The following is a 57,671-nucleotide window of genomic DNA, read 5'->3' as shown; positions in this document are numbered from 1 at the left end:
GTCTACCTGGCCGGCATATCCAAAAATAATCCCCGCCTGCATCGCATGCACCGTATTGCGGCCGATGACTTTCTTCGGCTTCTCCAGCTCGATTCTAGGAAGCTTGGACGCGCGCTGATACAGAGCTTCCGTTGAAATGCCGATGCCCGGTACAATCGCTCCGCCTAAGTAATTACCCTTCGCATCGACACAATCAAACGTCGTTGCCGTCCCGAAGTCGACGACCACCAGCGGGCCGCCGTACTGCTCGATTGCCGCAACTGCGTTGACGATCCGGTCCGCGCCGACCTCCCGCGGATTTTCATAGCGCAGGTTAAGCCCCGTTTTAATCCCGGGGCCGACGATCAGCGGCTTGCGATGCAGGTATTTTTCGCATAACTCTTCAAGCACATGCATTAATGGCGGGACGACCGAAGAAATGATAACTCCTTCAATCTCTCGCACATCGATCTTGGACATTTGAAACAGATCATAAATCAGTACTCCGTACTCGTCGACCGTGGACTGCCGGTTCGTGCCGATCCGAAAATGGTGGAGCAGTTCACGCCCCTTGTAAATGCCAAGTACGATATTTGTGTTGCCGACATCTACCACAAGAAACATGGCGTTACCCCTCTTTCTTTTCGCCCAGGTCCAGACTGATATCCAGACTCTCGAAAGAATAAGTTAACCGCCCTACCGAAATGACGTCCACACCGCTTTCCGCAATTCCACGCACGGTCTGGAGCGAGACATTTCCGGAGGCCTCCGTCTTGACATGGGGTGCCTTGGCCTTAATGCGTCGCACCGCTTCTTTCATTAATTCCGGCGACATATTGTCCAGCATGATAATATCCGCACCCGCAGCCAATGCCTCCTCGACTTGCTCCAGACTCTCCGTCTCCACCTCAATGGTCATCGTATGCGGGATGTTCGCCCGCGCCCGGCCGACCGCCTGAGCGATTCCGCCGGCTCCTTTAATATGGTTGTCCTTGATCATCACAGCATCATAGAGGCCGAAACGGTGATTTGCACCACCGCCGGTACGCACGGCGTACTTCTCGAGCATGCGGTGGCCCGGCGTTGTTTTGCGCGTATCCACCAGACGAGTCGGTAGTCCTTCAAGCACTTCGACGAAAGACCGCGTCCGCGTAGCAATGCCGGACAACCGCTGCAGCAAATTCAAGGCAAGCCGCTCCCCTGTCAAAATACTGTGCGTGCTGCCTTCCACTTCCGCCAGTACGGTTCCCTTGGTGACAGTATCTCCGTCATTCACCAGCGGGGTGAACGTGAGCATCGGATCAACCACCTCGAACACAAGCTGGGCGACCGGTATCCCGGCAATTACACCGGAATCTTTGGCATGGATAATCCCTTTCGACTCATGTCCGGCCGGAATCGTCACTCCGGTGGATACATCGCCGGAGCCCACATCTTCCTTGAGCCAGTAGCGGATCGATTCCACCAGGCCCTCGTTATATCCATTAAACATCATCGCTGATTTCCTCCAACATTCCTTTGTCCCGGTGACGTAAAATATGTCTGCGCCACCGCGCGTCGTCCCGTTCCGGGAAATCCTCCCGGTAATGTCCTCCGCGGCTCTCCTCGCGGGCCAGCGCGGATTCGGCCAACAGCAGAGCGCATGTCAGCATATTCGCAAACTCCAATTGCTCCCGGGTATGCAGGGCGGCTCCGAAAATCGGCAGTTGCCGCTTAAGCTCCTCCAGACCTTTCATCAGGCCTTCCTTACTTCGGCGCAGCCCGACCTGCCGGACCATCACTTTTTGCAGCTTGAGCCGACGTTCGACAATCGGCTGCATTACCGGGTCCTGGCGGTTCTCCCGGCAGGCGATATCCGCTCCCGATTTTGTCAGCGGCTCCAATCCCCGAATTCGCTCGACGATGCGCCGCCCGAACACAATCGCTTCGGACAACGAATTGCTCGCCAGCCGGTTTGCGCCGTGTACCCCGGTGGAGGACACCTCACCGCAGGCAAATAGACGCGTTACACTCGTCTCGCCATGATGGTCCGTTTGCACGCCCCCCATCATATAGTGTGCAGCCGGGGCGACCGGAATCCAATCGGAAGTCATATCGAGTCCGTAGCTGATGCAGGTTTCATAAATCGTCGGGAAACGCTGCTTAATCGTATCCGAATCTTCATGGGTTATATCAAGGTACACAACGCTCGACTTGGTCGCTTCCATCTCGCTGACGATAGCGCGAGCCACGATATCCCGGGGAGCTAATTCTAGCAGTTCATGGTACCTCTCCATGAACCGTTCTCCGTGAATATTGCGCAAGATGGCACCTTCCCCGCGCACCGCCTCCGAGATCAGAAAACGCGGAGCGCCCGGATAACAGAGCGAAGTGGGGTGAAACTGTATGAATTCGATATCCCTGATCAGGGCGCCGGCCCGGTAAGCTATAGCCACCCCGTCACCCGTGGCCACCTCCGGATTCGTGGTGTAACGGTACAATTGACCGCTTCCCCCGCTGCACAGTATCGTTGCATTTCCCCGCAGGAACACACGCTGACCGTCCGGGCGCTGAACTAAAGCCCCCAGACATTCATTATCCTCCGTAATCAGGTCAATTACAAAATGATCGTTCCAAATATCGATATTAGCATGCCCCGCAACCTGTTCCGACAACGCACGAACAATTTCATAGCCGGTTGCATCGCCGTTCGCATGCAGAATTCTCCGGTGGCTGTGCGCTCCCTCTTTCGTCAACGCCAACTCGCCGTTCTCCAAATCAAATGCCGTTCCCAGCGTAATAAGCTCTTCAACCCCGCGGGGTCCCTCATTCACCAAGATATTTACGGAATCCGAAGAGCAAAGTCCTGCCCCGGCCATCAGCGTATCCTCCCGGTGAGAAGCGGGAGAATCCTCATCGGAAATGACCGCAGCGATCCCGCCCTGAGCATATCTGGTGTTGCTCTCCATCAACGATTTCTTCGTAATTACGGTAACGCGGCGGTCTTCGCTTGCTTTGATGGCCGTGAACAGGCCCGCAATCCCCGATCCGATGACAATGACGTCCGTATCGATCACCGGTATTTCATTCAAATCGAAGTCAATCAAATATTGTGGAATCAAAGGTATCGCCTGCCCTTGAACAGAGAGTAGCGCATGCTACTTAACTTGTAGCATGCGCTCTAGTGAGGTTCTGGCCTTATCGGCAATGGCAGGCGGCACATAAATTTGCGGCTGCATCGTTTCCAGACATTTGACCAGTTTCTTTAGATTATTGACTTTCATGTTGGGACATACCAGAAATTTCGTAGCGAAATGGAATTCCTTGTCGGGGCTGTCTTTCCGCAGCTGGTAACCCGTTCCGTCTTCCGTACCGATAATAAATTGGCGGTTGGACGAATTTTTGCAGTAATCCAGAATTGCGGTCGTGCTGCCTACAAAATCACCCATGGCTACCACCTCAGGCCGGCATTCCGGGTGGACGACAAACTCGGCGTTCGGATACTTCGCCTTCATTTCGACCACGTCTTTCACAGTCAACATATCATGCGTATTGCAATACCCTTCCCAAATAATGAGCTTTTTGTCCGTATGCTGCTGAACGTAATGGCCCAGATTTTTATCGGGAACCCAGATGATCTCTTCGGCATCTACCGAATTAATAACCTTCACTGCATTGGAAGAGGTACAGCATATATCCGTCTCCGCTTTGATTTCGGCCGATGAGTTAATATAAGTGACCACCTTGGCGTTAGGGTGCTGTGCCTTCAGCTTGCGCAAACCGTCCACATTAACCATGTCGGCCATCGGGCAGCCTGCCCGTTCGTCCGGAATTAAGACCGTCTTGTTCGGAGCCAAAATTTTCGCGCTCTCGCCCATAAAGTGAACCCCGCAGAACACGATGGTCTCAGCATCGGTTGAGGCTGCCTTTTGGGCAAGCAGAAAGGAGTCGCCGCGAAAATCGGCCACCTCTTGGATTTCATCGCGCTGATAATAGTGCGCTAAAATAATGGCATTGCGTTCCTTTTTAAGCTGAACCAACCTCTCCCGAAGTTCACGGTTCATTTCCGCCTTCCGCTCCAGTGCTAGAGCTTCCACCTGACTTCCTCCCCTAGAATGCGCCCGCGGTTCAAGCCGCGATCCTCTCTCTTGTCCGCATCTCCTTTATGATTGTGCAAAAATACGCATACTTCCCGTCAACGTAACCAATTTCACACGGTGTGTTTAACAACTAATTTACACAAGGGAATTAGGGCTGTCAATCAATCTGTACCGGATAGATCAAATTTTAGGCAAAATCATGTGCACCTGCGTATTGGCCAATCCCTCCCGAGAAAATACGATCCGGGATTGAGCCATTGAATCGGACAATAAAAAAAGGGAGACTCAATGAGTCTCCCTTTCGTGTTTGGTTGTATACGGCTACGCCTTATACCGTTGGCGTATTTCCGCCTCCTTGGCCGTTGCCGTCTTTATTGTCTTGGTCCGGCGTTTGCGGAGCATCACTTACCGTACCTTCGGGTGCATCCACCGTAGGGTCGTTAGAGATGTCGTTCGTGGAACTTCCAGGAATCTCGTTCGGGATATCCCCGGTAGGACCTGCAGGTGCCGGATCCTCGGTTTTACTCTGGATACGGACGCGTACGTCCCCGATGTTATCCACGATCGGCTCGCCCGGTTCGGAAGAACCGTTGCCGCTGTCATTGCCGGCTTCGCCGGTTTCAGGCAGCTTGCCGTTTTCGATCAATTCCTTGATCTGCTCCAGTTCCAGCGTTTCGACTTCGAGCAAAGTTTCCGCGATGAGGCGAACCTCGGCGGCATGCTCGGTCAACAGCTGTTTACAACGCTCATACGATTCAGTAATGAAACGCTGCATTTCCTGGTCGATCTCGTAAGCGATCTGATCGCTGTAGTTCTGTTCGTGTCCGATATCGCGGCCCAGGAACACTTGGCCTTGCGATGTGCCGAACTGCATCGGTCCAAGCTTCTCGCTCATACCGTATTCGACGATCATGCTGCGCACAATGCTTGTCGCTTGCTGGAAGTCGCTATACGCCCCGGTGCCGATTTCGCCGATGAACAGCTCCTCCGCCACGCGGCCGCCCAGCAGGCCGGTTACCTTATCAAGCAGCTCTTGCTTCGTAACGAGCATCCGGTCTTCCTTCGGCAGCATGATTACGTATCCGCCGGCACGGCCGCGAGGAATGATCGTAACCTTGTGCACCATATCCGCGTGCTCCAGGAAGTAGCCTACAATCGTATGGCCCGCTTCATGGAACGCCACAATCCGTTTCTCCCGATCGCTGATTACGCGGCTGCGCTTCTCAGTACCGACGATAACGCGGTCAATCGCTTCATCCACTTCACGCATAGAGATATCTTTGCGGTTGCGGCGAGCCGCCAGCAAAGCCGCTTCGTTCAGCAAATTCTCCAGATCGGCGCCGGTAAAGCCGGTCGTCCGTTTGGCGATGACGTCCAGGCGAACGTCCTTGGTCAGCGGCTTGTTGCGCGCATGAACTTTCAGTACCGCTTCGCGGCCCTTCACGTCAGGACGGTCAACCGTGATTTGACGGTCAAAACGTCCAGGGCGCAGCAAGGCAGGGTCCAGAATATCCGCGCGGTTGGTTGCCGCCACGATGATAATACCTTCATTGCCGCCGAAACCGTCCATCTCAACGAGCAACTGGTTGAGGGTCTGTTCGCGTTCGTCATGCCCGCCGCCGAGTCCGGCGCCGCGCTGACGGCCTACGGCATCGATTTCGTCGATGAAAATGATACAAGGCGCGTTCTTCTTCGCATTCTCGAACAAATCCCGTACGCGGGAAGCACCGACACCAACGAACATTTCCACGAAGTCGGAACCCGAGATGCTGAAGAACGGTACGCCCGCTTCCCCGGCTACTGCACGGGCAAGTAACGTTTTACCGGTCCCCGGAGGACCCACGAGCAGAACCCCTTTAGGGATACGTGCTCCAACCGCGGAGAATTTCCGCGGGTCTTTCAAGAATTCAACGACTTCGACAAGCTCTTGCTTCTCTTCGTCGGCTCCAGCTACGTCCTCAAACGTAACCTTCTTCTTCTCCTCATTATAAAGACGGGCCCGGCTCTTGCCGAAGTTCATCACTTTGCCGCCGCCGCCCTGTGCTTGATTAAACAGGAAGAAGAACAGAATGAACATGATCGCAAGCGGAACGATGGATGTCAGGAAAGTCAGCCAGATGCTTTCCCCCTGCATCTTTTTCCAATTCAAATCGAATTTGTTCGTTTCGCTGAGGTCGGTAATTTCCTTGAGCACATTCTGGTCATAAGGGATATAGGCGGAGAAGTTCTTTGTTTTCGTCTTGCCGTCTCCAACTTCAACTCTATACTTACCGGTTACCAGATAGGCGTAACCGTCGAATTTCCCGGTTAATTCCTCGACGTTGTTTTCCTTCAATTGCTGCCGCAGTTCGGCATAACTTGGGTTGACGGTTGCCTCATTTCCGCTGTTGAGGAATTGGACGATGCCCACCACGACTAAGAAAAGTATCAAATAAAAACCAGAATTCCGGATGAACCGATTCATCCCCTACCTCCTCTCAAAACCTTAAGTTATTTTAACATAGCCGCCCACGCCTTTCAAAAAAACGGCGGAGCCTGCTCCGGCCTGACTTCAGCCGGTAGATTTAGCTTGTGTATACTTCCGGCTTCAGCACTCCGACGAAGGGGAGGTTCCGGTATTTCTCGGCGTAATCCAGGCCGTAACCGACAACGAAAGCATCCGGGATTACGAATCCCGATAAATCCGCCTCCAGCTTCACGGTCCGGCGCGCCGGCTTGTCAAACAAGGTAACGATCTTGACGGAATTAACTTTTCTCCGCTCAAGCACATCAACGAGATAGCTAAGTGTGAGACCGCTGTCGATGATATCTTCCACGATCAGGATGTCTCTTCCCTCTACAGAGGAATCCAAGTCTTTGATAATCTTTACTTCCCCCGATGAACGGGTGGAGGCTCCGTAACTGGATACCGCCATGAAATCAAGTTCCAGCGGAACGGTGATTTCCTTAACCAAATCAGCCATAAATATAAAAGCGCCCTTCAGGATGCAGATGACCAAAGGATTCCGGCCCTCATACTCGGCACTTAGCTGGCGTCCGAGCTCCGCAACTTTTTCCTGAATCTGTTCCCGGGTGATCAAAATTTCTTGAATGTCGTTTAACAAGACAAATAACCTCCTACGTTATACTATGAATGCCTTCACTTGGTTAACCCCAAGGTCGGCTCTTTGCTTCCCGTATCCAGAGCCATACGAACAATGGAAGACGTAAGCCGGCTAACCGCTGCAACCGATGAACGCCGAACTCCGGGAATCCATATGATCCGGCCCTTGGCGTCGGTCACCACTGGGATTTGGGAGCGAAGAGAGGGAGGTATTTTCTCGTCGATGAAAATATCTTTCACCTTTTTGCTTCCATTTAGTCCCATAACTTTCATTCTGTCTCCCGGAAGCCGGGAACGCACAGTAAGCGGATAAACGAGCTCATCCGCATCAAACGCAGCCTCGTCGTTGCCTTCCGGCTTCGTTCCTTGAACGCCCGTGGCACTCTCGCGGGTAAACCGCAGGACGTGCCTTATGTCCGTAAGAGCCACCTCCGCCGGAAAATGTTCCACAACATATGTATAATGAGGAATCTGAATTTCCGCTCGGGCAGGCACAAATCGGACTGTATCGTATTCACGCAAGCAGCGGATTCCTCTGCCAAGATCCAGAGACCAAGTCGTAGGGAGGTCCTGGACCACGCCTTTCCGAATGGTTTCTATCTTGACAAAATCGCTGTCATCCGTGCCCAAAGGCAGATAATTTAATATTAGTTTAATCAACCTCCGTTGTAAAGCGGCATGTAAGGAGGTAAAACTCCGAACCCCGAAAGCGGCTCCGCCGTCTTGCCAAGTAACGATTTCGGCATGGATGCGCTCTGTTTCCAACTGCATATAATCGTCTTCTTCGCCCGCCACATCGGCTAAACGGTTCAAGGAATCCGCCAACTGTTCATTATATTGCCCCAAAAAAGGCAGCACATCCAGCCGGATCGCATTTCTTGAATACTTCGTACTGAGGTTGGAGCTGTCGGTTACATAAGGTATGCCGGAGCTCTCGCAAGCCGCCACCAGCTGATTCTTGTATATACGGAGAAAAGGACGGATTAGTTCCACATTTTTTTCGCGACGCTTCAGCTTCATGCCTCCCAAGCCCGACGGTCCGCTGCCACGCAAAATCCGCATCAGCACGGTTTCAGCCTGATCATCGGCATGATGGGCCAGGGCAATGGCGGATGCCCCATATTTATCGGCAACGGAATGCAAGAATTCATATCTTTTTTCCCGGGCGGCCACCTGGCCTCCTTTACCCGATTCCTTCATATAAGCAGGAATGTCAAAAACGCCGAGTTCAAACGGAATTTGGAGCTTGCCCGCCAACTTCCGTACAAACTCGGCTTCCGCATCGGATTCACTGCCCCGGAACCCGTGATTGACATGAGCGCAGATCAGCTTCAAGCCAGGCTCAGAATCCCGGGCAATCTCATTTAAAATATGCAGCAGCAGGACGGAGTCGGGTCCTCCGGAAACCGCCGCCACAATACAATCCCCGGGTGCCCACAAACCGTGTTCTTGCCCGGTACGGCGCACTTGCCCCACCAAACGGTGTATTTCGGGATTCATCATGCGCCTCTTCCTTTCTTTAATAGATGGGATTCATATTAAAAGTGTGTGTTCAAAAGCCGAGGGTTAAGTAGATAGCGCATCCCAACAAGGTCAGCGCCAGCGCGAACGCCCCCAACATCCAGCGGGGTGTTTGCTGCCTCGGTTTGCGGCGGCTAAGAGGCGATGTAACGAGTTCCTTCCATAGTTGGCACGCTTCAGCTGTGTCGCCGAACTTTCCGGCAATGGCCCGCTCCATCCAGGCCCGGTAAGGGGCCAAAGCCGGCTCGCTTCGGATGATCGCAAGCAGGTCGCTAGAGCTCCTCATCTGGGGCAACTGGGTAGCGGCCCGTTTGAGGGGTTCCTCGGCCAACAGGTGAATGCATACCACCGTAAAGGAGAACCAGTCATAAGAGGGATCGGCCGTCCTTCCTCCTGCACCCCAAAATCCGCGGTCATACCATTCGGTGAACTGCTTTACGCTGCGCCCGATAGCGCTCACCCCGCCGTAATCGATCAGTTCCACCTCGCCGTAGGGCGATACCAGCACGTTCTCCGGCTTTAAATCACCAAATACCCATCCGTTCTCATGAAGCTGCCGGAGTTGCCGCAACAGGTGAAGGCCGGCGATGCTTAGCCAGGGTCCTCCCCTTTTGGCAAGGAAAGATCGGAGCGGATCCCCTTTAACATATCGCATAACATAGAAAGGAATCTCCCTTCCTTGGAGGGAGTAGTCATCTACCTCCACCAGATAAGAAAGATCCCGTCCCGCGCTGCCGCGCCGGCGGCCCTGACGCTGCAGCGCCTTTAACACATTGATTTCCGATTGTATATCCACCGTGTCGAAGCCCATTTTGAGCGCATACAGCTTGGCATTATCCAGCTGCTTCACCAAATATACGACTCCGTTCGCTCCCCGTCCGAGCAGACGCTGAATCATATAGCGCCCGCCATTCCAGCGACCGGTCACCACCGTTCCTTGCGTCAGAGCCGATTTAGACGACGTAGTCACCGAGTATCCCTTCTCCTCTGCCTGTTTCCTCCGGCCAGTTCTTGGATTCATGTCCCTTCAGTGTACCATATTGGAAGAATTCAATCACCTTCAGGATCGCCGGACCGGTTGGCGTGGCACCCCGCATGGAAAGCCGCTGAAAAATCGAGCGTACCGTTCCGAGATCGGTTGTCCAATCCAGATCCAATACGGCATCCTCGCCGCTGTGCGGCCCCGGGAAATGAAATACGGCCAAGCGGCTGTCTCCTTTTCGGGCACCCAAACTAAGCATCATATCGCGGATAGCCTCTTCCACAGCAGCCAGTTTCGGCTTCATGCTGGCACTTGCGTCTATCAATAACGCAATCTCAAGGGTACTGGTCTCGCTGAGCTCGTCAATCACCTCGACGACCTGGGAACGTTGATCAGGAGGCAGGTCTTCGACGGAAGAATTACCCAAAATTTGTCTCAACTCTTTATTAACCGCGTGCTGAATTGTCTGAACCACGGTTTTCCGGGTCATCATCTGCATCGTCTGAGCCAGCTTTTGCGTGCCCGACAATCTGCTCATCCCGCCGCCGGCTTTAGCAATTTCGGCAATCTCCAAACTGCCGAGCTCTCCGATGGTGCCGTAATCGACGATTCCCACTACATTGACAATAATCCCCTCTTGCTTGGCCAGCGCCGCGGCCATAATCGGGCTCTCTCCAACATTGGAACATCCATCCGTGATCAGCATGATTTGCTTCATTATGAATCCCGCCTTTTTTAATATGAATGATTCGAAAGACTCTCATCTCTATCATTTCCAGTTAAGAGAGAATTCAAACTTAAAAAGGGCGGGTCCAACTATATATTCATGATCTGATGGCAAAAAGACGGCCTACCAAGCCCAAACAAACGGGTTAGGGTAAGCCGTCTTCTCGTTACTGCTCGATCAATACTTTCGGTTTTGGAAAATATCCTACGGAAACGGCGTGATCGGCCAAACGGGTCATATATTCCCGATCGGGTTCCTTACACACTACAGGGGTACCCTGGAGATACTCCACGGTGTGCGGGCACGCAAAGCGATAAGGAGAGTTCTTCGCTCCATCACCCTCGAGCTGGGCCATCGCCAGCTCCATTCCCGTACTATCCTTCGGCACATTGGAATCCAGCAGCCAGGACTCATATTCCGGCCAGTCGAGAAGATCGATCTGATAACCGTATTGCCGGAAGTAGTCTATCATCTGCGTGTAAGAGAGCTGAACCGGATTACAAATATGGAAAAGGCGGCCGGCCGTTTCCTTTTGCAAGGCCAGGGCAGTTATCGCCTCGGCTGCATAGTTTACCGGCGTTATGTCGACCTGCCAGCTGACACTTGGTGCTTTGCCCAGCAGGATCATGGCCTTCAGCATTCTATAGAAGGCATTATTATCGATATTCCGCTGAAAAACGCCGGTCTCTGAATGGCAGGACAAGTTACCGACGCGATATACCGTAACCGGGACGCCCTCTTCCTGACAGGTTCTAACGACAAGCCGCTCCGCAGCAAGCTTGCTGTTCGTATAGACGTTATCGGTCGATACCGTATCGTCATAGCCGTCAAAGCCGGTAAATCGCTCCCATTGCCCGCCAAATGCCAGATCTTCCGGAATCCCGAGCGTGGACACATAATGGAACCGGGTTTTCTTGAAACGGGCCAGCCCCATCAGTCGGTCGGTACTTTCCACATTCACCTTGGCAAAATACTCGGGATCGCCGAAATGCTTCACCTCAGCCCCGCAGTGTACGATGGAATCGATTTTGTCTTCGAGCAGGCTCAAGACGCGTTCATTCAGTCCCAGATTCGGCTGTTCCAGATCTCCTTGTACCGCAAATACGCGGCCTTCCATCAAGGAGTCGATCTCCGGACCGAAATATCCCCTCATTACCTTACTTAGTCTCTGGTAAGGATCCTCGCCCTGTACCGGACGAATCAGGCAGTAAACCAAGGAATCCGTGGTGCGGAGCCATTCCCGCAGCAGCGACGACCCTAAATAACCCGTCGCTCCCGTAAGGAGAATATGACTCTGCCGACCTTCGTTATATTCGGTCAGTGACTCATTACCGAAGCTGCGGGGGTACTCAGCCAGATCCACAATTTCTCCCAAACGGCCGGGGGCTGCATGTTCTCCCGACGCCGTATGTTTCAGTTCGGTCACGCGATCCGCCAGCTTCGATATGGTTGGATAGCTGAAGAAGTCGCTGATTTTCAGCATCGGAAAGCTGGGCTTCAGCAGCACGAGCGTCTCCAGGATTTTAAGAGAATGCCCGCCAATCTCAAAAAAGTCATCATGGATTCCAATAGATTTACGGCGAAGCACATTTTCCCATGCCGTTGCTATTTCCTTCTGCAGTTCATTCTCGGGTGCCGCAAAATCCGCATTCTCCTCTTCTTCGAAAGCCGGGATTTCCATCACGCCGAGACGCTTCCGGTCAATTTTGCCCGTTGGGGAGAGCGGCATTACATCCAGGCATACAAAATAACTTGGAACCATGTACGCCGGAACCTTTGTCTTCAAAAAGGAGGCAAGCTCCGTCTTCCCGGCGGATACGCCACCTTTTAATGTATAAAAAGCGGCAAGCAGCTTCTCGCCCGATTCATCCTCTTTGACGATGATCGCCGTATCCCTGATCGCATCGTGTTTAGCCAAATTTTCTTCAATTTCACCGATCTCGATCCGGTAGCCGCGAATTTTGACCTGAAGATCTTTCCTTCCGACATACTCGATTCCGTTTTCCTGCAGTCGAACAAGATCTCCGGAACGGTAATATTTTTTGCCAGAGTCCGGATTCACGGGATCCGTAACGAAGACCTCTTCGGTTTTCCCGGGCTGATTGAGATATCCTTTAGCCAAACCGACGGAATGAATCAGCAATTCGCCCACCACGTTCAAGGGGCACAGCTGGTCTTTTTCGTTCACGATCAGAACCTCGTAATTCGCAAGCGGCTTGCCGATGCTAACCGTGGTCCATTCATCCGGTACCGGACCTTCAATGATATGAGTTGTCGTTGCGACCGTTACTTCCGTAGGCCCATAGGCGTTCACGATAATCGGCTGATGCGTGAGCTTCTTTTGCAGCGTACGTACCGATTCTCCCGGCAGAGCCTCCCCGCCGATGACAAAGCTTTGAATCTTTACATAGCGGGCCGCTTCTTCCACGCTTAAATAGGAAGATAGCTGGTTGAAGAATACGGTTGGTAAAATTCCGATTCGCGTAGCCCCCGTCTCTTCAATTGCCGACGTAAAGGAGTCGACCGAATACCGCTGCTCGTTGGACAACAGATGTAATCTTGCTCCGCAGCAAAGCGCACTAAAAATATCGTATACCGATGCGTCAAAGCTAAACGTGGAATACTGAAGGATCACATCCTGCTCTGTCATGTGAAGTTGCTCTATGGTAGCCAGCGCCAGATTGACAACGCCGGCATGCGGAATGAGGACTCCTTTCGGTCTTCCCGTCGTCCCTGACGTATAAATCACATAGGCCATATCTTCGGAAAAAATCTCAACGATGTCCGGTTCGCCCGTGTCTGCATCTGCGTCTCCGTCAAGTTGAGTATCCAGACATAAGAGAGAAACATCGCCGCTGCCTTCATCCAATAAAGCGGACAACTGCGGTGTATATGATTCCTTCGTAATTACGATGCGGGAGGAGGTATCGGCAATGATATAGGCATTCCGGTCCTCCGGATGCTCCGGATCGAGCGGTACATAAGCGCCGCCGGCTTTGACGACACCAAGCATCCCGATAATGGCTTCCATACTCCGTTCCATAAAGATGGATACGAAATCACCCTTCTTAAGACCTCTGTTCAACAAGATCCGGGCTACCTGATCCGACAAGCGGTTCAATTCCGCATAGGTCAGCCGCCGGTCCCCGGACGATAATGCAACCCGGTCCCCGCAGCGCTCCACGGCGAGGCGCAGCATGTCCGGAATATGCTGCGGCATGGACGGCCATGTTTTCTTTGTATTGTTCAGCTCCGTATAGGCTTCGACATCTTCTTCCGTCAAAATGCGAATATTGCCTATAGCAGCATTCTCATCGGCCATAGCCGCAGTTACGATACATTCAAAATGGGAGGCAAACTTCCTGACCGTACTCTCTTTAAACAGGTTTTTATCGTAGGTAATATGGAGCAGGCCTTCGCCTTCCACCAGCTTCACATGCCAATTCAGGCAGCTTGCCCCATAGGAGGTGTCCTCGCCGAATATCGTCTGAATCAGAGGAGATTGCCCGGTCAACCGCTCAATTTCTTGCAACGGCAAAGCGGCAAAATCCAAGGCCTCCCATTTATCCAACAGTGTCCGATACAGATCCTTGAATGAAGTCCCCGCCTCGCAACGCACCCGCAGCGGCAACAGCCTGTGCTGAGCATCCTTTACTCCGACAATCTGGTCCTGCTCCCCGCTCATCCGATATAAAAAGGCAAAATAGCAGGCCAGCATCCATGTGTTGTAGTCATATCCCTCGGAAATACGGGTTAATTCCCCTGCGTTGACATTCAGTCTGAAGACGGTTTCCCTTCTATCCCGTCCGGAATTCATTCGGGGATAATCCGTGTAAATATCAAGTCCGGACAAAGGCGGCTGCAGCTCATTTACCCAAAAATCCCGGACAATGCGGTCCATTAGTAAGGTACCCACTCCAATTCAACTCCTTGTATCTCTCTCTATAATTTGAGGCCTTCCACAACTTTCTCCAATTTTCCGGAAATTTGGTTCAAACTCTCCGCCGAATCCACGATTTTACCTGCAGAGGAACGCTGCTCCAGGGCACTGGATTTAATATGTTCCGAAATGTCGGCGTTTCTCTCCGCAAAAACGGAAATTTGCTTGATCGTAGCCGTGATCTGCTCTGTCTCTGCCGCCATTTCTTCAGTCGATGCCGAGACCTCCTGAATTTGGCTTGTAATCGCATCGGTTGCGTGCAAGATGCTATAGAACAGTTCTCCCGTTTCCTTCACTACATCGATTCCTGCCTCGACATTGCGTTGTCCTTCAGTGATGGCCGTCACGGCCGTCATGGTCTCGGATTGGATATACCGAACCAGGTCGGCGATTTTCTCCGCCGATTTCCCGGATTCTTCAGCCAGTTTTTTCACCTGATTCGCTACGACTGCAAATCCGCGCCCTTCGTCACCGGCTCTGGCTGCCTCAATACTCGCATTAAGCGATAAAAGATGCGTTTGCGAAGAAATCTGTGTAATGACTTGTACAATCTCCTCGATCTCCCCGGAGCGTTTCTGAAGTTGTTCTATTGAAGTCACCGAATTTTGAACCGATTGTTGGAGCGAATCCATCTGTCTCATCACTTTACTGATGTTATCGCCGCCCAGTTCGGACTGCTCCTTCATTTGAAGGGAGGCCTCCGACAAGGAGGAAGTACTTCCGGCAATCGTCGATACCCCGGAATTGATTTCTTCAAGGGAAGTTACGCTTTCTCCAATCGATTTGCTCTGCAGGGATACCTTTTCCGAAATTTCCTCGATATGATTGGTAATGTTCATGGAGCTTTGGTGATTTTCTTCGGAAGTCGTAAATAAGACACGTGCCTGTTCTGCCGATTGGGTCGAAACCGCCTTCAGGGTCATGATCATTTCCTTCATATTCGCAACCGTAGCGTTAAACTTCGCGTTGACCTGACCGAGTTCGCTCTCGCCTGCTTTTAACTGCACGCCAAAATCACCCTGGCTGAGCTTATCCAGTGCTTTCATCAAGTCTTTGACCGGCGCGAAGGTTCTGCGCATCGTAATATATTGAAACGATAGAATCACAAGCAAGATAGCAACCAATGCAAGAGAAGTATATTTCAACAGATCCTGCTGCCCGTTAAGGATAATGCTCGCATCAAAGTCCATACCCATATAAGCAAATACTTGTCCGCTTGCATCCTGGAACGGGTACAATACCGTCAGCCACGTCCCATAATCGTCCTTATATGGCTTCGTAAAGGTAATCTGTTTTGTTTTCAACATTTCCTGGACGCCCTTCACATGAAATGCAGGTTGTCCCAGTTGATCCCCCAAGTGAAGACCTTCTCCCTCAAACATATCCAGGATGGCCGTTGGGAAAGCAATCATAAGCGTGCTGTTATCCACTACTTCAGATCCGAAAATATAACCTTGCGCTACATTAGGATGCGTGGCGGATAATTCATCGAATATACCCGTCAATTTCTTCTGGATCGGTGCATTGCGGTCTGTTGTCTTCATAGCCTCCGCGGCTTCAGCCGGAGTAACCTTGTTCATCCAGGCCTCCATGACCTCCTGTGAATCCGACTCCAGCTGATTGGTCAATACTCCGCCTTGGATATAAAAGCTGGATGCAATCAGAATTACGCCAGTCATCAGGATGGAGGCGCTTGTCAAAATCATGTTCTTCGTTACGATACTCCAGCGGCGGATTCCGCCCAGTTCTTGCGGCAACTTCATTACTATGTCTCCTCTTTCTGTCTATAAATGTGTAAAGGCTGCATACCCTGCATCGTCAAAATGCCCCGGCGCTCCCCTCCCTTCCTTCTAATGGCGCAAGAATCTCCCGAATTTAGGCAAAAAAAAAGATAACCTCTAGTAGTAAATACTATAGGTTACCGTTTTTTAGGCAACTGGCTGACATTTCCCCCTAATGGGGGGGATTTAGTCCCTATAGTTTTGCGTCACTGCCTTTCGGCAGTTTTGCCAAATTATATCTAAAATTTTTGAGAAATAGTGCTATATTTGGTTCTTTATTAGAACGATAGAGTCAATTTTACTACAAACTTGAAATCATTCCCATGTAAAATAAACCAATTGTTTGTCTATTTTATGACTTTATGACTAAACAGACCTATTCCTTGCTACACGACCCTCCTACCCAATGCCTAGCTAACTGTCCTCGGCCGTTCCAACCGGGTAATTCCGGGAATATGAAGCGTGGACCATTGAGGCATGAAATGATCGATCTTCGCGACCGCCACGGTCATGTCATCCAGGATCACATTCTTTTGATACCGGATCACGGACTCCAGCAAACAATCGGCAATTTCCTGAGGATCCTCCGATTGAATCTCCTGGATCAGCCGCTTGATCCATAACTCTTTGTTTACGGCATACCCGGGTGCATCATAAATCCCGTCGGTCATCATAATTAACGTATCGCCCGGATGCAGCTGAACCGTCACCAAATCCACCTCGATATCCTGAATGATTCCAATCGGCAAATTGCTGGCCGAAACCGGAATCACTTCCTGTCCCCTTTTTATGAAGCTAGGGGAAGAGCCGATTTTCAAAAATGTGGTCCGGGCGGAGTATTCATCGATCAGCGCCATATCGACCGTTGCGTAAATTTCGTCCGGCGAACGGAGCATCAATATGGAATTCACCGACTTGATGGCCAGGGTTTCATCCATACCGGATTGCAGCAGCTGCTCCAAAATGCTCAGTGCCGTGCTGCTCTCCAATCTGGCGCGCTCTCCATTGCCCATCCCGTCGCTGATGGCCACCGCATAGGTTCCGTTTCCCAGCTCCGCAGCGCTGAAGCTGTCTCCGGATAAGAGATCTCCCCCTTTTGCAGTGCCGGCTACTCCGGTCGTGATCTCATAGGTTTTGGCCGAACCGAAGGTTACGGTAGCCAGGCCATCGCGCCCGCCCGCCGTTGATTCGTCGATAACGGCGATATGCTCGCCCAAGATATCGGACAGCAGCGGGGCAATGATTTTGCGGCATTCATCATATCCCCGGGTATAGGCATGGACAATTTCAATTTCGACGTTGCCGTGATCCAGATTCACGATGTCTATGTTATGAATGGACAAGCCCATTTTTTCCAAAGCCTCGCGGATTTGCTCTTCCTGCTTATACATAGCCTGTCCTTCGCGCTGAATCTCTCTGGCCAGATCCTCCATAACCTGCGATACGCCCGACAATTGTTCCGCTACCAGCAGACGGCTGTCGTATATTTGCCGTTTCCAGTGCATATCATGTTGATAGAGATTGTACTCCCGCTTCATGACCTCCAGCACCTGATCGGTTTTCGTACATATTTTGTTCCACTTGGGAGGAAGTTCGCCTTTGGACAGGTCCGGATTCTCCTCCACCGCCGTCATCATTTCGGTCATATACTTATAAGTTTGATAGAACTTTCCGTCCCAGCAGGCATTGCGGCGGAAGCAGGTGGCACAGGCGTTCTCGGTGACCGCATTCATAAAATGGTCCACTTCCTCGCTCCGTTTGGCAACTTCTCCCGAGCTGGCAATCTGACCGAAGCTGCGGGACAGCTGACGGAAAACTTGAGAAAATTGCGAGACCCGGCCCGCAGTGATTTCACGCATCCGCTTGGCGTATTCATGCTGGGTTTTCGTATGATCCTGAGTGCCGGGAACGTATTTCGCAATAGCGCTAACGACTCCCTTCGGCGTCAATAAAAAGAATGCGACCGCAACGCAGCTCTCCCAGGTAGAAGCCAGCACATCCGCCGGGCCCGTTAGATAAATGGATAGAATCGACGAGCCGAGCAGCATTCCGAAGCCTACGGCCCATTTGCGTCCATCGCGCAGCATCCCGGCCAGCATGCCCGAAAATGCCAGCAAACTCATCTGGTAGAGTGCCGATGTATCGGCCAGGCTAAGAATCAGCCCGGTTACCACACCGACCGAAGCGCCGAGCGTGGCGCCGCCAACTAAAGCAAACAATAGGATTAAATATCTCGTCAAAATATGCTCGATGGACAGTCCGGAAATCTCCCAGCCTACCGAGCCTGTCATTACGGATGCCAGCAAAATGACGAGACAGACGATTTCCTCCGTTCTCAGCTGATAGTTTCTTTTCCTGTAAGTAAAGACGGGAACCGCCTGAATAAACACCAGGGTCAGAACAAAACTGAGTACCGAATCCATTACGATCATCACAAATGCATACCAGGATAAGGACGGGCCGATAACCGCCGTAAACAGAAGGGCTAAAAAGGTGCTTGTAAATACCATCAGCGGCGCATAAGATACATCGGCGCGCTCGAACGATTCCATTCCTTTATGGATCAGAAAGAAAATGAGCAGCTCCGCCGCTATCACGGCAGCGTGTTGGCCCGATACAAACATCGCCCCGGCAACCATGACCGCTCCCGTCACCGCAGCGATATCGCGCCGCATAAACATCATTACCGCAAAAAAAGCGGCGGCAAAAGGCGATAGCTCATCCAGGATCGTCGCCTTGCCGAGCAAGAAGCTCATCAACAGGAACAAGCCTGTCCACTTGCTTGCTGCAAACATTCTGCCGAACGTAATAATGATAGGAATCCCCCTCCATCCATCCCACCGAAATCCTCTCATCTGCCCTTTAGCCTTTTTCATCCCTGGGAATGGGATCACATTCCATTTCTCCATTACCTGGCACCGCCTTTTCCATTTTTGTAAGGTATGTCCCATTATAGGAGGGGGTGCGCGGAAAGTTTGTCATATACCGGAACCTGAACCAAAGAAATTTCCGACAAATTGAGAGTGAAATACGAAACATCACGAACCCATGCCCCCCATGAGGATGACCCATGGTAGGCGTTCCTATGTTCGTACAAAATGCATCCGATGGGGTAAACAATTTTTGTCAATTCATCCAAGGATGGACGAAGATTCCGTAATAACCTGTCGGCTCGGACGCCCAGACGACAAAAAAAGAATTTTCGTCGTAATTATGACGGCAACAAAAAACCGCAAGCAACAAATTGCCTGCGGTGGGTTTCAATATAAAATTGTTAAATTACATGCGTTTGGCTCCGCGTCCTCCGCGTTTGCCTTCCGTGTTCTTCTTCAGCGAAGAAATACGCTCTTCACTGTCCTTAAGGAAACGGGAAACTTTATCTTCAAATGAAGCTTTGTTCGGTTGCGGCTTAAAAGGACGTCCTCCCCGATCCCGGTTAAATCCGCCGCCAGGACGATCTCCGTCTCTACCTCCAGGACGATCGCTGCGTGGTGCACGAGGCGGTCTAGTATTAGTAGCCTCTACCGGTTTATCAACGGCTTGCTTAATGGAAAGTCCGATCTTGCCGTCCTTGTCGACGTTGATTACCTTAACGGTAACAACATCGCCGATCTTCAGATGATCATTGACGTCTTTAACATAATTGTCTGCGATCTCCGAGATGTGAACGAGACCCGTGACACCTCCTGACAGATCCACAAATGCTCCGAAATGCGTGATGCCTGTCACTTTTCCTTCTAACTTGGTGCCCACTTCAATTGACATAAAATAAAATGATCCTCCCTTAAAAATATACAGCCAGGCCTCGAAAACATGACTGCGGTGATTTGATTATACATAATGAGCCAAACAAGGTCAACAGCCGTATATCCCTATGGGCTCAGTCTTTTTAGGAGTCCGACTCGGATATGCGCACCGGAATTTCACCCGGTTTGTAAAGTCCGTATTTCTTCATCGCGATTTGACCGATATATTCAGGGTCTTTAAGACGATTTAATTCATATTTCAATTGGTTTAATGTTTGCTCATTAGCTTCCTTGGAAGCTTGCCGCTCCGAAAGCTGGAGGGATTTATTACCGATTTCTCCGGATTGGGCGATATAGGTATAGCCTGCCCACCCGACGAACAACACCATAAAGCACGTCCATAACCGAATACGTCTGCGCGCCCCGACCGATTTCACGGCGTTCTGTTTCATGTTATTCGTTTTGGCCGCTACATCGCGCATTCAGGGCACCTCCGTTTTCGTTATTCTTTGCCGAACCAGCGCTTCCATAATCCTGCCAGACTATCCCGTACAGAACGAAGCCTGTCCGGCAGCTTCAGCCTCTTCCATATAGGTCTTGTGACCCAGGTCAAGAGTTTCCAAATCGGGGACAGTGTCACCCTCCCCATAAAAAACAAAACGATCCATAGAAATCCCAGCAGCACCCGTAGGGTCTTTAGCAGCCATTTCAACGGTGTAAGCACTGCCAGTTCCAATATTCTAATGGTTATTCTGTAAATCTTTTGAACTACCTTTATTAAATTTACCACAAAACGTTCCGTTATAAAACTGAGAAACAAAAAATGAATCCAAACGCCTATAAACAAACCGAGGAATACATAAAATCGGAGTTCTCCCTGGTTAACGTGGTAAAGCGTGCGAAAAACAAAAAGGGAGGCGGCGATCCAGTAACATAGATCCAGGATATGTACACTCCAGCGGGGGAAGCGAAGCTGACCCGATACGACACGATAGCTGTCAAAGGCGATCCCCATGATTCCCCCGCATGCGAACATCCATAGGAGAGTCGCCCACTGCGTATGCAAATTCATCGGAACAGCTTCCCGAGCAGGCCTTTGCCGGGCGCATGAGCTCCCGGATCCAAATAGGATAAGGAGTTTACCAGGCCTTCAATGCTGACTAACCCCTGCTCCAGATTGAGATTTTTGATATGTAAATTTTGACCCCGGATCGTCAAATGCCCCAGTTCCGTCTGAAGCAGAAATTCCTCGCTGTCAAAACTCTCCACGTTCTGAACTCCTGAAATCTCCAGCAGCTTCCTCTGCATCAGATGCAGTTCTTGACGCTTCCCTTTTCCTTGTTCGACCATGGCATGTACCCCTCCTTCTTACCAATAGCTTATGGAAGGGGATTTATCTTTAGAACCGATTTAAAAAACTGTACGGACCTCGCAACTTTATGTAATGGTAAACAACAAAATAAAAAAGCATGCCCCGTTAGTTAAAACGGAACATGCTTGATCTCACGCCTTAATTCCAGTCAAGACCGGAGTCTTTAGCGATCGGTTCTTCCTTGACTAAGGTATACAGGGTGGCAGCCTCTTCCTTGCGAGTCGTCTCCGCGAGGCGTTCGACGCGAACCGTCACCAGCTTCTGGCCGAATTGAACGGTGATCTCGTCGCCTACCTTCACGGTACTGCTCGGTTTGGATTCGCGCCCGTTGATCAGGACTCTGCCTTGTTCGGAGACATCCTTTGCCACCGTGCGCCGCTTAATCAACCGGGACACCTTCAGGAATTTATCGAGACGCATTATTTTACGGCTTCTTTAAGTTTGTTGCCCGCTTTGAAAGCTGGAACGTTGGATGCAGGAATTTCAATCGTTTTGCCAGTTTGCGGGTTGCGGCCTGTACGACCGGAACGTTTGCGGGTTTCGAACGTGCCGAAGCCGATCAGTTGTACTTTGTCGCCGCCGGCAAGGGCATCGGTAATTTCGCCGAGAACACCATTCAATACGGTTTCAACGTCTTTTTTAGTCAAACCGCTTTTGCTGGAAATGTTGTTGATCAGATCTGTTTTGTTCATTAATAATGCCTCCCAATAATAAAAGAAATAGATGGATACTAACGGCTTCAGCCCTTATGGCAGTAAGCCGCGGAGATATCTTTGTATGAGTATTCTGCCTTAAAACTCAAATTCCTGCCCGCTATTCAACTTTTTTTTGCTTTTTCGCAAAAAAAACCGATTATTAGGGAAATTTCGAGTTATTTGGATAGCCTTTTTGGACTATTCGAGACTTTTGGCTTCGTCCCAAAGCTTGTCCATTTCGGCCAAGTTGCTGTCTGACGGCGTCTTTCCGGCTTCGCGAAGCTTGTCTTCCACATAAGTAAACCGTCTGACAAATTTCGCGATTGTCATGGACAGGGCCTCCTCCGGATCGGCTCCGATATACCGGGCCGCGTTTACGATGGAGAACAGAACATCTCCCAGCTCCAGCGTTTGGTCCTCGGCCTTATGCCCGCCGGTTACGGCCTCTTTGAATTCGGCAAGCTCCTCCTCGATTTTCGCCCAGACGCCATCGATGGAATCCCAGTCAAAGCCTACTTTAGCCGCCTTCTTCTGCAGCTTATACGCCTTCATTAACGCCGGCAAGTCCCGGGGCACTCCGCTCAGCGCCGATAATTTCTCAGGCTCGATACCCTTTTGCCGCTTCTCTTCGGCCTTCATGGCGTCCCAATTTTTGAGCGCCGCCTCGGCATCCTCGGCACTCAGGTTGCCGAATACATGCGGATGGCGGTAAAGCAGCTTTTCATTGAGCTCCTGAATGACGTCGTAAGCGGTAAACATTCCGGTCTCTTCTTCCATTTGCGAGTGCAGCATAATTTGCAGCAGCAAATCACCGAGTTCTTCCCGCATATGATCCGGATCGTCAGCATCAATCGTTTCCAGCACTTCATAGGTTTCTTCTATGAGGTTTTTGCGAATCGATTGGTGGGTCTGCTCCCTGTCCCATGGACAGCCTTCCGGGCTGCGGAGAATGGTTACGATCTCATGAAGACGCTCAAAGCTCCGGATGCGCAATTGTTCGTCAGGGCTGGCCGGAACGTACACCAGCGACAAGTTCCCGTATCCTTGGATGCGATCCAGTTCATAAAGCGGGATGCGAAGCACCTGCTCCGCTCCGGTTACGCCGAGCGCATGTCCGACAACGACCGGATAATCATCCGGGTAAATGTCCATCAGGCCCAGCTTAACGTCCGAGGCGGTGAATTCGTCGTAAACCTGGCCGATCAACGTATGGCGTCGGGGATCAAGCCGTCCTCCCGACAACTCGGAAGCGTCCAGCAATTGAAAGCCTTCGATCGGATCGAATCCGAGAGAGATAAATGCCGCATCGAGGAAGCTTTCTCCCCCCGTGATCTTCAGTTCGATTCCCTCAACCGGGCAGCGTTCCTGCAGCCGCTTTACGGTAGCTTCCGCCACCATCGGATGCCCGGGCACGGCGTACAGAACTTCTTTCCCTTCCGGGGCCGTCTTGGCTGCGGCGATCAGCCGCTCCACGATCTCTTCGTATACGGAGGGAAAGTCGTCCTTGGCTTCGTACACTTCATCGAATGAGGTGAATGAAACTCCCGTTTCCTCCAGCCAAGCCACCACCGGATGGTCCTTGGTACGTACATATCTCTCCTGCGCCTCCTGAAGCAATTTCAAGCTTCCCAGCGTCAGTCGGTCGGGATCGCCCGAGCCTAGGCCGACTACAGTTATCACTGCTCCCATTTGAGCCACACTCCTGTCTAGTTACCGGCTTAATTTGAACATTCTATCCCTTACTATACCACTTGCCGAACCGATGGCAAAAATGTCCGGCAGGTCCGCGATCAAGTGCCGTGGACGGTTATTGGCTGCGGCAAGGGCGGCGGATCTGCGTATAAGAGAGTGCAACAAAGATCTGCACTCAGCCGCTGGGCGCGGTACTCCGTTTGGCGTTACCGCAGCAGACGCAGTTTCCGAAGCAGGCGGAGCAGCTTCGGTCCGACCCGCGGCAGGGCGCCCAGCTCTGCCGCACCGATCAGGCGCGCCCGCACCGCGGCGGCCGCAAACACGGCTGCGCCGAGCAGCACGCCGAGCAGGCTCTCCGCCAAGGCCGCTAGGCGGCCCGGCGGCAGCACGGCGTCTGCGACGAGGCGCAGCAGCAGCACGGCGGCCGCCATCGCCAGGGCGGCCGCGGCAGGGCGCAGCAGCGCGTCCCGCAGGCGCGGGCGCAGCCCTGCGCGGCGGAGCAGCAGCGCGAGGTTCAGCGCTGCGGCGGCGGCGTAGGCGGCGATGCCGGCGATCGCCGCGCCGGTGATGCCGAGCTGCGGCACGAGCAGCACGTTCAGCGCTGCCTTAAGCGCAGCTGCCGCCAGCAGATGCACCGCCGGCGCGCGAACGAAGCCCAGCCCCTGCAGCAGGGCCGCCGTGATCGTCACCAGCGCACCAGGCGCGGCGGTCCAAGCCACCCAGGCGAACGTGCCGGTTCCCGTGCCGTCCTCGTACAGCATGACGTTGATCGGCCCGGCGAGCAGCGCCAGCCCGGCGGAGGCGGCCAGGCCAATCAGCCAGAACCAGCGCAGCGCCAAGCCGATTTGGCGGCGGATCCCCTCCCTGTCGCCGCGCAGATTCATTTCCGCCATGAGCGGAATGAACAGCACCGACAAGGACGAAGCAAGCATCGTCACCAGTTGGACGAGCGGAATGCCCCGATTATAGACCCCTACCTCGGCCATCGCCCGTAGCTCGTCCCCGCCACGGGATAAAAGCCGTGGCAAGGTAAACGTATCGACCAAACTAAGCAGCGGAATCGCCAGGGAAGCAAGGCAGATGGGAATCGCATAACGAAGCATTTCCCCTAACAATCCCCGGCCGCTCTCCGAATTTTTCCTTAACCCGGCAGCGGGTATTCCCTGATCCGTCAGTTCCTCTGCTGGCCCGAAATTTGGAGTATTCGACTTTATTATAACCTGTGGCTGCGGCAGAGCTTCAGAGCGGTCCTGGCCTGCCGGGGATGCCCCCCTGCCGCTGGGCCACGCCGAATCCTGCCTCATCTGTTTATGATGCCCTCTCCAGTACAGGAGCATGACGAGCAATCCTACAGCTCCACCCACAGCCGAGCCCGCCAGCGCCCCGCCTGCGATCACGGCTTCCGTTCCTCCGAGGCCCGTAAAATAAAACAGCAGAATAATCATCACCGCTACGCGCACGGCTTGCTCGGAAACCTGAGAAACTGCGGTCGGCACCATATTCTGCAGCCCTTGGAAATACCCCCTTAGGGATGCGGTAAGCGGAACAAACAGCAGCGCAGGCGCTGCGCTTCTCAAAGCCGGGATCAGATGGCTGTTGCCGATCCATGCCGCCAGAAGCGGAGCTCCGAAGTACATCAGAATACAACCGGCAACCCCGAGTATAGCCATCACAGCCGTTGCCATACGAAGAACGGCCCGTTTGCCGCTCTCTTCGCCCATAGCATGCCGTTCGGCCACAAACTTGGAAACAACCGTCGGGAACCCCGCCGTCGCCAGTGTGATTAGAATGGTATAGAACGGATAAACGGTGTTATAAATTCCAAAAACACCGTCTCCCCCGATATTTTGCAGCGGAATTTTCTGCAGAGTTCCTAACAGCTTGCTCAAGATGGCCGCCAAGCTGAGAACGGCCGCTCCCTTCAGCAGGCCTGACGCCGTGCTTTTGTCTTCCCTCATAATCTACCTACCTTGCGGAATATAAAATGGCCTCAATCTTACTATGTAGGTTCCATTATAAGACGAAAACCTCCTCTCCCGCCATGATAGCCCGTTGGAGGAGCCTAAACGCACAAACTTGCCAAGCCTCAATAACGCCAAAAAAAGACACTCCCGGTCCCGGGCGGCTCTGCCGCCCCGTTACTTCGGGAGTGTACTTGTCATTTCCAGACACGCTTACTGTTCCATTTGTTTTCCTAAAAATCCGGCGGCCGTTTCCGCCATTTTAGATTCCAGTTCCGACATTTTTACCGATTCGTCCTTATTCAACAGAACCACTGTACCGATCGGGTCCCCACCCGAGATGATCGGAGCGATTACAAAGGAAGAGATTGTCTCGGGATGGTCCCGAATAATCTCGTACGTTCCCGTATTCGACTCCAGTGCAATTTTGCGGTTGTCCATACTGTTTTCCAGGATAGTACCGATCTGCTTGTCCAGGTATTCCTTCTTCGAGGCACCTGCGATTGCAATCACTGTGTCCCGGTCAGAGATCAAAGTAATATGGCCTGTGCTTTCATACAGCGATTCCGCATATTCCTTTGCAAAGTCGCCCAATTCCCCGATAGGGGAATATTTTTTCAGAATAACCTCGCCGTCGCGGTCCACAAAAATCTCGAGCGGGTCCCCTTCCCGGATCCGCAGTGTGCGGCGGATCTCCTTTGGAATGACCACTCGGCCCAAATCATCAATACGGCGTACAATTCCAGTAGCTTTCATATCACATGTTGCCCCGCTTTCTAAAGAAGTATTGAACTACTGTCTGTTGGATATTCATTTACCCTTAGGTATGTTAATACACCGCTGCCGGTAAAAAAGTTGCGCGGCTTTCAGCATTTGCTGGACCGACCCGCAGCTGAATTTGTATACAATGGAGGGATTCGGCTCTTGTGATTCTGAGCATAGTATTCATCCCTTCCCAGCAGCTTATGCATTCGAATTTAACAGTCCTTTATTGTTCCTGCAACAGGCCAAGGGGACTAAAAAAATGCCGCAAAGGTGCGGCCCTTCACTGCTTGATGTGGCAGCTTCTCATGGAATAGGGATTTTGCGGCAACAAAACAGCGCGAATCGCTCCGCGCTGCTCCGGCAAAACCAGATAAAACAAGTTACCTCGTTTATTTGTCGTTGCTGCTTGTACTGTTGTTCGTGGCTGCGCCGTTGTCCTTGGTTGCGCCGTCATTTCCGGAAGTTCCGGCATCGGTTCCGCTCTTATCGGCATTCCCGTTTGTTCCGGAATTGGTTGCCCCGTCTTCCTCTTTCTTCTGCTCAACCTTCGGCAATTCGATCTTCTTGATGATCTTCTTCTCCAGGTCGCCCTCCATAAACTTGTCCAAGTTTTGGGAAGCGACGGACATTTTGATCAGATCTTTCTCTTCCTGCGTCAAATCCTCGAACTTCTTCTCGGTCCGTTTCTCCACACGAATGATATGGTAGCCATACGTGGTTTCCACCGGTTCGCTTATTGTATTAATCGGCAGAGTGATCGCCTTTTCCTTGAACTCAGTTACCCAGTTGCTGACAGGAGTATCCGCATAGAGTCCTCCATTGTCGATATTGGGTTGACCGTCGGTGGAATATTCCTTCACTAGTTTTGCGAAGTCTTCCCCTTTATCCAATTTGGCTTTAACTTCATTAGCCACCTTCAATGCATCTTCTTTGCTGCGTTCTTTACCTTCCTTGTCGGTGAACCCGATCAGGATATGGCGAACCGAAGCGGTAATATAATTTTCTTTGGTCGCTTCGAATTCTTTTTTCACGTCATCGTCGGTTACTTTCGCTTTTTCGCTTTCCATGACGGTATAAATACGAACCATGTAGTTTTTAAATTCCGATTCGGAAATTTTTTGTCCGTCCAGCAACTGCTTGAAGGCATCATCGCCCATCGACTTTTTCATTGCAGTGAACTGTTCTTCGGCCTTCTTCTTGCCCTCTTCCTTCATCTTGGCGTCGGCCTTGGTATCCAAATATTCGTAGGCGATTTCCTGTTTGATCAAATAATCGCGAAAATCGTCCATTTGCATGAATTGTTCCATTTGCGGTTGAAGTGCCAGCACGATCCGTTGTTCCCGGTCGAACTCGTCCTCCGTAATTTCGCCGCCTTCGTAAGTTGCGATCACCTTACTCTTGTCTTCACTGCCACCGGCAGCACCCTTGTCCTCTTTCTTGCCGCAACCCGCCATAACGGTAAAAGCCATTACTGCAACGAGGGCAATGAGCAGCGTCTTCCAAGAACGCCCTTTACTTCGAAACATCTTGTAGTTCCCCTTTCGCTTTGAACGAGTCCTTCAGGGCTCCCAGGAACTGCTCCAATAAGCCCATCATTTCTTTGTCGTCCATTCCCTTGGTTTTGATGCGGATCAGCATAACCGACCCTTGATTAAATTGTACACGTCTTCCGAACAGATTTCCAACTTCCGCGATTTTGGCCGGAATGATCTCCTTTTCCCGTCCATCGTAAAACTTCAAGGTTACTTCATCCCCGCGCAAAGCGATGGACTCAATGCCGTATTGCTTGCCGTACAGCTTGACCCGGGCTACCGAAAGCAGGTTTTGCACCGCTTCAGGAAGCTCGCCAAAACGGTCCAGCAGTTCATCCTCCAGCTCGGCCACATCTTCAAAGGTCGCTGCGGAGGCTGTTTTCTTGTAGATCTCAATCTTCTGAATACTATCATAAATATAATCCGACGGTAAATAGGCGTCGATGCCAAGATCGATCGTGGTATTCCAGTTCGACTCTTCCGGCACCGTTTCGCCAAGCATGGTCACTTTTCTCTTCTGAATTTCTTCCGCCAGCATTTGCGAATAGAGGTCAAAACCGACGGAAGCGATGAATCCGTGCTGTTCGGCGCCCAGCAGATTGCCTGCCCCGCGAATGGAAAGGTCGCGCATCGCAATTTTGAAGCCCGAGCCGAGTTCCGTAAACTCTTTAATCGACTGAAGGCGTTTCTCGGCAACCTCGGTAAGCGACTTGTCGCGCTGGTACGTAAAGTAAGCATAAGCGATCCGATTGGACCGGCCTACGCGGCCGCGCAGCTGATACAACTGGGACAGGCCCATTTTATCCGCGTCATGCACAATCAGTGTATTTACGTTCGGAATGTCCACCCCGGTTTCAATGATACTGGTGCTGACCAGCACATCGTATTCCCCGTCAAGGAAATCAAGGATCGTCTTCTCCAGCTCCTGCTCCGACATTTGTCCGTGTCCAATACCTACCCGGGCGTCAGGAACAAGCATCGAAATCTGTGCGGCCATCTCTTGAATTCCCTGTACGCGATTGTAAAGGTAATAGATTTGCCCGCCGCGCGCCATTTCCCGTTCCACCGCTTCACGCACAAGCGCCTGGCTATGCTCTACCACATAGGTTTGCACAGGGAACCGGTTCTCAGGTGGTGTCTCGATAACGGACAAGTCCCGCACACCCAACATGGACATATGGAGCGTCCGCGGAATCGGCGTTGCCGTCAGAGTCAGCACGTCGACATTCGTTTTCAGTTTTTTGAGCTTTTCTTTATGAGTTACGCCGAAACGCTGCTCCTCGTCCACAATGAGCAGGCCCAGATCTTTAAATACGAGGTCCTGCGACAACAGGCGATGCGTTCCGATGACGATATCCACCGTACCTTGGCGCACGCCCTTGATCGTTTCATTCTGTTCTTTCCGGCTGCGGAATCGGCTCAGCGTCTGGATATTGATCGGATATCCGGAGAATCGCTCCCGGAACGTTTCATAGTGCTGCTGTGCCAATATCGTCGTCGGAACAAGGACGGCCACCTGTTTGCCTTCGATCGCCGACTTGAACGCGGCCCGGATGGCGACTTCGGTTTTCCCGTAGCCTACATCGCCGCATAGAAGCCGGTCCATCGGCTGGGACCGCTGCATATCTTTTTTGATTTCTTCAATAGCCCGCAGTTGGTCCCGCGTTTCTTCATAAGGGAACATCGCTTCGAACTCCTGCTGTTCCGGCGTGTCCTTCTCGAACGCATAGCCGGGTGAAGACTGGCGGTCCGCATACAGCTTAATGAGATCGTCGGCAATATCCTGTACCGAAGTACGTACTTTATTTTTGACCCGGGTCCATTCGTTGCCCCCGAGTTTATAAATCTTAGGCTCTTTCTCCTCAGAACCGACATATTTCTGGATCATGTCGATCTGTTCGATCGGAACGGACAGCTTGTCGCCGCCGGCATATAAAATATGCATGTAATCCTTATGGATTCCTCCGACCTCTAAAGTCCCGATACCCAAATATTTCCCGATACCGTGGTTTTGGTGAACGACATAATCGCCCACTTTCAGCTCGGTATAGCTCTTGATCCGTTCTGCATTGTCCATGCTCTTCGCGACTTTACGGGCTTTCCGCTGTTTCTGCGAGAACATTTCTCCCTCGGTAATTACGACCAAATGCACGGAAGGCAGCTCAAAGCCCGACTGCAGGTTACCCTGCAACAGTGTCGGCTCATCGATTCCGTAGTCCTGAAGCACGCGGCGCATCCGGTCCATCCGCTCTTCGCCGCTGGCCAGCATGATTACGTTGGCGCCGCTCTTTTTCCAGCGTTCCATTTCCGCCTTCAGCACGTTCATCTGACCGTGGAAATCCTGCATTGCCCTGCTGACAAAGTTAATGATATTTTGCGGCTGAGTATGAGGCACTTGACGCAAAAACAGCGACAAAAACAGCGTCTGGAACGGACGATGATACAATACGCGTTCCCCTTCCAGCGCAAGCGGAAGCTCAGGCAAACTTTTGCCGTTCTGGAATAAATGCAGATTCCATTCAGACTCATCCCGCTCCAACTGACGGGAAGTTTCCAATAGACGGGCCGGCTCATCGAGGATGAGCAGCGTATCCTTAGGCATATAATCGTATAGCGTTTTATCTTCCGGATAAATCAAAGAAATATACTTATAGATTTCCGGAAAATAAACATGCTCACGCAGCAGCTCAATTTCTCTGGATACCTCTTCGCGAAGTTTGTTTTTCGCCTGGCGGTCGGTCATTTTCTCCAACTGTTGTTCCAGTTTTTCCGTCGCTTTCTGTGCAGCCTGCTCCAACCGTTCCCGGGTCGCGATCATCTCCTTGCAAGGAGTCACCAGCACCTGTTTGACTTGATCGACGGAACGCTGGTCAGCCGGATCGAAAGTGCGAATGGAATCGACTTCATCGTCAAAAAGCTCCACCCGGTACGCCAAAGCGGAGGTTAACGGATAGAAATCGATAATTCCGCCGCGGATGCTCATTTCTCCCCGCGATTCCACGCGCTCCACTCTTTCATAACCCAGCTCGATCATGCGGGTCAGGAAGCTGTCCATCTGGAGCGTTCCTCCCAACTCAATCGTCAGCCCGGCACTGGACATCGCTTCGGGGGTCGGTATAAACCGGCGGACGCCCGAATAAGGCACAACCACAACTCCCCGGAATGAATGGGAGCATTGCAGCAGTACCTCGATCCGCTGTGCGAGCGTCTCCGGACTGGAGACGGCCGCTTCCGCGGCAACCAGCTCATTCGCAGGATATAACAGCACCTGATCCGCTGACAGCGCTTCCTGCAAATCTTCATATATTTTTTGTGCGGAAAACATATTATGGGTTACGACCAGCAATGGCCGCTTAGTCTCTTGATGCAGCGCGGCAAGCGCAACCTGACGCGAGGATCCCGACAAACCGGAAATCAGTTGCTCCTTCATTCCGGCGCTTACTCCCGATATCATCGAGGTGAAGTCCGAATCCCGGGAGAATGCTTGTATGAGTGCTTGTAACAAGTGAGGCACCTCTCTTATTTCTTATTGCGATATTCCTGCAAGATATTAGTAACATCTTATTATCTACCCGCGGGAGCGGTTACTAAGTCATGTCATAAGAGGCATATTACTCCCCCGGCGGCCAAGATTGCAGTTCCTTGCGAAGTCAACCAAAAAGGAGCCTCAGCAACCGTGCCAAGGCTCTGTATTCCGTTATCCGGTATAGGTGCAGTCATTGCAAAGGATTCGAAATCAGGGACAACTCCGGATTATTCTCCAGAGCTTCCTTACAGTAATCGCAGGTCACCCGGACCGTCATTTCACCATTCGAATCATACGCTATTATATCCTGCCGCTCTTCGGGGGTCAAGAAATGGAAACCCAGTTGGGATTCGGATACATAAGGCGTTTCTATTCTACCAATGGACGTTCGGCAGTGCCGGCAAACATAGTTTATTGCCATCTATATGCCTCCTGAAGAATCAATATAACCTTCAGTATGCCCTGTATCTCCCTCTTTTAGCCGGATGCGGCTCGCCGAATTTCCAATTACCCGTTGAATTTGGCCATCGTTTGCTCAAAAGTATGATCCAGACTGTACTCCAATGCGTCGCAAGCCGCCTCTATCGACTGCTGCAACAGCGGGGCCTCCTTCTTGGCAAACGTCGAAAGCACGTAGTCCACAACCGCGAATCCCGGCTCCGGCCGCGAAATGCCCATCCGGATCCGATTGAAGGACTGCGTTCCCGTATGCTGTATGATCGATTTAATGCCGTTGTGACCGCCCGCGCTGCCTTGATACCGCAGCCGGTTGCGCCCGATTTCCGTATCCAGGTCATCGTAAACGACGATCATGTCTTCAAGGGGAACCTTATAATAATCCATAAAGGCGCGAACCGCCTCCCCGGATAAATTCATATATGTCATCGGCTTAATGAGCGCTACCTTGCCGCCCGGCAACACGCCTTCCCCAATCAACGCCTTGCATTTGCTTTGTTTGATCGCGATGCCGTGTCTGCGAGCCAGCTCGTCCAACGCCATGAATCCGATGTTATGCCTTGTCTTCTCATACTTGGCCCCCGGATTGCCGAGGCCTACGATCCATTTCATTTTGAATCCTCCGTCTACAAAATATAAGTTTGGTCTGCTCCAAATTTCCTCTCTGTTCCACATACACCAGACAAATAAGTTCTTCCCTAATGATCCCAGCGCATCCCGAAGGGACAGCGGACTAGGCCCGCCCCTCAGTACTCCCCGCACTCTTTTCGCCAAAACCCAGCGCATCCCGGAGGGACAGCGGCCATAGCACAACCGTGCATACCCCGCATTTTTCGCACAAACCCAAGCGCATCCCAAAGGGACAGCGCCTCCTTGCACAAAGTGGCTCTCTCCCTCCAGAAGTCGCTCCCCAGCCCCGCAGGTGCGCCAACGTAGAGCGTACCCCAAAGGGGAGACAAGCGGCTCATTCCGCCAAAGCCCCCCCGGTGCATCCGAAAGCAGCAGTGCCTCCAACAACCAGGTAGCCCGGGTGCGCCAAAAGTAAGACGTACCCGAAGGGGGAAAAGCGTGCCTCGCACCCAACCCCAGCGCATCCCCGAAGGGGACAGCGGCAAAGGAGAGCCTCATTATCTCCCACGTTCCTCCTGTTTGCGGGTGATCCCCTAGGGCAGCAGGCCCTAGGGGGGCCCTCCCTTACGGTAAGGGAGGGTTTGGGAGGGTTGAGCCACGGTTTGGGAGGGTTGAGCCATGATACGAACTTAGGGGTTGCCCTCCTTTATAGAAGGTGCAACCCCTGTTATGCAGTAGGACTGAAACTCTTATTCGATCTCAAACAGCTTGCTGATCGACAATTCTTCGTGAACCCGGATGATGGCTTCACCCATCAGCGGAGCAACGGACAACACTTTCAGCTTGCTGGTCGGATTCGGATGCGTAATCGGAATAGTATCCGTAACAATAACTTCCTTCAGCGGAGAGTTTTCCAGGCGTTCCATCGCCGGACCTGAAAGCACGGGATGCGTACAGCATGCATATACTTCCTCGACGCCGCCTTCCTTGAGGGCGTTGGCGCCAAGTACGATCGTGCCGGCCGTATCGATGATATCATCGACGAGAATCGCGGTTTTCCCTTCGATATTCCCGATGATGTTCATGACCTCGCTCACGTTCGGCTCCGGACGGCGCTTGTCGATAATCGCCAGCGGGGCATTCAAAAAGTCAGCGAGTTTACGGGCGCGGACAACTCCGCCATGGTCCGGGGATACGACAACCGGATTCGGAATATGCTTCGAACGGAAGTATTGGGCCAAAATCGGTACGCCGAGCATATGGTCCACCGGAATATCGAAAAAGCCTTGAATTTGCATGGCATGCAAATCCATCGTGATGACGCGGTGAGCGCCGGCTTTTTCGATCAGGTTGGCAACCAGCTTGGCAGTAATCGGGTCACGCGAACGTGCCTTACGATCTTGGCGAGCATAGCCGTAATAAGGAATTACAACGTTAATGCTCTTGGCCGAAGCCCGTTTCAAAGCATCCACCATAACGAGGAGCTCCATCAGATTGTCGTTTACCGGCGCACAAGTGGACTGAACAATGTACACATGGCAGCCGCGAACGCTCTCGGACAGCTTGACTTGAATTTCGCCGTCACTGAAGCTCATCGTTTCCGAGTCTCCCATCGGAATTCCGATATAATCGGCTATTTGGTTAGCCAACTTGGGATTAGAGTTACAAGTGAATATCTTCAGTTTAGAATCACAATAAGTCATAAATTTTAATACCCTCCGTGCTGTGTAGATAGATTAACTATCCCGTCATTGAAATGTCACTGCATCCTGATCCGCTAAAAGCTGTTCCTACTGTCTATCTCTTTAAGAAGTTGTTCAAAAAGTCATCTTTTTGAACATGCACTTTACCATAAACTTAAGTTCAACCTTTTGTTTCCTGTTCCCTTTGTTTCTTCGCCTTAGCACGAGCGCGAAGCTTGTCCGCGTATCCCGGCTTGTTCTCCTGGCGGTTTCGGGCAATTGCCAAATCATTATCCGGTACGGAATGCGTGATCGTCGATCCCGCGACGACATAAGCGCCATCGCCGATCTTCACCGGAGCAATTAAATTGACATTGCTTCCGATAAACGCGTCATCGCCGATTTCGGTAATAGACTTATTATAACCATCGTAGTTGACGGTTATCGCACCGCAGCCGATATTGACGTTTTTACCCACCTTGGCGTCACCGATATAACTTAAATGTGAAACTTTGGAGCCATCGTCAAGCGTAGCGTTCTTGATCTCCACGAAATCGCCTACCTTGACATGCTCGCCCAGCTTAGTGCCTGGACGCAAATAAGCGAAAGGTCCAACCGTCGTTTCTTTGCCTACTTCCGCTTGGCACAATACCGACTGCTTTACCTTTGCGCCATCATGAATCCGGCTGTCTTCAATTTCCACGGCAGGTCCGATTACGCAATCTTCACCGATTACGGTGTGGCCGGAAAGGGTGGAACCCGGATAAATCACGGTATCCGCTCCGATCGTTACGTCGGCCCCGATATAGGTGGAGCTTGGATCGATGATCGTAACCCCGCCGAGCATATGCCGCCGGTTAATACGCTGACGCATGAAGCCTTCCGCTTCGGATAATGCCAAACGGTCGTTGACTCCGATGGATTCGGCATAATCCCCGGTCATATAGCCCTCGACGACTTCTCCTTCGGAAACTAGAATTCCGATGACATCCGTCAAATAGTATTCTTGCTGCGCATTGCTGTTTGTGACCTTCTCCAGCGCCGCGAATAATTTCGCATTATCAAAACAATAAGTTCCGGTGTTGATCTCCTTCACGGCATCTTCTTCCGGCGAGCAATCCTTCTGCTCGACGATCCTTACGACGGAACCGTTTTCGGTGTCCCGAATGACCCGTCCGTAACCTTGAGGACGATCCATAGAAGCCGTTAATACGGTAGCTGCCGCTCCTTTTTGGCTATGAAGGTCAAGCATGGCTTGCAGTGTCTCCTCCGTCACAAGCGGAGTATCCCCGCAGATGACGATCGTCGTTCCTTCCTCCTGCCCCAGCAGATCCCCGGCTTGCTTAACCGCATGACCGGTTCCCAACTGCTGCTCTTGCAACACATATTCCGCATTATTTCCCAGATAAGACTTGACCGCTTCTGCGCCGTGACCTACAACCACGATGCTGCGCTCACATTGGACTTTCTTAACCGTGTCCAGGACATGCCCGACCATCGGTTTGCCGCACACAGGATGGAGCACTTTATAGAGCTTGGACTTCATGCGCTTCCCCTGACCTGCGGCAAGAACAATCGCAAATCTTTTCAAGGCCCCGGCCTCCTTCTCTTGAACTCATTACTGAATATATCTCATTTAAGACAAAAAGAAAAGAGAGCCATGTTACATGGCTCCCTTTTCTCGAACCCCAATTGGTTGAGACAAAACTGAGACTTAAGCCCCTTCTTCAATCACTTCTTCTTGCTCGGCAGCACGTTCGTACTCCGCCAGGACTGCGGCTTGGATCTTCTCGCGTGTACCCGAAGAGATCGGATGCGCAATGTCCCGGAATTCCCCGTCAGGAGTACGCTTGCTCGGCATAGCCACGAACATTCCATTATTTCCGTCGATTACGCGAATGTCATGAACAACAAATTCGTTATCGATGGTAATGGATGCGATCGCTTTCATTCTGCCTTCAGAGCTGACTCGGCGGAGTCTTACATCCGTAATTTGCATATGTGTTCACCACCTTTTTCCATCAGAGACTTGGTGTAATATTCCACATAGCTAACGGAAATCCTTTTTTTTTAATGAACAAAATGACCTAAATTCAGGAATTTTTTTGAACAGATGGGCTTTTCGACACGTTTCGTCGTAAATTCCAATGGTTTTACAGAGAATCGACAAGGTCTACGGTTCTATTTTCTGGTAAAATAATTGCCCGGTTCCACCGAAATTTCTTTTCCCTTGGGATCCACTGCTCTAAGCGTTGCCAAAGACACGTAATCCTGGAGAAGCCGCTGTTCCGATTCTACCTCGCCCGATTCCACGAGTACACCGACTCCGGCGACCTCGGCATCGAACTCCGCCAGCAGATCAACCATTCCTTGAATCGTTCCGCCTGCCTTCATGAAGTCATCCACGATCAATACCTTTGACTTCTCCTTCATTGCCCGGCGCGACAAGGTCATTGTATGCAAGCTCTTATGCGAACCCGACACATAGTTGATGCTGACCGCCGACCCTTCCGTAACCTGATGGTCCCTGCGTACAAGGACGACCGGCAAGTTCAGCTCCGCCCCGGTGGCATAGGCCAGCGGAATCCCTTTGGTCTCCACCGTCATGACGCAATCGATATCGCGTCCGGCAAAGGCCGTTGCAAACAGCTTACCCGCTTCGTTCATCAACCCCGGCAATCCCAGGAGATCGGACATGTACAAATAACCGCCGGGTAAGATTCGGTTCGGTTCCGACAGCTTCTCGCACAACTGCTCCACAAAATGCAGGGCTTGCTCCCGGCCCATCATCGGAATGTATTTCACCCCGCCGGCCGCGCCGGCCAAGGTATGCAGCTCCCCGGTGCCTTCGCCTTCGAAAACTTCTTTTATAATCGCTAAATCCTCGCTGATCGAGGACTTGGCAGCTCCATATCGCTGCGCAAAAGTGGTGAGCGGTATCAGCTGATGCGGACGGTCCAATAGATATTGCGTCATTTCCACTAATCGAGCGCTTCTTTTCAATTTTTTCACGAAGTACCCCTCGCTAAATCCGAATATTTTATAGAAAATATACCATTTTTGTACGTCTCTGTTCAAGCTTATTCCCCATAACCCGCAAAACAGGCCGACCTCACCCGGGGTGATCCGGTCAGGTCAATAGCCGTACGGCATAAACTTCTTTGCAGAATCCGCGCAGCCCATTATAAATCCTTGGAACCTTCGATTCCTTGGATACCAGTCCAAATACGGTCGGGCCGCTGCCGGACATAAGCACACCATCGGCTCCGAGCCGGATCATCGTTTCCTTCAGATGGGCAACTTCCGGATGAATTTGAAGCGTAACATCCTCCAGCACATTTCCAAGCTCCCCGCAGACTTCCGTAAAAGATCCGTTCTCCAAAGCCTGCTGCATCTTTACAGCGGAGGGATGTACTTGGATTTCTTCGCTTCTCAGCCGTCCATAAATCTCGGAGGTTGACACATTAATCGGCAGCTTGGCGAGAATGACCCAGCATTGGGGCGGACTTTTCAGCGGTGTCAGCTTCTCTCCACGCCCTGTTGCCAGCGCCGTTCCCCCGGTAACACAAAACGGCACGTCGGAGCCGAGTTCAGCTCCAAGCTCCATCAATTCGGCATCCGGGATACCCAGTCTCCATAGCCGGTTCAGGCCCCGCAGCGTGGCTGCCGCATCGCTGCTGCCTCCGGCCAGGCCGGCCGCTACCGGGATCTTCTTGTCCAAATGAATATATACGCCGCTGCGAACGTCATAACGTTCCTTAATCAGCTTGGCGGCCTGGAAAGCCAGGTTCTTCTCATCCAGCGGGATATACCCCGCCTGGCTTGAGATGATAATCGTATCCCGCGGGAGAGCGCTCATTTCCAGCCGGTCGGCCAGATCCACCATCGTCATGATCATTTCCACTTCATGATAGCCATCCGGCCTCTTATGTAGAACATCGAGCATCAAATTAATTTTAGCCGGCGCTTTTTCATAAATTTTCAAGACGCTCACCCACCTTCAGTTTCCGTAAAATTCTACCCGTCTTAACTTTTAACTTACATATTATAAAAAAAACTCCGGTCTTCGTCTATGCACGGAAGACATTCTATGCTGTTACTTTCCTCTATCTTACTTGATCTCGGGACAAAAACAAACAGGCTCCTCCGCTTAACGGAGAAGCCTGTTTATGTGCTTTCAAGCGCTATGGTTCCCTTGATGCGGCCCGCTCGGCGAGTTCAATGGCTCTTTTCACCATGTTTCCTGCATCCTTGGCTTTAATCCCGCCCCAGCCTTCTTGCTGAACGGTATCATAAAACCCGAGATCCTTCGCCAGCTCGACCTTTAAGTTCTCAGACATGACGCTGCGCCTTCTGCGTGACATGTGCCATTCCCCCTTTAAGAAGTCATGGATATAGAACATCCCTAGTATGCGTCGTTCTTCAACGTTCATACGCCGGTAAAATATGTCCACCCTGCGCGCACGCCGCATCTGAAAATTCCCCTAAAAATAAAAACCGGCCCTGCGTATGAACGCAAAGGCCGTTTACTGCATCGTTATGATGTTCACGGTTTAATATACGACAGCCGCATTTCGTTGTTATCGTCACAAACCATGACTTCAACGGATTCGGTAAGTATATCGGCATAACTGTAAGACACACGCTTAAAGGTCTGCTGTTCTTCATCCAGCTTCACGATAAAGACCGAAGGATAGGTCTCCTCCAATACACCGGTGCGTTCGACGGTCTTTCGGCGACCTCCGTTTGCACGCAGCATAATCTTCTGTCCAACGTGAGCGTCGAGACTGTGTTTAATTTCTGACAGCGCATTTTTAGCCATTGCCTGTGACCACCTTCCTTCTTTGTCCATTATACAAGAAAGGGAGTCGCCTGTCAAGTCGAAACAGATTATTATATCAGCAGAAAAAAACGGTTGTCAACGATTTTTTTTCGACACTTTTCTCGAGCCCACTAAAATGTGAAATTACATCGAAGGAATGACCTTTAAAGCGGATAAATCCATGAGTTTCGGCAAACCGATCCGGTAGCTTCCCCGGGTTTCGATTCCCCCTACGCCCTGAGTTCCGCTGACCGTGTGACTAAGGACATCCGTTATGTGGATCGTTTCGCGTATGGACGTCAAAGACGCCTTGGCGGCGATATAGACCGGGTCCAGGGCGTGAATCAGCACGCGGGCCGGGGAGCTTGCGAAATTGGCCCCCGCCTGCAGCAAGGCTTCAAAATGCGATTGGCAAGCACCTGCGACGATGGTAAGGGCATCAAAATTCCGCTCATACTTCCGAGCGGTCTGAATCGCCTCCACAAAGTGCTTCGAGTTTTTATAGCTGGATAAGTTGTATAAGTCGGTTGTGGGGCGATTCTTCAGAACCCCGTCATGACCTGTCAGCACGACGATGTCGGGCTGAATGCTTGGAAGCAGGCGGTAAAGGGCATTAGCCATAGAGGATTCCGTGACAAAGTAACCATGCGCGGGTACGCGCAATTTCTCGTAGAGGTCAAGGCTCTTCTTTAAATAACGCTCATCCCCGTCCAAGTGAAGCACCTTGCCCGGTACCTCGAAAAATGAAGGTTCTCCCGGAGGGAACCATTCCCGTCCCAAAGTGGACTGGTTTCGCTCTGTCAGTTCCAGGCGGTCTTTAGTCAGCTGCTGCAGCGATTCGGTAGCCTTGATCCGGGCTCGCTGCGTTTTTTCGCCCGGCGTGTTCGGGCTAACCCCGACCAGATCGGTCAAGGGAGCATCGGCCAGCAGCCGGAACTCCGTTCCTTTGATGATGGCCTGCTCCCGCACTATTTTTTCAATACGAAAGGTAACGTCCCCTCCGTACGATTTACGGACGACCAAGTCTCCCAATTTCGTCAAATCAATCACCTCTAACTCCATCCTATGGGCGAATGAGGGGATTGGTTACAGCTCTACTATTTTAATCCTGCAGCCAACAGCGTATTGCTAAGGTTCGCAAACTCCTGCAAATCCAGCGTTTCAGCGCGTCGGGAAGGCTCAATGCCAGCTTCGCCGAGCAGGGACTCCAGCCTCTCCCGTCCTTCCCCAGGGAAAAAACGGCTCTTAAGATTGTTGGAAATCGTCTTACGTCTTTGAGCAAAGGACGCCTGAACTACCTCAAAGAAAAAGGCCTCATCCTCCACGGATACCGGCGGCGTGCTGCGTACCTTCAAACGAATAACAGCCGACTCCACATTTGGCTGCGGGATAAATACACTATGAGGCACTGTGCAGACAAGCTCAGGCTCACTGTAATATTGAACCGCAATGCTAAGGCTTCCGTATGCCTTGCCTCCCGGAGAGGCAGCCATGCGCTCCGCCACTTCCTTCTGGATCATGACCACGATGTTCTCCAACGGAAGCTTGGCCTCCAGCAGATTCATCAAAATCGGGGTCGTAACGTAGTATGGCAAATTGGCCACCACGCTGACGCCGTTACAGCCGCTAAATTCGTTTGCGAACAGCTCTTGCAGATCCAGCTTCAGCACGTCCCCATGGATCACATGGACCTGCGGATAAGGCTCCAGCACCTCTTTCAGGATCGGCAGAAGCCTTTGGTCGATTTCCACCGCAGTTACGCGCCCTGCCGTCTGAGCGAGCTTCTCGGTCAATGCTCCGATACCCGGTCCGATTTCCAATGCTCCCTTGGACTCGTCCAGGCCGGCCGCGCCCACAATCTTGCCCAGTATATTTTGATCGATCAGAAAGTTCTGACCGAGGCTCTTCTTAAATGAAAAACCGTGCCTCTGAATAATTTCCTTCGTCCGGCGCGGTGTAGATACATCTTCTCTCATGGTCATCGGTTATTCGCCTCTTTCATTCTCTTTCTCCAACTCCGCCAGTGCAGCCGCAAATTCCTCCCGGCTAATCCGGAAGATAGCCAGCCGCTTATAAAACTGTTTGCCGTTGCAATACCCTATTCCCAGCCGTTCCCCCATAAAGCGCCGCCGGGCGGCAGCCTCGGGATGTACGATCAGTCCGGCGCCGATCAAATCCTCCCAGTCGATTTGATCCTGCGCTTCTTCCGACGCTCCTACCACCTCGCTCCGGACGCGGGAGAGCGCCTCACGGATCGCTTCCGGCGAAGCATTCTCCACACCGATGTCATCGCCCTTCGTCGCATCTGCCTCCCGCAAGAAAGCGTGCTTGCAGCCCGGCACCCGGTTCGCTACGATTTTGCGGATTCGCTCCCCCGCGTGGTCCGGATCCGTGAAGATGATAATCCCGCGGCGTTCCATCGCGAGCGCGATTTTGCGTAACGTCGCCTCATTGATCGCGGATCCCCCGGTCTCAATGGTGTCGGCTTCAACGGCCCGTTTCACCGCCACGGTATCGTCGCGGCCTTCCACCACAATGACCTCCTTAATCATGTTGCCCCATACCTTTCCGCAATAAAATGGTTGTATTACAACAAAAAGAAGAGGAATTCATCCTCTTCTTATCCGTGTCTTATTCATCATCCTAATAGTATATCATTCCCTGAGCAAAGTAAACGCGCCCGGTTAGTTCAACTCCGGCTTGGTCGGACCGATTACATACACCGTCCGGCCCTTTTTCCGTCCGAAGTTTTTCGCGGATTTCAGGGAGTCGTAATAAACGTCCATCTTGTTGCCTTTGATGGCACCGCCGGTATCTTCGGCCTTACGGAAGCCGATGCCTTCGATATAAACCCACCAGCCCAAAGGAACGACGCTCTTATCGACCGCGATCGTTCTTCCTTCCGTGACTCGGGTACCGGAAGCCGTCTTCGTACCGATCCCGTCTTCTTCGGCGGAATAAGCGGTCAAAGTTACGTTCTTAAGTACTTTTTTATATTTAAACGAGACGCCGCCTTTCGTCGTAAGCCCGCTGATATTCACCGCGTTCGAAGTGCGGGAAATGCTGGCGGACGCAACGGCTGTCGGTTTCTTCGTGCCTACGGCGACTACCTTCGGCGAAGCTGCTTTTTCAACTTCTTTGCCGAGCCATTGCTTTGACACGAATTTTCCGTCCTCATATACCTTTTCGATGTTGTGGACGACTACACCTTCGCTTCCCGGGGCCACTACTTTAGTTTTCCCTTTAAGCAAAGTATTGTCCGATGTTTTCACGACGGTAAAAGGTACGCTTTCTTTGGTCTGTACCTTATGTTTGGTGACACGGACGATTTTAATATCTAAATTCGCCGACACCTTACTGGTCAAAGCCGGAGTGATTTTATCCTCCTGCCCCATAGTAACGCCGAGCTCTTCAATCGTTTCCTGCACACTGTCCTTGGTTGTAAAATGCACTTTGCTCGTGCCGTCCACACTCACGTTTACCGGAACCGCGCGTACAATGACAATCCGGTTGCCATCTTGGATGGAGCTAGCGAGCGGCCGCGATACCGCGTCCTCGGGACCCAACACAATGGACTGTTCTTCCAGTACTTGATTGACCAGCGAATGACGGGTTTCGATTTTTTGACTTTGCCCGTCAACAACCAAGTAAATCTTTTTATTGTTCTGGCTGTAAGACCAAATCAGGATGATGAGTACTACCGCGATGGCCAACAATCCGATAACCGAAATTTGACGTAAATGTTCTTGTTTCCACCGCATTGCGTAAGACATGCTGGATGAGCGCGATTCATGGGATTCCTTTTTGCGGAAAAAGCCCATTTCTTCCGTCCTCCTTACATAGTCCCGCCGTCTAGGTCGATTCATGATACATATGACGTGACTACAATTCATTTTTACGAAATGCACTTTGAATGAGCTGCACTTCGCATCCTGCCCCAGTCTGCCCGGCACCGTCACCTCCTGTTTAACACAGTATGATGACCCTATTACTTTTATTCAAAAACAAAAGAAGCCCAAAGAAAGAGTAAGAGGCTCTCTTTCGTGGCTTCCGAATGTCTTGGTGTAATAGGATGCACGAGTTTGCCCTCTCAATGTACGCTTACGAGGTTAGCTGTCGGGTTAGGACGCGAGAGTGCCGCCCTTCCTCAGTTCATTCGCTCATGGCGCAATGACCTTGAATTCACCCCAATGACCCAAAAAGAAATCAATTACGATCTGGCCGGGCCTTCCCGGCGTGTCGTACTTGGTTCCCCCGTTCCCCACAAGTGGAGATTAAGCGAGACTGGTTCATGGAACCATGTAACCGGAATCGCCAACTGCAAATGAGCGACCCCAAATCGATTACTGAAAAGATTCTATCCTGTTTCGATGCATGTTGTAAAGGACGAATCAACAACGTTTATTTTAATAAATGGTTAAAAAAATGTAATAATCTCTTGCTAATTAGTTAAAAAGCATTAATCTTTCGCGATTGCTTCTTTTTTCACCGCTTTTGCTCCCGATTTCACCGAATTCCAAATCGTTCCAGCGCATTTCGGGTGGTAATTTCGGCGATTTCTTCGAGAGATACCCCTTTTAACTCGGCAGCAGCCTCGGCGACCAAACGGACGTGTCCGGACTCATTCCTTTTCCCACGAAAAGGGTGTGGTGTTAAATAAGGGGAATCCGTTTCGATCAACAATCGGTCCATTGGAGTCTTCGCCAACACCTCTTTAGGCTGCTTTGCATTTTTAAACGTGATCGGTCCGCCAAACGACAAATGGAATCCCAAATCCAGACACATTTTGGCAATTTCCCAGCTTCCCGAATAGGAATGCATGACGCCGCCGATCTCGTTCGCCTTCTCTTCCCGCAGAATGCGGACGACATCTTCATGGGCTTCCCGGTTATGGATACAAATCGGCATTTTCAACTCGCGGGCGAGGCGAATTTGCTTCCGAAAAACCTCATGCTGCACGTCTTTTGGCGAGGTATCCCAGTAATAATCGAGTCCGATTTCGCCGATCGCCACAACCTTCTCATGTTTGCAGAGTTCTGCAATCCAGTCCAAATCCTCTTCCTTCATCGTAATCGCATCCTGCGGGTGCCAGCCGACCGCCGCATAAATGAATTCATACGACTCCGCCAGCTTCATCGTAGTCGGAATGGTCTCGCGGTTAAAACCGATATTAATCATCCGCGTTACCCCTTGTTCCAAAGCGCGATGAATCGCTTCCTCACGGTCGCCGTCGAATTGCGGCGCATCCATATGCGTGTGCGTATCAAATAACTCCATGCTGTTACCTCCTTAGGTGTATTCTTATGTGGTTTGCTTAAATATTTCGTGAATATGCTCCGGAAGCCGTTCGATAACCGGCGCAATTTTATTATCGGGATAGTACAAATGATATTTCCCCCGGTGCAGTCCGCTTATGGAACGCACAATGTCCGAAACCTCGGAGATTTCCCGGATCTGCTCCTGCCGGTCCAATAGAAGGATGTGCTTGTCCCTAAATTCCCCGTCCGGACGAAACACATCATAAGGCAGATCGGTCGGAAAATCAATTTCCAGATCGTAATCCGGATTGAGCCCCACGTCCTTGAATGCGACGCGGATGTCGTCGATCATTTCCAGATCTAACGATTCCACTTCTACATATTTATACAACTTTCTATCTAAAAATCGAGAACACAGCTCGCTCAGCAGTCCATCGGATTCTCTCTTCCACTGCATAAAGGCAGTCTGCACCAAAGCTTCGTCAAGCAGGAGGTACTCCTGCACGGTCAGATCCCGTTTGAACAATCCCGGTAATGGATCCGGCAAGAACGCAAATTGATGCCCACTCTCGTGAAGCTCCTTAGCCCTGCGGAAAATCTGCCGCAGAATAATTTCCGAACTCCGGGTAACCGGGTGAAAATAAACCTGCCAGTACATTTGGTACCTGGACATCAGGTAATCCTCAACCGCATGCATACCCGACTCCTTGACCACAATCCGGCCTTGGAACGGCCTAAGCATTCTGAGAATCCGGTCCATATCGATCGTTCCGTAATTGACTCCTGTAAAATAGGCATCCCGCAGCAGATAATCCATACGGTCTGCATCAAGCGGGCTGGATACCAAATTTACCACGATCGGGTGCTCATAATCTTTGCGGATAACGGCCGCCACTTTATCCGGAAAATCCTCTCCCAGCCGCCGCAGCACCTCCCCGACCTCCGTATCGCCGAGCACGATTTTACAAGTCCAATCTTCATGATGCATTTGAAACGCCTGCTCAATCGAATGGGAGAACGGGCCGTGCCCCAAATCGTGAAGTAATGCCGCACAAAGGGTGACAAGTCTTTCTTCCTTCGGCCAATCGGCATAGTCGGCACGTTCGAATTGAGAAATAATCCGCCGCGTAATTTCATAAACGCCTAATGAATGAGAAAACCGGCTGTGTTCTGCCCCATGAAAAGTCAAATACGAGGTGCCGAGCTGCCGAATCCTCCGCAGCCTCTGAAATTCGGACGTATTGATGAGCGCCCAAATGATTTCATCCTGTACATGCACGTAATTATGAACCGGATCCTTAAATACCTTTTCTTCCCGAAGCTGATTATTCATACCAAGGTCCCCTTTCCCTTATCTCAAAAAAAGATTTTGAAAAATAAAGAGAGTTTGTGACTGATATCGTAGGTTTATGTCGAATATTGTCGAATAATGTCTTAATAGGAACTTCCAAAATGTCGAAAGCCAAAAAACCACGTTTATACCGAGAAATCGCGAATTTAATGCCCCGTTTAATAATTAAAATTAGAAATAAAAATGAACTCTACCATAAATAGGTTGACTGTTTTGGCAATGGTTGGTATTATAAATATCATAAAAGATAGAAGTTTGTCGAATAATGACACTTTTAAACTATAGCGAGAGGGGCTATCATCGGTTATGATGAAATCAACAGGTATTGTAAGAAAAGTAGACGAATTGGGACGGGTAGTTATTCCTATTGAATTGCGCCGTACGCTCGGTATTGGCGAAAAGGATGCCCTCGAAATTTATGTCGATGGTGAACGCATCATGTTGAAAAAATATGAGCCTGCCTGCATCTTCTGCGGCAACGCAGAGAACGTTACTTACTTCAAAGGCAAAATTGTTTGCCATGAATGTCTCACAGAGCTTCCTACCCCTGTGACAAATTAAGATTTATAGTATATAATAGTTTTATTGAAAACTGTTAATTCTAACCTTTTTCATATCTCCTTGGCGCCTTCCAGGCTTGAACCCAGCCTGTGAAGGCCCCTTTTTTTTTATTTTCCCACCAAAAAATTCTATTTCCTTCTATTATAATACGAATATTTTCGTACTTATCCTAACATCCATTTCAAGTTCATCTAATAGAGTTACAAAAGCTCTTTGTAAATATCCCGTTTGGAAACGCCCCGATCTCCTGCGGCTTTCTTCATGGCCTCCTTCCGTGGAAGCCCCTCTTGCTCCTCATAATGACGAACATGCTCTTCTACCGATAAAGGCTGCCACCAGGCATCTTTTCGTTCCTTAACCTCTTCCGGGTGTGCCCCTGCAACAACGATACAATACTCTCCAAGCGGCGGATGTTCCTCCAGCCACGATATGGACTCGCTCAGAAGGCCCCTGGCCATTTCTTCATAACGCTTAGTTAATTCTCGTGCCAACACGACTTTGCGGTCTCCCCATGCCTTAAACATGGACTCCAGCGTTTTAATGACCCGGTGAGGTGATTCATAGAACAGCATCGTGCTTTCCTCATCCTGCAGCGAGTTAAGCAGGTTATCCCTATCCTTATGATCCCGCGGCAAAAATCCGATAAATTGAAATCGCTCGGTTGGCAGCCCGGACACGATCAGAGCTGACAAAGCGGCGTTAGCTCCCGGTATTGGAATGACCGAAATCCCCTTCTCCACCGCCAGTTTCACGAGGTCACTGCCGGGGTCGGAGATGGCCGGCAAACCGGCATCACTGACCAGGGCCAAATTTTTTCCTTCTATTATAAAGCGTATCAATTCCGGCCCGCTCGCCGCCTTGTTATGCTCGTGATAACTGAGCAATTTGCCCGGTGTAATTTCGAAGTGAGTCAACAATTTACGGGTCTGTCGTGTGTCCTCCGCAGCAATAATATCCGCCTCCTGCAGCGTACGTACTGCCCGATATGTCATATCCTCCAAATTGCCGATCGGAGTGGCGACCAAGTACAATTTTCCGTACCCTTCGCTTGAACGTTCATCGAAACTTTTTTGAATGCTTATGCTCATGCTCTTCCCTCTTTTGATCCATAGTAGATATTCATAATCTCCGGACAATATTCGCCTTGCTCATCATAAACGATTAGCGGCGGCAGTACCCGCATATCCGGCTTGCCGTCACGGAGAGCTTCAATCAGCACCATATTAGCTTCTGCTTCTTGCCGTGGATGGACAAAACGAATCAACTTCGGCTCCAGCCGATATTGGCGGAATACGGTCAGGATTTCTCCCAGCCGCTGCGGTTTATGCACCATCGTTACTTTGCCTCCCGGGCGCACTAGCCGCATCGAAGCGGAGATAACCTCCTCCAAAGTACAATGGACCTCATGCCGGGCTATCGCCTGATGGGCATTGATCTTTACATCCCCGCCGGTGAGCGGCATATAGGGAGGATTTACCGTAATCGCGTCATAAACGCCATGTCCTGTCTCTTTGACCAGCTCCCGCAAATCGCCTTCACGAATCGTGATTTGATCCCCGAGCCCGTTCATTTCCACACTGCGCCGCGCCATATCCGCAAGCCGGGGCTGAATTTCGATGCCTTCGATCTTTGCCTTCGTGCGGGTAGATAACAGGAGCGGAATCACTCCGTTGCCGGTACACAGATCCAGGATCTTTCCGTGAATAGGAACCCGAGCGAAACGGGCCAACAAAACAGCATCCATCGAGAAGCTGAATACTTCCTCGCTCTGGATAATGCCCAGCTCATGGGTCAGCAAATCATCGACCCGCTCTTGTTCATGAATTGCGACTTGATTCTTCAACTTTAATCTTCCGTTCTTTTAAAAGTTATATAAGTTACTCAAACTAACTTAGCCAATTTGCAAATTTCTAAAAAAAACCGTAGGAAACATCCCTACGGTTCGTTATTTATTCAAAAAAGATAAGCAGAACAGGCAATCGCCTTCCGTTCGCAAATGTCCATAATAGACATTGCAAATGTGGAAACCTTCATGATACAGACGCGCCAGATTGTCATATCCTTCACCGACGATATCGATGGCTTCGTTCCCCTCCAACAGCAAAGGAGCGGGCTGAACTGGGGATAACGCAGGCATTGTGCCTTCTCCGCCTTCCCCCTTCAATATTTTGCGCATCTTCTCGTTCTCCAGGCGAAGCTGCTGATTTTCCTCGAGCAGCCTCTTGACCTCCAGCATTAGCGTGCTAAATTGGCCGTGAACCTTTCCCATTTGTGTTTCCAGCGCTTGCATGTGATTGAAAACATCTTTGTTCTCCAAGTTCCCACCCCAGAGTCATTCATTCTCTAAAGTCTTTCTTGAAATTCTATTTTACAACGACATCGTCAAGCGGAAGCTCCTTGACTTTGCCAATCTCAAACAATTGCACATGAACGGTACGCGACCCGGCGTTAAGACCAACGACTTTCCCGTCTCCCAATGAGGTGACGACCATCTTGCCTACCGATGGAAGTTCTTCCTTCACGCTTTCGTAATTATCATGCTCAAATTTCAAGCAGCACATTAAGCGGCCGCAAAGTCCGGAAATTTTGGTCGGATTAAGCGATAAGCTCTGATCCTTCGCCATCTTGATGGACACCGGCTCAAAGTCCCCGAGCCAGGAAGAGCAGCAGAGCACCCGTCCGCAAGGACCGATTCCTCCGAGCATCTTGGCCTCATCCCTGACGCCGATTTGCCGAAGTTCAATCCGTGTCCGGAAAATACTCGCCAAATCTTTAACCAGTTCGCGGAAATCGACCCGGCCTTCCGCGGTAAAGTAAAAAATAATTTTGTTGCGGTCAAACGTAAACTCCACGTCGACCAACTTCATTTTTAAATCATGGTCTTTAATTTTATTTAAACATGTGGCAAATGCGTTTTTTGCCGCAAACTTGTTCTCCTCCACAACACGGGCGTCGGACTCGTCGGCGATACGGATCACCTTTTTCAGCGGGAGCACTACATCATTCTCCCCGACCTGCTTCTTGCCAACGACCACTTTACCGTATTCGATCCCGCGCGCCGTTTCGACAATAACGCTGTTGTCCTTCTCGACAGGAAGCTCCAACGGATCGAAGTAATATATTTTGCCCGCCTTTTTAAAACGGACGCCTACTACAGTGTACAAAAACTTACCCCCTTGTATACCTATAAAAACCTGTAACTCTTAAAAAAACCCATGTTCTTGCACGGGAGAAAGTTTATCTGTCCGGAGCCGGGGCACCGGCCTGAAGCATCTGCGTTTATCCGCCAATGCCGATCAGGAACTGTTCGAGACAGAGTTGGCCATTCATGTTCTGACGAAGCTTCTTCTTGCTCTCCGCCGCAAGCGCCATCGCGTCAATCCACTGTGCCGCACTGCGGGAGAAAGCATGTTTAACGATAAAATCCAGTGCATCTATGAAAACGATTTGATCATGTCTATGATATAGCGCATGGATCATGTCTTTGAACCACAAATGGAAAAGGTCAAACAGCATGTCCAAGTGCTCGCCCAGCCCAGCTTTGATTACGCTTTGCTGCGCTGTAACTAAAGGAGACCCGCCACGGCCAGCGGTTTCCTTCCCTAATTGTAACACTACGTTTCTAATTTCTGCAAACCAATTCTGACGCAATAATTCGCGGCAGGCCTCAAGTCCGGCAGCCACATGTACGGCAGGCCGGGATAATGCCACCGGGAACCCTTCGCCCGATAACATCTGCAGCATCCGTTCCGGGTCCAGGGGCAAAAATGGCACCAGCTGTGCCCTGGATTGAATAGTAGGCAGCAGGGCCCGTCCATTATCCGAAAGCAGAAGCGCCACCGCCGGGGATGGCGGTTCCTCTAAAAACTTCAGCAAACTATTCGCCGCTTGCACGGTCATTTTGTCCGCATGGTCAATAATGTATGCTTTCGGATTCCCGCTCTCCGAACGGTAAGAAAAAATTCGCTGCAGGTCGCGAATCTGATCAATTTTAATCGTAGCCCCGTCGGGCGCAATTTGATGCAGATCGGGATGGTTGCCGTGCAGCACTTTCCGGCATTCCAGGCATTCGCCGCAGGCATCGTCTCCCCCCTTTGTACAAAAGAGGGCTTGGACAAAAGCCATCGCCATTTCTTTCTGGCCGCTTCCCGGCGGACCGCTAAATATATAGGCATGAGATATGCGATTCTGGCGGAGGCCGCTCTGCAGTAACTGCTTCGCCGCCTCCTGACCTATAATTTCTTTAAAAGACATAATTCTTTTCTACCTTTCTTCCAAGACATATCTGCATATCCGGAAGAATGCCGCTCTTTCAAAAGCATTTCGGCTTTAGAAACATATATTGATCAGCATACCCCGGATTTCGCCGATTTTTTGCAGAAGATCGATCTTCCCCTGCTCCGTTTCCAACAGTTCATCAGCCATCGCAAGCAGGGCGGCATCAACCTCATCCAGCAATTTATAACGTTTGCCGCGCCCCCGGCGGTCCCAGCCCCGGGATTCCTTGATGCTGACTCCCTGACGGACGGTATCCTCCAGAAATCTTTTGACCAACAGGCGGTACGCCTTCAGTTCCCGGACAGTCATCGAACGGGCCAGCCGATCCCCCTGAAGCTGAATCTCCTTAAATCTCCGATTCAATTCTTCTTTGGAGGCCTGTTCGCCATGCTGCTGCATGACATCGGAAAAGCTTTTTGCCTGAATCGGCTTGGCCGCATTTTCGTTTACCCCCAAACCGCTTTTCAGCGGTCTGTAACCCGGATCTATTTTCACAGCTATCACCGCCGCTCTTTCATAATCTTAGTATATGCATACAACACGTCTTAGAAATGTTCGAAGCGTTCAACCGGCAGAACGAATACGGTAGCTCCGCCAACTTGAACCTCTACCGGAAGCGGCAAATACGAATCGGTAGTTCCGCTCATCGGCGTCACCGGGGTCACCAGCTGTTCGCGAACCTTACAACTGTTACGGATCACATTCATGACGGATTCAACCTGGTTGTCGTCAACCCCGATCATAAACGTTGTGTTCCCTGCCCGCAGAAACCCTCCGGTACTGGCCAATTTCGTCGCCCGGAAGTTTTCCTTTACCAGTGCGCTGGACAAACGGTTGCTGTCTTTATCCTGTACGATCGCCACGATTAGTTTCATTTGCAGCCCCTCCTCGTTTCGTTATATTTGATCTACCTATAAAATTTTTAACCACTTTTATATAATTTGACGTTCACACCCCGAAATCCTTTAAATCCGCGGCCAATCGGTCTCTTATTAAGGCTGCTACCTCTTCTCGCGTTCCCGAGGCATCCACCGACCGGATTCGCTCCGGGTACATGGATTTAACGATTTCGTATCCTTCCTTTACTTTATAGTGAAAAGAAAGATCCTCCAAATCAAGGCGGTTGATTTCCCGCCCTTCTCCGGCGGCAATTCGCGAAAGCCCGACTTCCGGTTCGATATCCAAATAGTAGGTCAGGTCAGGGAAGCGTCCGGCTGTGGCAAACAGATTGATCGAAAGCACTTCATTAATGCCCAAATCCCGGGCATATCCCTGGTAAGCCAAGCTGCTGTCGATAAAGCGGTCACATAACACGGTAATTCCATTGGCCAAGGCGGGCTCCACCTTTTCCGCCAAATGCTGCGCCCTTGCCGCCGCATATAACAGCGCCTCGGTACGCCCGTCCATTTCCGTATGGGCCGGATTCAAGATAGTCTCGCGGATCTTCTCAGCAATCTTGATCCCTCCCGGCTCCCGGGTAGTGATATATGGAATTCCGTGTGCTTCTAATTCTTTCCCCAGTTCGTGGATGACCGATGTTTTTCCTGATCCTTCGCCACCTTCTAAGGTAATAAACAACCCTTTTCTCTTCACGTTCAATTCGTTCCCTGCTTTCTTTCCTTTGCTTTTGGTGCAATCTTTTTTATCACTTGTAGGGTCGACAATGTAACATCCGCAGTTCCCTGGCATTTGGCTTTGGCTTGTCGAAGTGCGATTAATTGCTTCAAGGTTTGCTCTCCGATCTCTTCGCCGGGATATAGCAGCGGTATTCCCGGGGGATAAGGAATTACCATCTCTCCCGCCAATCGTCCAGCACATTGCTCCAAAGGTAAAGTCTCCCTATCATTCGGCGAAAGAGGACGAAGTCCGAATGCCACGGGTGTCGAAACGGCTGCATTGTTCCACGTGGAAAACTCAAATGATGACGGATTTTGAGGTTTCCTCTGCTCAGAAGTGGTATCTCGGGCTCGGGTTGCTTCTATCCGCTCCAGCGCTTGCAGCAGCCGGGTAACATCTTCTTCGGTAGTTGCCGGACTAAGCGCGAGAACGGAATAACGGTCATCGCTCATCTCAGGGACGCAGCCTTCCTCTTCCAGCTTCTCCTGAAGCTCATAGCCGCTCCAGCGTCCGGTCCGGTCATACAGGACGGCTTTAAAGGGATCTTGTATAGCATATGCAGCACCTTCTCCGCGTGCGCCCGGTTCGAGGATCCCGAAGCTAGGATAAGCCTGCACGCCGAGCCGCAGCTTCTCTGCAGCCGCCAGGCCGCCTTCAAAGTAGGCTTGTCCTCCGGACTGTATCTGGCTTCGGCTCAAATCGAGCGAAGCCATGATCGGGTAGGACGGGCTAGAGCTCTGCACCATCGCCAACCGTTGCCGGAGCAGGTTCCGGTCGAGCAGGCCGCCCTGCACGTGCAGCATCGCGCCCATGGTGAGCGCGGTCAGCATCTTGTGCGTGGACTGCACGACGCCGTCGGCGCCGACCTGCAGGGCGCTCTCCGGCAGCGCCGGGTGCAGCCCATAGTGGGCGCCGTGCGCCTCGTCCACGAGCAGCGGCACGCCGCTCGCGCGGCAGAGCGCGGCCAGCGGCCGCAGCGATGACCCCATCCCGTAGTAATTCGGGTGCGTCACTAGCAGCCCTTTGGCGCCGGGGTACCGGCGCAGGGCTTCACGCACCGTCGCCTCGGACGGGATGGTCGCCAGGCCGCTGCCGGCATCGTGCTGCGGCGCCAGGAACACCGCGTTCGCGTTCGCCAGCATTAATCCGTGAATGACGGATTTATGCACATTCCGCTGCACCAGCAGAACATCGCCTGGAGCGGTGCACACGCTCAGGATTAATGCCAGGTTGCCGGCCGTGCTTCCGCCAACCAGAAAAAACGACTCCTCCGCGCCAAATGTTTCCGCCGCCAGCAGCTGCGCCTCGCGGATGACGCCCTCCGGATGGTGCAAATCATCCGTGCCGGTAATCTCCGTCACGTCGATCTTCATGACCTGGCTCAATTCCTTCCCCAGGTCCCCTCCCCCATAGGACATGCCGTTCTTATGCCCCGGCACATGAAAAGAGGCGTCCTTCCGCTCCTTATATCGCAGCAAAGCCTCGTACAACGGAGCTTTGACGTTTATTTCATCATCCTTCTTGTCCTCACCAATACTCAATCTATATCCTGATCCTTCCGGGCTTGTTCTATTACGGGTCTTTCGCTTCATTGTAACGCTTTCTTGTCAAAGAGGGCAATATAAAAGGACCCGCCATTTCTTAGAACAGGTCCCTCACAATATGCTTTTATGCATTTTTCTCTACCCAAATTTGTCTCATACGATGAATAAAAAAATGATATTTTGCTTCTTGGACATCCGTGTGCACCATTTCCGCCTCACAAGCGTCACATATAAATTCGGATACAATATGAATACCTTCTGACTTCGGCTCTCCACAGATAATGCATGTATTTTCGGCAAGTTCATCCATTTACGATCCCACCTTGTTTGTTTTACTACCAGTATGGCGCATATTCTATTATTTTAAACCTTTTCATAGTGATTTTCCTACTTTATATATATGCGCTTTCCTTACCTTCCGTGTTTGTACGGCGGCATCTTAAAAATTCTTTATTTTAACCGATATATAATTCAAGGTGTGCGTCGCTGCATGGAGCCCGCGCCTAAGTTAAGCCAAGGAGGAGTTCGTTCTCACATGCCTGCCGAGTCCGCGAATAATGCAACGTTTTATCATTATAAACTACTCAAAAAAATCGTTCTTCCCAAGCCTCTTATCCGCAGCTTTCTAACGCTTCCTTTTATCTGGCTTGCCGCGGAGATGGTGTTTATCTCTTGGACTAGCATTTTCTTTTTCCTGCTGGCCATTCCGATCGTGCTTTGGATCCACTTTGTCATTTCCCGTTCCGTGCTTATTATTGCCAGCCACTCCTATCGCAAGCGTTGGAGCTTTACGAGACGGCTGCCTTGGATCGGATACTTACCGGATCAATTCGTTAGTTATTCCATATTCCGCCGGGTTCATCTGCATGCGGCTTGGATTGGATGCTGCATCATAGCGATTCTCATCCCCTGGTCGCCCGTGTCATTCACTATCTCTTTGATATTGTGGCATTTTTGGTTCCTTACCCCAAGGTTCTATATTCTAGCCGGATTAAGAAAGCAGCCTAAGACCGGAATGATCAAGTTTAATGAGCAGGATACCTCCTATTACATGCCTTAAGAGATTTCTACATATTAGCACCGATACCAGTTCACTTCTTCATATGCCATACTACTAAAAAAAGCCTGTCTCCCGCTCTAATGCAGGGAACAGGCTACTTGATCCTCATTTCAGAGGATTTCATTCGCTTGTGCTTGTCTTGCTGAAGCTAATCGTGAAACTACGGGCTCTCTAAGCCCTGGATGATTGCCTTCTCTTCCATTTTGGGAACCAGTACGGTAAAAGAGTTATCATGTATGGTCAACTGCACGACCAGCTTATCTTTTTTGTAAACCAGGGTCGTTCCTGTACTCTCCTCCGGATTCTCCGTCCAACCCCATTCCGTGATCGCCTTTTGGAAGGCATCAGGAACTCCATCGCTTTCCTTTAAACCGGGCAACGAATAATGCACATAATCCATCTTGGAGTTATTCATTGCTGTTTCCGTCCGTTTAGCTTCTTTAGGAATAGGGAAGCTCTTCTCTACCGCCGATCCGACAAACGTCGTCCAGGAAGGCTCGGAAGCAGCACAGCCTGCAATGACGAACATCATCATCAAGACCACCCCCATGAAGCACAAGGAATGTCGAATTCCCCTTAGCCGCATGATTATTCCTCCTTACCCAACCTATATTCTGACCGTATATCACTCATCGATGTCCATTCCCGATATAGAACGCGGATAGGCCAAATCACCTAAAAAGTATGCCACACTTCATTATAACGGTAGTCTATCTCTTGTCGGTAACAAAAAGGTTACATTCCTTTTGATAGGTTCTTAACTTTTTATTCATCCATCCTACTGTTCTATTCCATTACATTAACTTGCCTTTATTTGAACCGATCGAACGGACTGCTCCCCTTCGGAATAAGCTCGTTAAATGCGATTGAAAACTCCGGGAACCCTGCGGCATAAGGCGTATACTCATACAATTGGAAAAATACCTTTAGATCATCCGGCTCCAAATAAAAATCCGGTTGATCGCTCAGTCCTTTAAATCCGCCAAAATACCCAGGAAAATAGTCCAGCTTTGCGCTTAATTTGCTATTCAACTGCTTGGAGTAATTCTTATTTGCACCGAATAAATCATCCAAGCTCAGTAACTTCCCGTCCTTCAACGAAAAAGTATAACCCTTTCTCATGACCATGCCGTGTGCCCCGCCCAAATTTTCGTATTGCTCGGTCAAAAGGCTAAGTACTCCATTTTGGTTATACGTTACAATATAGGAGGATTCAAACGCGTACGGGTTGCTTTCGACCTCCTGACTCTCCCTCTCTTTCAACTGCTTCTCCATATTCTCACGGAATACATTGACGTCTTCTTTAATTCGGTTATTAATTGCAGTCTCCGCTTCCTTATTTTCATTTCCCTTTAATTGCGGATATTTGAGATGAATCGATGCTTGTTCAGAATCCTTATCATAGCCTGAAGTAACAATAGTCACCTTGTTCTCCTGAGCCTTCTCTATCTTCAGAAGCTTCGCACTCGCATCCCATTTCCCCTGATAGCCTAAATAATTTTTCACCCATTGAAAAGGAATGTAGATTCTGCCGTTGATGTTTTTGGCTGCCGGTTCGCCAATATAATAGCTGTTTACGTAAGAAGTAATGCCGCCCTCGTACTGAATTATATTCAATTGGCGGTATCCTTCTCCGACCGTGTATGTTTTGCTGACCGGATTATAATTGATTGGCAACTTGAGATCATCTCTTAAAAAAGCTACAGGAATCCAGGACCTCCCCTCAACTAGCATCCCGCGCAGCGAGGAAGTCTTCCCCTCGTATTGAAGCGTAACCGAGTTTTTAGCCGCTGCTGGCTTATTTACAATAGCAGTTAGACTTGGTGATGCACTTGCAGCTGCATTTACACTCGAGCTTGCACTTGCCGCATATCCCAAACCTGGCGCCCATGTTCCTCCACACAACAGTCCTATAGCTAAAAATGCAGCACCTAAATGTCTCTTATGATGCATATTTGTCCCTCCTGATCATGTCCAAACTGAGAACCATTCATCCATCAATGTGCATCCACGCCCATGAAGTTATTTCATAACAAATCCTATTATAGTCAATTGTCGCCATTAATAGTTTACATTCACCCTTACGATTTCTTCTTAATTGCCCTTTTAATCTGACGTTTCCTTAACCTTTTTTAACCAATTATTCTAAGAAGGACCCTAGTGCCTATATACGTTTAGTTACAAAACAACTAGTTCCATTGATCGGCCACGGCCTAACCTATCTCGCGTTGTGTGGTTTGTGTGGTCTGGTTTGTCTTGCTTGCCTTGCTTGCCTTGCTTGCCTTGCTTGCCTTGCTTGTCTTGGCTTGTTGCCCTATTTAGATCTACTAGCCCTGTCCCTATGGGCGTGTTATAGGCCCCACTAACTGACTGGCGCTTATGAGTGCTCCTTCACTCTAAGCTACCTATAATCCTCCTAACGACCTGTTACAGCACCTCTAAATGCATTCCTAATGCAGACTAGCTACAAACCAAGCCATATATAACGGCCCCACCTCAACGGTACCCTGTTTGTTTGCTCGGTGGCGTCCTACTCTCCTAAGATCCTACGGCCCAAATAGTCCCTACAATAAGAGTATTTGCGCTGCCCATGTAATCGGAGTATATGAATAACCCATGCAATCAGAGTTTTTGAGTAACCCATGCAATCAGAGCCCTTGAGTTGAGCTTGGCACCTTCCCCCTGCTTAATTAACTGTAATTACTACATCTAATTTTACTCCCTCAGCTCCCCGGGCTAAATTAACTGCAAAAAGTACAGCTATTTCAGCGAATTTAGGCCATTCCGAGTGGAAACCGCAGAATTAACTGTAGATTTTACAGCTATTTGTCTCAAATGAGCTCATCTTGCGAAAATAACTGCAGGTTTTACAGCTAAGTTGTTGTTGAGATAGTCCTAAATAGCAAAAAAGCACCGCCGAGGTTATCGGCAGTGCTCTTCTTCATTGCTTGGCGGCGTCCTACTCTCCCAGGACCCTTCGGTCCAAGTACCATCGGCGCTGGAGGGCTTAACGGTCGTGTTCGGGATGGGTACGTGTGGAACCCCTCCGCCATCGCCACCAAACGGTTCAA

53 protein-coding genes, 1 rRNA gene and 2 riboswitches (1 of these 56 running past the window's edge) are annotated in these 57,671 nt (G+C 50.9%); of the genes, 2 read left to right on the top strand and 52 right to left on the bottom strand.

The genetic code is table 11. The annotated features are described in order from the left end of the window. The 39 genes from KB559_RS22840 to KB559_RS22645 form a co-directional block, all read right to left on the bottom strand. Positions 1-603: the 5' portion of a type III pantothenate kinase gene (locus KB559_RS22840; RefSeq protein WP_211025473.1), read on the bottom strand. The gene continues 162 nt to the left of window position 1, outside the view; the window shows 603 of its 765 coding nt (coding positions 1-603); the start codon lies at positions 601-603; its stop codon lies off the left edge, out of view. Between the two features lie 4 nt (positions 604-607). Continuing rightward, a complete protein-coding gene (gene nadC, locus KB559_RS22835; RefSeq protein ID WP_211025471.1) occupies positions 608-1,474 on the bottom strand; it encodes a carboxylating nicotinate-nucleotide diphosphorylase in 867 nt (288 codons plus the stop codon). Then, positions 1,464-3,080: an L-aspartate oxidase gene (gene nadB, locus KB559_RS22830; RefSeq protein ID WP_211025469.1), complete on the bottom strand. Its 1,617-nt coding sequence runs from the start codon at positions 3,078-3,080 to the stop codon at positions 1,464-1,466. Before nadB ends, nadC begins: the two co-directional genes overlap by 11 nt. A 36-nt stretch (positions 3,081-3,116) precedes the next feature. Continuing rightward, positions 3,117-4,055, bottom strand: a complete 939-nt coding sequence (gene nadA / locus KB559_RS22825; protein WP_211025467.1) for a quinolinate synthase NadA — start codon at positions 4,053-4,055, stop codon at positions 3,117-3,119. Positions 4,056-4,386: 331 nt separating this feature from the next. Next, positions 4,387-6,522 (bottom strand): ATP-dependent zinc metalloprotease FtsH, encoded by a 2,136-nt coding sequence (ftsH, locus tag KB559_RS22820; protein WP_211025465.1) that lies wholly within the window; start codon positions 6,520-6,522, stop codon positions 4,387-4,389. Positions 6,523-6,622: 100 nt separating this feature from the next. Beyond that, the gene (hpt, locus tag KB559_RS22815; protein WP_211025463.1) at positions 6,623-7,162 is read right to left on the bottom strand and encodes a hypoxanthine phosphoribosyltransferase; all 540 of its coding nucleotides are present in this window, start codon (positions 7,160-7,162) and stop codon (positions 6,623-6,625) included. 35 nt (positions 7,163-7,197) lie between these two features. After that, positions 7,198-8,664 carry a tRNA lysidine(34) synthetase TilS gene (gene tilS, locus KB559_RS22810; RefSeq protein WP_211025461.1) on the bottom strand — a complete coding sequence of 489 codons (1,467 nt, stop codon included), beginning with the start codon at positions 8,662-8,664 and terminating at the stop codon, positions 7,198-7,200. Between the two features lie 49 nt (positions 8,665-8,713). After that, positions 8,714-9,652, bottom strand: coding sequence for a protein kinase domain-containing protein (locus tag KB559_RS22805; protein WP_211025459.1), 939 nt, complete (start codon positions 9,650-9,652; stop codon positions 8,714-8,716). Then, entirely contained in the window at positions 9,636-10,382 is a 747-nt protein-coding gene (locus KB559_RS22800; protein ID WP_211025457.1) for a vWA domain-containing protein, read from the bottom strand. Before KB559_RS22800 ends, KB559_RS22805 begins: the two co-directional genes overlap by 17 nt. Before the next feature lie 175 nt (positions 10,383-10,557). Continuing rightward, a complete protein-coding gene (locus KB559_RS22795; protein ID WP_348772947.1) occupies positions 10,558-14,307 on the bottom strand; it encodes a non-ribosomal peptide synthetase family protein in 3,750 nt (1,249 codons plus the stop codon). A gap of 26 nt (positions 14,308-14,333) precedes the next feature. Continuing rightward, positions 14,334-16,094 carry a methyl-accepting chemotaxis protein gene (locus KB559_RS22790; protein WP_211025455.1) on the bottom strand — a complete coding sequence of 587 codons (1,761 nt, stop codon included), beginning with the start codon at positions 16,092-16,094 and terminating at the stop codon, positions 14,334-14,336. A gap of 165 nt (positions 16,095-16,259) precedes the next feature. Then, positions 16,260-16,352: riboswitch (cyclic di-GMP riboswitch) on the bottom strand. A 170-nt stretch (positions 16,353-16,522) separates the two neighbouring features. Further along, positions 16,523-19,021: a stage II sporulation protein E gene (spoIIE, locus tag KB559_RS22785; RefSeq protein WP_211025453.1), complete on the bottom strand. Its 2,499-nt coding sequence runs from the start codon at positions 19,019-19,021 to the stop codon at positions 16,523-16,525. 370 nt (positions 19,022-19,391) lie between these two features. Continuing rightward, on the bottom strand, positions 19,392-19,877 hold the full coding sequence (locus tag KB559_RS22780; RefSeq protein WP_211025451.1) for a S1 domain-containing RNA-binding protein: 486 nt from the start codon (positions 19,875-19,877) through the stop codon (positions 19,392-19,394). Positions 19,878-20,001: 124 nt separating this feature from the next. After that, positions 20,002-20,340 carry an FtsB family cell division protein gene (locus KB559_RS22775; RefSeq protein WP_211025449.1) on the bottom strand — a complete coding sequence of 113 codons (339 nt, stop codon included), beginning with the start codon at positions 20,338-20,340 and terminating at the stop codon, positions 20,002-20,004. A 20-nt stretch (positions 20,341-20,360) separates the two neighbouring features. Beyond that, on the bottom strand, positions 20,361-20,930 hold the full coding sequence (gene yabQ / locus KB559_RS22770; RefSeq protein WP_211025447.1) for a spore cortex biosynthesis protein YabQ: 570 nt from the start codon (positions 20,928-20,930) through the stop codon (positions 20,361-20,363). After that, on the bottom strand, positions 20,927-21,208 hold the full coding sequence (yabP, locus tag KB559_RS22765; RefSeq protein ID WP_211025444.1) for a sporulation protein YabP: 282 nt from the start codon (positions 21,206-21,208) through the stop codon (positions 20,927-20,929). Before yabP ends, yabQ begins: the two co-directional genes overlap by 4 nt. A 160-nt stretch (positions 21,209-21,368) precedes the next feature. Beyond that, the gene (locus KB559_RS22760) at positions 21,369-21,650 is read right to left on the bottom strand and encodes an RNA-binding S4 domain-containing protein (protein WP_114498817.1); all 282 of its coding nucleotides are present in this window, start codon (positions 21,648-21,650) and stop codon (positions 21,369-21,371) included. After that, a complete protein-coding gene (locus KB559_RS22755; protein WP_044482598.1) occupies positions 21,650-21,922 on the bottom strand; it encodes an HU family DNA-binding protein in 273 nt (90 codons plus the stop codon). Before KB559_RS22755 ends, KB559_RS22760 begins: the two co-directional genes overlap by 1 nt. Positions 21,923-22,123: 201 nt before the next feature. Further along, complete coding sequence (gene yabN, locus KB559_RS22750; RefSeq protein ID WP_211025442.1) at positions 22,124-23,614, bottom strand: bifunctional methyltransferase/pyrophosphohydrolase YabN; 1,491 nt, start codon at positions 23,612-23,614, stop codon at positions 22,124-22,126. A 209-nt stretch (positions 23,615-23,823) separates the two neighbouring features. Beyond that, positions 23,824-25,575, bottom strand: a complete 1,752-nt coding sequence (locus tag KB559_RS22745) for a putative polysaccharide biosynthesis protein (protein WP_211025439.1) — start codon at positions 25,573-25,575, stop codon at positions 23,824-23,826. 216 nt (positions 25,576-25,791) lie between these two features. Then, on the bottom strand, positions 25,792-26,334 hold the full coding sequence (gene spoVT / locus KB559_RS22740) for a stage V sporulation protein T (protein ID WP_211025437.1): 543 nt from the start codon (positions 26,332-26,334) through the stop codon (positions 25,792-25,794). A gap of 398 nt (positions 26,335-26,732) precedes the next feature. After that, positions 26,733-27,869, bottom strand: a complete 1,137-nt coding sequence (locus KB559_RS22735; protein ID WP_211025435.1) for a peptidylprolyl isomerase — start codon at positions 27,867-27,869, stop codon at positions 26,733-26,735. Next, on the bottom strand, positions 27,856-31,380 hold the full coding sequence (mfd, locus tag KB559_RS22730; protein ID WP_211025433.1) for a transcription-repair coupling factor: 3,525 nt from the start codon (positions 31,378-31,380) through the stop codon (positions 27,856-27,858). The genes KB559_RS22735 and mfd overlap by 14 nt, the downstream gene beginning before the upstream one ends. Before the next feature lie 211 nt (positions 31,381-31,591). Beyond that, positions 31,592-31,822, bottom strand: coding sequence for an anti-sigma-F factor Fin (gene fin / locus KB559_RS22725; RefSeq protein WP_211025431.1), 231 nt, complete (start codon positions 31,820-31,822; stop codon positions 31,592-31,594). An 86-nt stretch (positions 31,823-31,908) separates the two neighbouring features. Further along, positions 31,909-32,469 carry an aminoacyl-tRNA hydrolase gene (gene pth / locus KB559_RS22720; protein WP_211025429.1) on the bottom strand — a complete coding sequence of 187 codons (561 nt, stop codon included), beginning with the start codon at positions 32,467-32,469 and terminating at the stop codon, positions 31,909-31,911. 134 nt (positions 32,470-32,603) lie between these two features. Then, positions 32,604-32,825 (bottom strand): hypothetical protein, encoded by a 222-nt coding sequence (locus KB559_RS22715; RefSeq protein ID WP_211025427.1) that lies wholly within the window; start codon positions 32,823-32,825, stop codon positions 32,604-32,606. Between the two features lie 351 nt (positions 32,826-33,176). Further along, complete coding sequence (locus tag KB559_RS22710; protein WP_211025425.1) at positions 33,177-34,130, bottom strand: ribose-phosphate diphosphokinase; 954 nt, start codon at positions 34,128-34,130, stop codon at positions 33,177-33,179. A 160-nt stretch (positions 34,131-34,290) separates the two neighbouring features. Then, positions 34,291-35,700 (bottom strand): bifunctional UDP-N-acetylglucosamine diphosphorylase/glucosamine-1-phosphate N-acetyltransferase GlmU, encoded by a 1,410-nt coding sequence (glmU, locus tag KB559_RS22705; protein WP_211025424.1) that lies wholly within the window; start codon positions 35,698-35,700, stop codon positions 34,291-34,293. 123 nt (positions 35,701-35,823) lie between these two features. Continuing rightward, positions 35,824-36,108, bottom strand: coding sequence for a septation regulator SpoVG (gene spoVG / locus KB559_RS22700; protein ID WP_055105386.1), 285 nt, complete (start codon positions 36,106-36,108; stop codon positions 35,824-35,826). A 182-nt stretch (positions 36,109-36,290) separates the two neighbouring features. After that, entirely contained in the window at positions 36,291-37,121 is an 831-nt protein-coding gene (gene purR, locus KB559_RS22695; protein WP_211025422.1) for a pur operon repressor, read from the bottom strand. A 118-nt stretch (positions 37,122-37,239) separates the two neighbouring features. Continuing rightward, complete coding sequence (gene ispE / locus KB559_RS22690; RefSeq protein ID WP_211025420.1) at positions 37,240-38,094, bottom strand: 4-(cytidine 5'-diphospho)-2-C-methyl-D-erythritol kinase; 855 nt, start codon at positions 38,092-38,094, stop codon at positions 37,240-37,242. Between the two features lie 199 nt (positions 38,095-38,293). Next, complete coding sequence (locus KB559_RS22685; protein WP_211025417.1) at positions 38,294-38,473, bottom strand: small, acid-soluble spore protein, alpha/beta type; 180 nt, start codon at positions 38,471-38,473, stop codon at positions 38,294-38,296. 182 nt (positions 38,474-38,655) lie between these two features. Beyond that, positions 38,656-38,931 carry a biofilm formation stimulator Veg gene (gene veg / locus KB559_RS22680; protein ID WP_114498803.1) on the bottom strand — a complete coding sequence of 92 codons (276 nt, stop codon included), beginning with the start codon at positions 38,929-38,931 and terminating at the stop codon, positions 38,656-38,658. A gap of 144 nt (positions 38,932-39,075) precedes the next feature. Next, positions 39,076-39,993, bottom strand: a complete 918-nt coding sequence (gene yabG, locus KB559_RS22675) for a sporulation peptidase YabG (RefSeq protein ID WP_211025415.1) — start codon at positions 39,991-39,993, stop codon at positions 39,076-39,078. A gap of 35 nt (positions 39,994-40,028) precedes the next feature. After that, a complete protein-coding gene (gene rsmA, locus KB559_RS22670) occupies positions 40,029-40,913 on the bottom strand; it encodes a 16S rRNA (adenine(1518)-N(6)/adenine(1519)-N(6))-dimethyltransferase RsmA (RefSeq protein ID WP_211025413.1) in 885 nt (294 codons plus the stop codon). A 3-nt stretch (positions 40,914-40,916) separates the two neighbouring features. Next, on the bottom strand, positions 40,917-41,483 hold the full coding sequence (rnmV, locus tag KB559_RS22665) for a ribonuclease M5 (RefSeq protein WP_211025411.1): 567 nt from the start codon (positions 41,481-41,483) through the stop codon (positions 40,917-40,919). A gap of 132 nt (positions 41,484-41,615) precedes the next feature. Next, positions 41,616-42,752 (bottom strand): 3D domain-containing protein, encoded by a 1,137-nt coding sequence (locus KB559_RS22660; RefSeq protein ID WP_211025501.1) that lies wholly within the window; start codon positions 42,750-42,752, stop codon positions 41,616-41,618. 261 nt (positions 42,753-43,013) lie between these two features. Beyond that, a riboswitch (cyclic di-AMP (ydaO/yuaA leader) is annotated at positions 43,014-43,222 on the bottom strand. 215 nt (positions 43,223-43,437) lie between these two features. Next, a complete protein-coding gene (locus KB559_RS22650) occupies positions 43,438-44,208 on the bottom strand; it encodes a TatD family hydrolase (RefSeq protein ID WP_211025407.1) in 771 nt (256 codons plus the stop codon). 24 nt (positions 44,209-44,232) lie between these two features. Beyond that, a complete protein-coding gene (locus KB559_RS22645) occupies positions 44,233-45,522 on the bottom strand; it encodes an HD domain-containing protein (protein WP_211025405.1) in 1,290 nt (429 codons plus the stop codon). A gap of 324 nt (positions 45,523-45,846) precedes the next feature. On the opposite strand from KB559_RS22645, the gene KB559_RS22640 reads away from it, so the two are divergent. Further along, positions 45,847-46,101, top strand: coding sequence for an AbrB/MazE/SpoVT family DNA-binding domain-containing protein (locus KB559_RS22640; RefSeq protein ID WP_028560748.1), 255 nt, complete (start codon positions 45,847-45,849; stop codon positions 46,099-46,101). Positions 46,102-46,301: 200 nt separating this feature from the next. Here KB559_RS22640 and rsmI read toward each other — a convergent pair whose 3' ends face one another. From rsmI to KB559_RS22590, 10 genes are all read right to left on the bottom strand, one after another. Continuing rightward, complete coding sequence (gene rsmI, locus KB559_RS22635; protein WP_211025403.1) at positions 46,302-47,189, bottom strand: 16S rRNA (cytidine(1402)-2'-O)-methyltransferase; 888 nt, start codon at positions 47,187-47,189, stop codon at positions 46,302-46,304. Continuing rightward, positions 47,186-47,944, bottom strand: a complete 759-nt coding sequence (locus KB559_RS22630) for a tRNA1(Val) (adenine(37)-N6)-methyltransferase (RefSeq protein WP_211025401.1) — start codon at positions 47,942-47,944, stop codon at positions 47,186-47,188. The genes rsmI and KB559_RS22630 overlap by 4 nt, the downstream gene beginning before the upstream one ends. A gap of 102 nt (positions 47,945-48,046) precedes the next feature. Then, on the bottom strand, positions 48,047-48,418 hold the full coding sequence (locus KB559_RS22625) for an initiation-control protein YabA (RefSeq protein WP_211025398.1): 372 nt from the start codon (positions 48,416-48,418) through the stop codon (positions 48,047-48,049). Positions 48,419-48,464: 46 nt separating this feature from the next. Next, positions 48,465-49,265: a PSP1 domain-containing protein gene (locus tag KB559_RS22620; protein ID WP_211025396.1), complete on the bottom strand. Its 801-nt coding sequence runs from the start codon at positions 49,263-49,265 to the stop codon at positions 48,465-48,467. 115 nt (positions 49,266-49,380) lie between these two features. Continuing rightward, positions 49,381-50,355 carry a DNA polymerase III subunit delta' gene (gene holB / locus KB559_RS22615; RefSeq protein WP_211025394.1) on the bottom strand — a complete coding sequence of 325 codons (975 nt, stop codon included), beginning with the start codon at positions 50,353-50,355 and terminating at the stop codon, positions 49,381-49,383. A 75-nt stretch (positions 50,356-50,430) separates the two neighbouring features. Further along, positions 50,431-50,874, bottom strand: a complete 444-nt coding sequence (locus KB559_RS22610; RefSeq protein ID WP_211025499.1) for a YaaR family protein — start codon at positions 50,872-50,874, stop codon at positions 50,431-50,433. Between the two features lie 50 nt (positions 50,875-50,924). After that, a complete protein-coding gene (locus KB559_RS22605; RefSeq protein ID WP_211025392.1) occupies positions 50,925-51,254 on the bottom strand; it encodes a cyclic-di-AMP receptor in 330 nt (109 codons plus the stop codon). 73 nt (positions 51,255-51,327) lie between these two features. Then, complete coding sequence (gene tmk, locus KB559_RS22600; protein WP_348772948.1) at positions 51,328-51,972, bottom strand: dTMP kinase; 645 nt, start codon at positions 51,970-51,972, stop codon at positions 51,328-51,330. 2 nt (positions 51,973-51,974) lie between these two features. After that, on the bottom strand, positions 51,975-53,537 hold the full coding sequence (locus tag KB559_RS22595) for an aminotransferase class I/II-fold pyridoxal phosphate-dependent enzyme (RefSeq protein ID WP_247682037.1): 1,563 nt from the start codon (positions 53,535-53,537) through the stop codon (positions 51,975-51,977). A gap of 127 nt (positions 53,538-53,664) precedes the next feature. Continuing rightward, on the bottom strand, positions 53,665-53,850 hold the full coding sequence (locus KB559_RS22590) for a sigma factor G inhibitor Gin (protein ID WP_211025386.1): 186 nt from the start codon (positions 53,848-53,850) through the stop codon (positions 53,665-53,667). Between the two features lie 225 nt (positions 53,851-54,075). Here KB559_RS22590 and KB559_RS22585 point away from each other — a divergent pair, with 225 nt between their 5' ends. Continuing rightward, complete coding sequence (locus KB559_RS22585) at positions 54,076-54,600, top strand: hypothetical protein (RefSeq protein ID WP_211025385.1); 525 nt, start codon at positions 54,076-54,078, stop codon at positions 54,598-54,600. A gap of 160 nt (positions 54,601-54,760) precedes the next feature. Here the strand turns inward: KB559_RS22585 and KB559_RS22580 are convergent, their stop codons facing one another. From KB559_RS22580 to rrf, 3 genes are all read right to left on the bottom strand, one after another. Then, positions 54,761-55,186 (bottom strand): hypothetical protein, encoded by a 426-nt coding sequence (locus KB559_RS22580; protein ID WP_211025383.1) that lies wholly within the window; start codon positions 55,184-55,186, stop codon positions 54,761-54,763. Between the two features lie 224 nt (positions 55,187-55,410). Then, entirely contained in the window at positions 55,411-56,553 is a 1,143-nt protein-coding gene (locus KB559_RS22575) for a PdaC/SigV domain-containing protein (RefSeq protein WP_211025381.1), read from the bottom strand. Positions 56,554-57,546: 993 nt separating this feature from the next. Next, a 5S ribosomal RNA gene (gene rrf / locus KB559_RS22570) occupies positions 57,547-57,663 on the bottom strand. Between the last annotated feature and the right edge of the window lie 8 nt (positions 57,664-57,671).

The organism is Paenibacillus sp. Marseille-P2973 (genome assembly GCF_018101095.1).
In the GTDB taxonomy this organism is placed as follows: Bacteria; Bacillota; Bacilli; order Paenibacillales; family Paenibacillaceae; genus Fontibacillus; species Fontibacillus vini.
The sequence above is the reverse complement of the archived record's forward strand: the minus strand, read 5'-3'. Positions and strand labels throughout refer to the sequence as shown.

Coding starts and splice junctions, on each gene's coding strand:
- KB559_RS22660 (WP_211025501.1), bottom strand. CDS start 42,752: ATGGGCTTTTTCCGCAAAAAGGAATCCCATGAATCGCGCTCATCCAGC.
- KB559_RS22585 (WP_211025385.1), top strand. CDS start 54,076: ATGCCTGCCGAGTCCGCGAATAATGCAACGTTTTATCATTATAAACTA.
- KB559_RS22605 (WP_211025392.1), bottom strand. CDS start 51,254: ATGAAACTAATCGTGGCGATCGTACAGGATAAAGACAGCAACCGTTTG.
- KB559_RS22575 (WP_211025381.1), bottom strand. CDS start 56,553: ATGCATCATAAGAGACATTTAGGTGCTGCATTTTTAGCTATAGGACTG.
- yabQ (WP_211025447.1), bottom strand. CDS start 20,930: ATGAATTTGCATACGCAGTGGGCGACTCTCCTATGGATGTTCGCATGC.
- KB559_RS22715 (WP_211025427.1), bottom strand. CDS start 32,825: ATGAGCCGCTTGTCTCCCCTTTGGGGTACGCTCTACGTTGGCGCACCT.
- KB559_RS22760 (WP_114498817.1), bottom strand. CDS start 21,650: ATGCGTCTCGATAAATTCCTGAAGGTGTCCCGGTTGATTAAGCGGCGC.
- KB559_RS22645 (WP_211025405.1), bottom strand. CDS start 45,522: ATGAATAATCAGCTTCGGGAAGAAAAGGTATTTAAGGATCCGGTTCAT.
- KB559_RS22745 (WP_211025439.1), bottom strand. CDS start 25,575: ATGAGGGAAGACAAAAGCACGGCGTCAGGCCTGCTGAAGGGAGCGGCC.
- spoVT (WP_211025437.1), bottom strand. CDS start 26,334: ATGAAAGCTACTGGAATTGTACGCCGTATTGATGATTTGGGCCGAGTG.
- KB559_RS22775 (WP_211025449.1), bottom strand. CDS start 20,340: ATGCGCGATGTAGCGGCCAAAACGAATAACATGAAACAGAACGCCGTG.
- spoVG (WP_055105386.1), bottom strand. CDS start 36,108: ATGCAAATTACGGATGTAAGACTCCGCCGAGTCAGCTCTGAAGGCAGA.
- KB559_RS22780 (WP_211025451.1), bottom strand. CDS start 19,877: ATGTCAATTGAAGTGGGCACCAAGTTAGAAGGAAAAGTGACAGGCATC.
- ftsH (WP_211025465.1), bottom strand. CDS start 6,522: ATGAATCGGTTCATCCGGAATTCTGGTTTTTATTTGATACTTTTCTTA.
- KB559_RS22590 (WP_211025386.1), bottom strand. CDS start 53,850: ATGGATGAACTTGCCGAAAATACATGCATTATCTGTGGAGAGCCGAAG.
- nadC (WP_211025471.1), bottom strand. CDS start 1,474: ATGATGTTTAATGGATATAACGAGGGCCTGGTGGAATCGATCCGCTAC.
- KB559_RS22800 (WP_211025457.1), bottom strand. CDS start 10,382: ATGAAGCAAATCATGCTGATCACGGATGGATGTTCCAATGTTGGAGAG.
- KB559_RS22580 (WP_211025383.1), bottom strand. CDS start 55,186: ATGCGGCTAAGGGGAATTCGACATTCCTTGTGCTTCATGGGGGTGGTC.
- KB559_RS22755 (WP_044482598.1), bottom strand. CDS start 21,922: ATGAACAAAACAGATCTGATCAACAACATTTCCAGCAAAAGCGGTTTG.
- KB559_RS22685 (WP_211025417.1), bottom strand. CDS start 38,473: ATGTCACGCAGAAGGCGCAGCGTCATGTCTGAGAACTTAAAGGTCGAG.
- rsmI (WP_211025403.1), bottom strand. CDS start 47,189: ATGAGCATAAGCATTCAAAAAAGTTTCGATGAACGTTCAAGCGAAGGG.
- rsmA (WP_211025413.1), bottom strand. CDS start 40,913: ATGACCATGAGAGAAGATGTATCTACACCGCGCCGGACGAAGGAAATT.
- rnmV (WP_211025411.1), bottom strand. CDS start 41,483: ATGATTAAGGAGGTCATTGTGGTGGAAGGCCGCGACGATACCGTGGCG.
- holB (WP_211025394.1), bottom strand. CDS start 50,355: ATGTCTTTTAAAGAAATTATAGGTCAGGAGGCGGCGAAGCAGTTACTG.
- KB559_RS22710 (WP_211025425.1), bottom strand. CDS start 34,130: ATGACTTATTGTGATTCTAAACTGAAGATATTCACTTGTAACTCTAAT.
- veg (WP_114498803.1), bottom strand. CDS start 38,931: ATGGCTAAAAATGCGCTGTCAGAAATTAAACACAGTCTCGACGCTCAC.
- KB559_RS22790 (WP_211025455.1), bottom strand. CDS start 16,094: ATGAAGTTGCCGCAAGAACTGGGCGGAATCCGCCGCTGGAGTATCGTA.
- pth (WP_211025429.1), bottom strand. CDS start 32,469: ATGAAATGGATCGTAGGCCTCGGCAATCCGGGGGCCAAGTATGAGAAG.
- KB559_RS22650 (WP_211025407.1), bottom strand. CDS start 44,208: ATGGAGTTATTTGATACGCACACGCATATGGATGCGCCGCAATTCGAC.
- KB559_RS22735 (WP_211025435.1), bottom strand. CDS start 27,869: ATGTTTCGAAGTAAAGGGCGTTCTTGGAAGACGCTGCTCATTGCCCTC.
- spoIIE (WP_211025453.1), bottom strand. CDS start 19,021: ATGGAGAAATGGAATGTGATCCCATTCCCAGGGATGAAAAAGGCTAAA.
- yabN (WP_211025442.1), bottom strand. CDS start 23,614: ATGGGAGCAGTGATAACTGTAGTCGGCCTAGGCTCGGGCGATCCCGAC.
- yabG (WP_211025415.1), bottom strand. CDS start 39,993: ATGGAGTTAGAGGTGATTGATTTGACGAAATTGGGAGACTTGGTCGTC.
- yabP (WP_211025444.1), bottom strand. CDS start 21,208: ATGGTCGAACAAGGAAAAGGGAAGCGTCAAGAACTGCATCTGATGCAG.
- KB559_RS22640 (WP_028560748.1), top strand. CDS start 45,847: ATGATGAAATCAACAGGTATTGTAAGAAAAGTAGACGAATTGGGACGG.
- fin (WP_211025431.1), bottom strand. CDS start 31,822: ATGGCAATAAACTATGTTTGCCGGCACTGCCGAACGTCCATTGGTAGA.
- tilS (WP_211025461.1), bottom strand. CDS start 8,664: ATGATGAATCCCGAAATACACCGTTTGGTGGGGCAAGTGCGCCGTACC.